Source organism: Candidatus Thiodiazotropha endolucinida (assembly GCF_001715975.1).
GTDB lineage: Bacteria > Pseudomonadota > Gammaproteobacteria > Chromatiales > Chromatiaceae > Thiodiazotropha > Thiodiazotropha endolucinida.
The window spans coordinates 115,344-173,014 of the sequence record NZ_MARB01000008.1 but is presented as its reverse complement, the minus strand read 5'-3'; the positions used below and the strand labels follow the sequence as shown (position 1 = coordinate 173,014).

Below are 57,671 nucleotides of genomic sequence, written 5' to 3'. Positions count from 1 at the left end.
GCCAATCGGCATAGCGTGGCAGGTTCTCGAAGATCTCCTGATCGGCGAGCACATTGACGTAGGCGAATGGCACCCCGCAATCCTGCAGGGCAGCCGCAGCACGGGATGAGAAGCCGCACATAGGGAACTGGGGTGTACCCTTCATGTAGATAACTACCGGATTGTGCTCGACCTGCTCTTTGATTCTGTCCAAGACATCCATCGTGTATACCTCACAATATGGGTTATCGTGTCTATATGGGGTGCTTACTGTAAGATTCAAACACGATCTTATCAGGGAATTCTATCTATTTGTGCCGGGATAAAAAACCCGTAATAATCCAAGCGTACACCTTTTTGACACGACAGGGCTCGAGAAGTTGTCGACACAGATCCAACTGTGCCGGTCCGGCATGTCTGATACGAAACGCAGGCAGCCGACAAGATCCACTTACCGGCGAATCGATGAATGCAGGCTATCCTTGGTACAGGCAAAACCACAATGAACACGACGACAACAAGGGAATTAAACGACTGAAATAAATCCCAAGTGGCGTAAAATCATTGAGCAATCCTAAGCTTAACCGTAATCAGACTGCATTATCGGCAGGGAATTGTGATACAGACAGAAGATATCGACAATTTAAAAAAAAGTGTTTCACTGCTTGAAGATCATATCGGTTTTAAACTGGAACCAATTCTCCACTATGCCCTGCAAGCAAGGGACAACTACACCCTGGAACACTGCAACAGGGTTGTCTCACTATCGGAGCGAATCGGCAAGCATCTCAATCTGCAAAAGCATGAGATGAATGTACTCTCGCTGGCCGCGGGTTTTCATGATATCGGCAAGATCGGCATACCCGATAACATCCTGCTCAAGCCCGGCAAGCTCAGCGGAGATGAGTACGAAGGCATCAAGGCCCATCCCAGTATCGGTGCGAATATGCTACGTACCCTGGCACACCCGCTACTCAACGAGGTTGCAGAGTGTGTTCTGCATCATCACGAACATTGGGATGGTAGTGGTTACCCGGATGGTCTGAAAGGTCACGAGATACCGGTCATCTCGCGTATTATTACCGTAGTGGATGCCTATGATGCCATGACCTCGACTCGCAGTTACCGGCAGGAGATCAGCAAACAAGATGCATTGAAGATGATCGAGTCTGAGAGCGAAAAGCAATTTTGCCCGGATGCGGTAAAAGCATTACTGGCTGTCTCCAAGGCGGATATCCCTCCCTTAAAGAAATAGACATAGCGCAGAGATTTCCCTACTTTTCCATCTGCTCTTCACAGTAGGCCTTAGCTTTCATGTTGGCGGCAACCGGATCACTCCCCTGGTCGATAAACTCCAGCGTCATCTGCTTGCGACAACCCTGGTAGTTGAAGAGTGCGACATCGACCGGATCTGAACACCCACTGACAGATACCGCCATAGCCAGTAACAAAAAACACTTCACCCCATACTCCTTGCCGGATGAAGATTGCGTTGCAGCCAGAACTCGAACAAGGCGATATGCCACAGCTTGTTGCCGCGTATTCGGGTGTGGTGCATCTCCGGCGCGGCCATCAGCATATCGATATATGACTGCCGGAAGACCCCCCGTTGTCTCGCCTCCCGGGTATCGAGTATGCCGCGCATGAACTCGAGAAATTCACCCCGTACATATTTCAAGGCAGGCATCGGGAAGTAGCCCTTGGGACGATCGATTACCGCGTCAGGGAGTATACCCCTGGCCATTGCCTTGAGGGGATATTTACCTCCCTCGCGCAGTTTCAGCTCAGGGGGGCAGCGTGCCGCCAGCTCAACCAGGTGGTGGTCGAGAAAGGGTACTCTCGCCTCCAATCCCCAGGCCATGGTCATATTGTCCACACGCTTCACCGGATCATCGACAATCAGCATGGTCTGATCCAAATGCAATACGGCGTCGATCAATGTCTCCGCATCGGACGCGCTGAGCCGCTCGGCAATCAGCTCCCGCGTATAGTCGGCGCCGCCATACTCCGCACTGACCATGCGCAAGTACTCATCGTGATCGCGGTCGAAGTAGTGTTTGGCGAATCTCTCCACCGCTTTGCCATTGTGCTCCTGCATGATGCGCGAATACCAGAAGTAGCCGCCGAAGACTTCATCGGCCCCCTGCCCGGACTGCACCACCTTGATCTGCCGGGAGACCTGTTCTCCGAGCAGATAGAAGGCCACCGCATCCTGGCCGAACATCGGTTCGGCCATGTTATCCACCGCTTCAGGCAACCGTTTCAACACCTCGCTGTTGGGTACCAGGAACTTATGGTGCCGGGTATCGTATCGCTCGACCACCGGATCGGAGTATTCGAACTCACTCCCCTTCTCTTCCGGCTGATCTTCGAAACCCACTGAAAAGGTCCTCAAATCCCTGGCGCCGGACTCTGCCAGCAATGCCACCAACAGGCTGGAATCGAGACCGCCGGAGAGCAACACGCCGACAGGCACATCGGCAATCTCATTGCGTTTACGCACCGCTTCGCGAAGCGTGTCATGTATCGCCTCCAGCCACTCCCCGTCCGATAACGGTACTTCGGGACGGGTGGCGGGATAGCGCCAATAGGTGCGAATACGCTCCGTACCATTCGCTTCGATCACCATACAGTGACCCGGTGCCAGTTTGCGTACACCCCGAAAGATGGTCAGCGGTGCCGGCACCACACCGTGCAGGGTAAACTGGTGATGCAGGGCAACGGGATCGATAGCGGTATCCACGCCGCCCGCAGCCAACAGCGCCTGGGTGTTGGAAGCGAATCTGAAACGCCTCCCGTTCTGGGTGTAGTAGAGAGGTTTGATCCCGAAACGGTCTCTGGCCAGAAACAGACGCTGCCGTTGACAATCCCATACCGCAAAGGCAAACATACCGTGCAGACGGTCGACACAATCCTCACCCCAGGCATGGTAGGCCTTGAGAATCACTTCGGTATCGCCACTGGAGAAGAAGTGATATCCAAGCCCTTGCAGGGTAGTCCTGAGTTCCTTGTAATTATAGATGGCGCCGTTGTATACCAATGCCAGGCTCAGCTCCTGATCCAGCATTGGCTGATGCGCGTGCTCGGACAGGTCGATGATGGATAGCCGCCGGTGGCCGAATCCCAATGCGCCGTCGCTGTAACTCCCGCCATGGTCGGGACCGCGCTGGCGCAATCTTTCGTTCATTCTCTCGATAGCCGCCAGATCGGCTGGCCCACCATCGAAACGCAGTTCACCGCAGAGTCCACACATAACAAACTGAATCCGGATAACAATCCCACGTCCGAGCCTACACCAAGCCCTTTTATGTGTCATGCCATAACATTGCGGGAGTAGTGACTTTGAAACAAACCTGGTACACAATCGTCTCGTAAACGCAATGCTGACCGCACTTGAACCTAGTCAGTGTAAAAAACGCTGACATACACGCAAAAGGAAAGGATAATGTCACGGATGACTGAGACCCTGCCGTCAAACCCCGGGTTGGAGCATGCACGTGAAGTGCTGCGACATACCTTTGGTTACTCCGACTTCCGTCCGCCACAGGATCGAATCATCAGCCATTTGATCGATGGCGGCGACGCCATTGTGTTGATGCCCACCGGTGGCGGCAAGTCCCTCTGTTACCAGATACCTGCAATCGTGAGAGAGGGCACCGGCATTATCATCTCGCCCCTGATTGCATTGATGCAGGATCAGGTCAACAGCCTGCGTCAATACGGGGTTCGCGCCGCTTTTCTCAACTCGGCATTGACCCCCGAAGAGGCCCATCAGGTAGAACGGCAACTCCTTCGGGAAGAACTCGACCTCCTCTATGTCGCACCGGAACGACTACTGACGCCCCGCATGCTCGATCTGCTCATGCAGTCACGGATCGCCCTGTTCGCCATTGATGAAGCCCATTGCGTCTCCCATTGGGGACACGACTTTCGCCCTGAATACATACAGCTTTCGCAGCTGCATGAACGCTTCCCGGAAACCCCCAGAATCGCCCTCACGGCCACTGCGGATAAACCGACACGCAAAGAGATCGTACAACGCCTGGCCCTGCAGCAGGCCGGTGAGTTCATCGCTGGTTTCGATCGGCCAAATATCCGATATCAGATCAGCGAAAATGACGGCAATGCCAAACAACGCCTGCTACGATTCATCCGCCAGGAACACCCGGACGAATCCGGTATCGTCTACTGTCTTTCTCGCAAACGGGTAAATGAGATCGCCGCCTGGCTGCAAGAAAACGGGATCGATGCCCTCCCATACCATGCAGGCTTGGACAATAGGAGCCGTCAGCATCACCAGACCCGATTCCTGCGCGACGAAGGGGTGGTGATCGTCGCAACCATCGCCTTCGGCATGGGCATAGATAAACCCGATGTCCGTTTTGTCGCCCATCTCAACCTGCCGAAGAGTATCGAGGCCTATTACCAGGAGACGGGACGTGCCGGCCGCGACGGACAGGCCGCGAACGCCTGGATGATATACGGTCTGCAGGACGTCATCACCTTACGTCAGATGCAGGCCTCCTCCGACGCCGACGAATCACACAAACGGGTCGAACGCCACAAGCTCGATGCGATGTTGGCATTCTGCGAAATCACCACCTGCCGCCGCCAGACACTCCTCGCCTATTTCGACGATCATCTCGAACACCCCTGTGGTAACTGTGATACGTGCCTGCAGCCTCCCGAGACCTGGGATGCCACCGTCGCCTCACAGATGGCCCTCTCCTGCGTGCATCGGACCGGCCAGCGCTTCGGCGTCAATCATCTGATCGACGTCCTGCTTGGCAAGGAGAGTGATCGCATATCGCAATTCGGCCACCACCGGGTCAGCACCTTCGGTATCGGTAAAGATCTCACGGCCACCGAATGGCGTACTGTCTATCGTCAATTGATTGCCCGCGGCCTGTTGGCTGTCGACCTGGAGGGTTATGGCGGGCTCCGCCTGACCCAGGCAAGCAGGCCGGTGTTGCGGGGCGAGACCCGGCTGATGTTGCGCAAGGCACGAAAAATGGGTGCTAAACAACAACGCAAACAACCCCGCATTGCTGAAATCAGCGACGGCAATCAAGCCATATGGCAGGCATTGAGAAACCTTCGCCTCGAACTCGCACAGACACAAGGGGTGCCGGCCTATGTGATCTTCCACGATGCAACCCTGATAGAGATGGCGGAAAAGAGACCAAGGGATAAACAGCAGCTGGCACTGATATCGGGTGTTGGCGATCACAAACTCGAGCGCTATGGAGATGCATTTTTATCGCTATTGAAAGACGACCTTGAGGGTGCGCAGAACCACTCTACGGATACGGTCGATTTGCCGACCAATCCAGCCTGATCCCGCCAGAGGTCGTCTATAATGTCTAACCAGTTCTCATTTCCAGAGTCCACCATTGATAAAATCCATAAAATCTTTGTAAGTATTGCCGGTACATAGAAGATAAAGAAGAATCTATACCAACCATCAAACTGAGGTACACGCATGATGGATCCTAAAACGCTCGTCAAAGATCTTGATCATCTGGTCTCCCTGCCCGATATCTGTATTCGCGTGAATCAGCTGATGGGGTCCGGCAATTACTCCTCAACACAGGTTGCCGATATCATAAGCCAGGATGCCGATATCTCCGCCCGGCTGCTACGCGTGGTCAACAGTTCGTTTTACGGTCTGCCGGCGAAGATCGAAACCCTCTCCCGCGCCATCACCATCGTCGGAGCGGATGAGTTAAGGAATCTTGTCATGGCAGCCACCGCCATGCGCACCTTCACCGGTATTCCCAAGCAGCTGGTCGACATGACTGAGTATTGGCAACATTCAGTCACCACCGGGGTGATGGCCCAATCCCTGGCCAAACACTGCAATATTCTGCACAGCGAACGACTTTTCGTTATGGGTCTGCTGCACGATGTGGGGCGGCTGGTGATCTATCTGACGTTGCCTGAAAAAGCCACCGATATCCTCTATATCACAGGTGGCGATAACTGGGTATTGCCACAGACCGAAACCGAGGTTCTAGGTTTCACCCACCTGGATGTGGGTGCCGAACTGATGCACGCGTGGGGCCTGCCCGAGAGTTTCGCAGCGGTGGCCGGATACCATGACGATCCTAAGCAAGCGGGTGATTATCAGCTGGAGACATCCCTTGTGCATATCGCCAAGGCGATCGCCAACGGGGAGATGGTCGGCCTGAACGTAGAAGAGATGCTATGGGCCATCAACCCTTTCGCCTGGGAAATGACGGGTCTGAGCGCGGAAACCGTATCGCCTATGATTGAAGAGATGGTGACAAAAAGCCATGAGGCTTTGAGCTTGATCACACCCCAATACAAACAAGCTCTCGCTTAACTGCAGGCAGGTCGAGCCAGGTCCGTCCACCTCTGGTCAAGTCCCGGGATGAGAAGATGCCGGCCGAACCGGAACGACACCCCAACCACCTCCGCCGGGCGTCTCAATGGAGACGGTATCGCCTGCTTCGACCATCAATGCGATCTTGGCCGGCAGGGGTGTTCCGTTATGGCTGTTGACCCCTGCCTTGCCGGGTTGACCACCGGCGCACCCCCAGGGTGGATGAACACGTCTTTCGGTCAGTAGCGTTACCTGGGTCGGCGCGAGGAATCTGAAACACCTGACCAGACCATCGCCCCCCCTTCTGACACCCTGACCGCCCGAGCCCCGACGTAACCCGTAGCTGACGACCCTGACAGGAAAACGCGCCTCGATCACCTCGATTGGCGTGTTCAGTGTATTGGTCATATGGGTCTGCACACCATGCAGTCCACCGCCCTGCTTTCCCGCCCCCATGCCGCCGCCTATGGTTTCGTAATAGTCCCAGCGAAACTCCCCACTGACACTCCCCATCGCCAGATTATTCATACTGCCGTGACTGGCGGCGGGTATCTCATCAGGCAACACCTGGGCGAGGGCACCCAATACGACATCCACAACCCGGGTACTGGTCTCAACATTACCCGCGGCAACTGCAGCCGGACGTTTTGCGTTCAGCAGACAGCCTGGGGGGACATGCAATTCGATGCCCCTGAAACTGCCTGCACAGGCCGGTGTTTGCGGCGGCATCAGACAACGAAACACATAGTAGACCGCGGCGGCGGCCACCGATAACGGTGAATTGATGTTTCCCGGAACCTGATCGGCGGTACCACTGAAATCCACCAGAATCCGTTCCGGTTTCACGTCAAGTCTGACCTGAATGGGAATATCTCCATTGCCCTGACCGTCATCATCCATCAGATCCTTGAAACGGTACTCGCCTGCCGGTATCCGTTTAAGCGCCTCCCTCGCCAGACGCTCCGCATAGGCATTGAGTGCCTCCAGACCGGACAGGAAGGCACTCCTGCCCCATTCGTCGATCAACTGTGCGAGCCGTTTCAAACCACTCCTGTTGGCGCTGATCTGAGCCGCGAAGTCGCCTTCAGACTCTCCAGGATTGCGATTGGCCCGAGTGATCATGGAGAGAAAACCGTTATCGAGAGACCCTCCCCTGATAAGCTTGCCCGGCGGTATCACACGTCCCTCCTGATCGAGAGAGCGGGAGACCGGCATCGAACCCGGCGAACTGGCGCCGATATCGGCATGGTGCGCACGATTGACCAGAAACGCAGTTAACCGGCCTGCGTGGAAAAGGGGTGCGATAAGGGTGACATCGGGCAGATGGGTGCCGCCCATGAAGGGATCGTTGAGTACGACCATATCGCCCTCGTGCCACTCCACCCTGGCGACAATGTCCGCCATGGCGTAGGCCATGCTGCCGAGATGGACAGGTATGTGCGCCGCCTGGGCGCAAAGTTCGCCCTTGGCGTCGAACACCGCACAGGAGAAATCGAGCCGGTCGCGAATATTGGGTGAGAAGGCGGCATTGCGCAGCACCGCACCCATCTCGTCACAAACCGCCTCCAGACGCGAGGAGAAGATACTCAGTTCGACCGCGTCCATAAATCTCCAACTATTTTATTCATCCAAAACCTGAGGCCAGATTGCCTGTTATCTAATTTGCAAATCCAGAATGATCCAACCATGTAGTAGACATCAAACCAGGATGGGGGATAAATAGTAAAATTTCACAATCTTTGGGTGGTTGCATCTTAAACAACACAGCTTAATGACAGACACAGGTGTAGGCGCCTGACGGCTATATTCTGCAGTAGCGGCAGGGATGCCGCGCAAGCCACGGCAGCACAGGGAGGTGCTGTCGGGGCGTCGGAAGAATATAGCCGTCAGGCGCCGGGGTTCGACAGCTCACAAAGTGATCCTTACAGCATAATGTTACTTTACATGCATGCACACAATAACATTTTATATGCCAGCCGTATTAACAAGCCGATAAAATCGCTGTGCCACACCAAACCCGGCTACTCAAACCCAATAAGAGTGGTATTATTTTCCCCCACAACTCACCCAGTTGCATCCTAGCATTAGCATCGCTAAAATAGCTGACCATTCTACTAGGTTATAGCCTGGATCTCTCATTAACGAGGATCACAACAAGAATTCTTATCTAACGAAGGAGCACCATTCCATGGCACATGAACTACCCGCCCTGCCCTATGCAATCGACGCACTGGAACCCGTCATTTCCAAAGAGACACTGGAGTTTCATCACGGCAAGCACCACAACACCTATGTGACCAATCTCAACAACCTGATACCCGGCACTGAGTTTGAGAACGCCTCCCTGGAAGATACCATCATGAAATCATCCGGCGGCGTATTCAACAATGCGGCACAGATCTGGAATCACACCTTCTACTGGAACTGCCTGCGAAGCCCGAACGATGACAACGCGCCAGGCGGCGCCCTGGCGGGCGCCATCGATGCGGCCTTCGGCTCCTTTGACGAGTTCAAGAAACAGTTCGCCACCTCCGGCGCAACCAACTTCGGTTCCGGCTGGACCTGGCTGGTACAGAACGATGACGGCAGCCTGGAAATCTTCAACACATCGAATGCGGGCACACCCATGACCTCAGGCAAGAAGGCCTTGCTGACCGCCGATGTCTGGGAACACGCCTACTACATCGACTATCGTAATGCTCGCCCCGCCTATCTGGAGGCGTTCTGGAAGGTGGTCAACTGGGACTTTGTCGCAAGCAACATGAGCTAAGCGCCCTATCACCCGCCGGTATGGATGCATACCGGTGGGGTTTGATCAACCACATCCTCGCCCCACTCCATCATCCTGTATCGTCGCAACGTTCTAAACCGAACTCTCATTGAAAAATATATGCGGCTCTGAGTAAGCATGCTTAGCCGAAACCATACCCATCACAGAGTGTATCTTTCATATCGTTCCCACCCTCCAACGTGGGAATACATAGCTAAGCAGGGTATCAAGGTGAGATATGGGTTCCCACGCGGGAGCGTGGGAACTATGGGATGATTTTGTAAAAAAACAATCTGTTTATTGATGCCATATCTATATTACGATATAGAACCAATAAAGTTCCTTTCAAAACCGACTGCGGGGCTTATCAGACACTTGCCCCAATTAATCAGGGAGGCACTCTATGGCTGAGACGATATCAAAAAAAGAGATTGAGCACCTCCAGGTACAACCCTACAGTGAAATGCGAGATGACTTGCAGACAGGCGACCTGGTCTTCTGCTCAGGATCATATTTTTTTTCACAGGCAGTACAGAAATTCACCAAATCCGTCTGGAGTCATGTCGGCATGATCTATAAGGATCCGACCCTGGAGCGGATCTTCGTCTTGGAGAGCGAGACGATGATAGGCGTGCGTCTGGCGCCGTTATCCAAGTATCTGCGCGACTACCACGGCAGAAACCGTCCCTATAAAGGCAACATCGTGATTGCAAGGGTGGATCCGCCGGTTGACAAACAAAAGCTCAACCAGGCTATCAGCTATGGGATGGACGAACTCACCAAGCCCTATGACAATTTCGAGATCATTCGCATTGGAATTCGCATCCTGTTCAAGATCAGCCGCCGCACACGAGACCGGAAATATATCTGTTCAGAGCTTGTTTACGACTGTTTCGACAGTGTAGGGGTACCTTTCAACCTGCGGGACGAATACGTGAGTCCTGACGACATCTGGCAGGATGATCAGGTACAGCCGCAATACAGAATCTATTAGCGCCAGTGCCGAAATAAAAATCATCGGGTAAATCCGCGCTTCCTGGCCTGTTTGCCCTAGTTCCCACGCTCCTACGTGGGAACGATATGAAAATTGCGTGATTTTGCGGTGATTGGCGTCCATTTGCGGCCTGTTTTTATCCGGCTATTCAGGCCCGTCGACAGTCATCACCCGGATCAGATCCGTACCCCCGGTGGTTTGACTGTAGCCACTGGTGGCTATGGCGATATCACCGCTGTTCAGCAGGCCACGCTTTCTGGCCTGTTCGATGCAAAAGGCGATCTTCGCCTCATCCGTGCTCTCCTCCTGAAAAAGAATGGGTACCACACCCCAGTTCATGCACAACCGCCGGGTCACTCTCGGTGATTGGGTGACTGCCAGTATGGGACATTCGGGCCGGTGCTTGGAGATCAACCTCGAGGTGAAACCTGTCTCGGTCAAACTGATGATGGCAGCCGCCTTCAATCGATCAGCCATATTGACGGCCGAATGACTGACCGCTTCGGTCACCACATTGGAATGGTGGGGAATGATATGCTGTAGATAGCCATACTCACGCAGCGATGCCTCGGTACGGATCGCCAACATCTCCATGGTCCTGACCGACTCCACCGGATAGTCGCCCATAGCCGATTCGCCGGACAACATCACTGCGGAGGAACCATCCAGAATGGCATTTGCCACATCACTTGCCTCGGCACGGGTCGGTTTTGGATTGTGCTCCATCGAAGCCAGCATCTGGGTGGCGGTGATCACGGGCTTGCCGTTACTCACCGTGATGCGGATGATCTTCTTCTGCATACTCGGCACATCCGCCATCGGCAGTTCCACCCCCATATCGCCCCGTGCCACCATAACCCCGTCCGACGCCGCCACGATTGCCTCGAGATTGTTTATTCCGGCGCGGTTTTCGATCTTGGCGATGATCGGGATGTCCACCCCTTTCTCGATCAGAATTTTCCGCATCCGGTTGACTTCATCGGCATCCTGGATAAACGAAGCGGCGATATAGTCGACGTCGTTCTCCGCCGCGAAGGATAGCTCCTGAAGAATATCATCACGATGTTCCGGCTCCACAGCCGCCATGGAAAGCTGGGTATTGGGCAGATTGACGCCCTTGTTCTCTTTCAGCACACCGCCCAATACAACCCTGCAGCGAACCTCCCGATCAAGTATCGATTGCACGGTGAGTTCCATCGCCCCATCATCGAGAAGAATCACATCGCCGGGATTCACCTCCTGATGCAAACGCTGATAGGTAACTGAAACCCCTTGCTGATCACCGGCACGGCCGTCGGTGAAGATGGAAAAGGTATCACCCGAAGTCAACTCAACGCTTCCCTGGAGGATCTTTCCGGTACGGATCTCAACGCCCCGGGTATCGATCATGATTGCAACCGGCATCCGCAGATTGTCCGACGCCTGACGGATAAGCCCGATACGCTGGCTATGTTCAGTATAACTGCCGTGGGATAGATTGAGCCGGGCGACACTCATGCCGGCCACAATCATCTCTTCGAGTATTTTCACCGAATCGGAGGCTGGGCCGATAGTGGCGACGATTTTGGTTTTTCGTATTGGTATTGTCTTCATCCGGTCTGCTCTTTACTTGCTAAGCGTATAAAATCATCCCAATGATCCCGATATCGATCAAGATCCTGCATGAAACCGTAATTATGGTCACCGCTCAGCTGAAGAAAACGTCTCGGCTGATGGGCGTGTTCAAACAGCAGACGACCATGATCGAAAGGTATGATCTCATCATGGCGGCTATGGATAATCATCACCGGGCTGTCGATGGCCGCCATTCGCTCTAGCGTATTATAGTGATAGCGCGCCAGCCAGCGTGCAGGCAGCCAAGGATAGAGTTCAGCGGCCATGTCCGGGACGGAAGTGAAGGTCGACTCCAGGACTACGCCCATTGGATCATTACGAGTCGCAAGGTAGGCGGCAACCGCGCCGCCAAGTGAGCGACCAAAGAGCAGGATCTTCTTCTCGGGCAGCGCTCTTATCTCAGTCAGATAACGCCATGCCGCCTCTGCATCCCGATAGAGACCTTTTTCCGACGGCTTCCCTTCACTGTTGCCATAACCACGATAATCGATGATCAATATCGCCAGCCCCAATGCGTTGAAGAGTGTCAGGGATTCCAGGCGATGGGAGATATTGCCGGCATTGCCGTGAAAAAACAGCAGTGTTGCGCGGGGTCTCTCATGGGGAATGAACCAACCGTGCAACCTCACGTTATCCGCAGTCATCAGGTCTACAGACTCAAAACCCAACCCCACGTGATGCGGCGTGGCAGCCACACGCCTCGACGGAAGATCGGGCAGATGAATCAGATTGGTCTGGTTAAGATAGAGGTAGAGTGAGATTGCCAGAAACAGCAGCAGTACCAGGGATGCCAGCAGCAATATTTCCCTCAAGAAGGTCGGCAAAGTCATACCCTGTTTCTCGCCTCGATCAGTGCCTGATACTCATCCGGGGCCAGAATCTGCCTGAGATCGATATAACTGCCGCTTTCAAATTCCTTCAGGCGTGACAAGGTTTCCAGGATCCGTTCAGCACCCTGGAGCGGCGAAAGCACTGCGCCATCTCTTCTAGCCTGCCGAAGTCGCTGCAATGCAGGATACTCCTCGCTGTCCGCCTGGGTACACAGATAATCCATCATATCCGATTCGATCAGGCCCGGCGCAATGGAAGCAATGTGGGTCGCCGGGAATTCGTGCGCGTACAGGCGTCCCAGCATATTCAGTGCGCATTTCGATAACGCATACCCGCCCCATCCCTTATTGCCCAATATGGCTGCACCGGATGATAGCAGCAGGATCTGATCGACTTTGATATGTGATTGCAACAGCCAATCCAGGATGATCTTATTCGGCCAAAGATTGATCTCCATGATCTGTTGCAACTCATCCAATGAAGTCTTGCTGATATGCTTGATCTCACCCAATATACCGGCATTGAGCACCACCAACTCCAGCGTCTCAATCCCTTGCAGCAGTTGCTCAAACTTCTCTGCAATGGCGTCAAAATCGGTAAGGTCACAATGAACATCGACAACCTCACCCGGCAGATCGCAACCCCGTCGGCTGCAGCCGAAAATCCTGTAGCCACGGGCCAACAATACTTTGCTGAGCCCCAATCCAAGACCACTGCTGTTACCTGTAATCAAAGCATTTTTCTTATCCATACCGAATCCGCAATATCCACATCTTCCTTGCACCATTCAGGGCTGGATTGGTACTCAGCATCGATCCGACGGATTTATGCAGAGGGTTCTCAACACTGACTCCAGAATCGTTCTTGCATAGTCATAGGCCGAGGCCTCTCCACTTGCCCGCGGCCCGGCAACATTCAAAATGGCAATTCCTTTGTCAGCGATGAATTGCTGAATCCGTTGCGCCGCGCGCGGCCTGTTCAGCTCCTCGGCATCGATCAACAGATAGGGCTTCCTCTGCGCAATGCAGAAGGCGAGCGTTTGCTCCGTACCGCCTGAGAGATAACCGAAATAGATAATCAGTGTAGCATCGCTATCGATGACATTTTGCAGGGTGCGTTCCGAATATCCAGCATTCGCCAGTTCCGTAACCGGATAGCATTCAGGTATCACACCATCTTCAGCCAGGCGGCCATGGGGGCACCATCCACCAGCCTCGACGCCATACGCCATGGCGGCATCCAATGCCGCTCTATCCACTCCCGTCTGTGCTCCTGATACGATCTTCAACACATTATGTTTGCCGGGTTTTCATGCATTGCGATATTAGTTGATCAAAAGGAGTCTCGCTATTCATCCTCGCCCAGATTGAGGACCTCGGCAGCCTCCCTGGCAAAGATCCGGTGAGTGGCACGGGTTGGATGGATGCCATCCCAAAACAGGTAACGCTTCGGTTTTTTACAGGCGAAAGGGGGTAGATTAGGCATCACGCACGCATCAATTACATTGTTCAAACCAAATGCATCGGGATCGCCCACAATCTCGTGCAGTGTCTGAAAAACATTCAGTTGCGCAATCTCCAATGCAGGAAAAACCAAGCTGAGATCATCGAGTAACGCGGCTAGATTCAGGTTGAATTGCAGCGATGCCACGGCCGCCCCCAGGGCGGTACCCGGGAACAGACTATCAAGGCGTTTTATCGCTGGAGTCAGAGAGAGATCAGGCGAATTGACAACCAACAGCTTTGTCGCGCCAGCCCCATGCAGTGCGATGATCGAATCGGATAGCGCGATCAGTGCATCCTGCAGAATATCATTACTGGCCTGGCCGGTGGGATCGATGGAAAGGGCAGCAACGGCGTCCCTTACATCGTTACCGCCCAGGGCGATAACATAGAGCGCATCCATCGATGCCACTCCCTGGGAATCACTGAGAAAGGCGCTCAATTGTGTATTGAGGTTGATATCGATACCGTTATCCCGAGCGCGGGCACCACCGACGGCATAGTTGGTCATTTTCAGTTTTTTGCCATTCTTGCCCTTGAAAGCAGGTTTCGCACTGCCTCTCACAGCGAGTTTTTTTGCCAGCCGCTCAATCCATGTGGGGCCGTTACTGAAGTGATTGCCGCCTCGTGCATAGGGCGCATCCGGTATCAAAAATTCATCCAGGGTCGAATAGGGTGGTTTGAGGTTGATCCCGGTGAGAAAAAAAGCATTCCCGGGATCGGAAAGACTGTCGCCGAATACGACTACACGCTCATAGGGTTTATCCCCGGCAAGGACCAGGCAGGGGATCAGTAACAGGATGATTAAGATGCCCGATATTCCGTAGCCTTGTTGTTCTCTTTTCATGTTATATCCTCCTTAGGGCCTGTTAACAGAACTTTTATTGTCGAAACAGATTCTAGTCCAGTTCAACCTCCTCCTCTCCTGAAACAAAGGTCAAAGCGCGTCCAAAACTGTGATAATTCGTCAACGGCCGAATCTTCAAATCTAAAAACAACTTTCAGTGATGGCATGGTGAGCGAACCCAGTTTGATCGGCCCCATCTCATGCAATTGTAGAACAGCTCTTAACCCCCGGGAGGAGATCTCCACTTCTCTCCCGGCCTCATCGATCTCGATCTGGTAGTGCTGCTTGAGTGGCGACAGGCTGCGCAGAAACTCTGCGTGGGCAATTGTCATCGTCCGGCTGCTGGTGCGACTGACCATGGATTCTGCACCAGTCAGCGGGACTGGCCGGGATTATCCACCAGCGACTGGCGGCCAGAGAGCGATGACATCTCCATCCTGTAACCGATAGGTCTCACGTTGCGAGGGTGGCACGAACAGGCCGTTACACACAACCAAGTGGGCCTGTTCGCGGGGGACCTGGTAGCGCTCCATCAAATCAAAGATGGTTGCGCCTTCGGATAGCGTGACGTTGACAGCATGATCGGTCGCACCAGACGGCAGGTACGCCATTAAGCTTGCATAGAGTTTGAATTCGACGTTCACCTCGGACATCCAATCAACTTGCACCCTGTACTGAACCGAGATAGGCCTCCATCAAGCGGGTTGGATCTTTCATCAGGCGATCCTTCCATTCCCCCAATGGGACACGACTCCGAATCAATCCCCTGAGCACACCGATGTGCTGGGTATGCCCAAGACTGCTGGCACCGACAAGGTAGTCTCCGTCGAACTGCAGTTGCAGATAACGGAACTCACCCTCATCCAACAGGGTTGCCTGGTCACCGCCTTCGACGCCCATCCATTGACCGAATGAGCTGGAGATCAGGCCCAGGGTATCCAGGACATTCATGTTCAGGCTGCCCTGATGGGTGATCGCCTGGTCCTTGACCATGTTGATTGCCGCGATACGACCGTGTTCAACCGAGGTGGGCTGAATCGCCTGGACGCTATCAGCTCCGGTGGAAAAATCACGCCCCTGGGCAACATCCCCGGCAGCGAAAATATCCTCCCAACTGGTCTGCAGATGATCATTCACCAGGATACCCTGGTCGGTTTCTATACCCGATCCGGCCAGGAAGTCGATATTCGCGCGTACACCCATTGCCGTTATCACCAGGTCTGCAGCCAGGCTCTCGCCACTGTCCAGATCGACACTCAAACCATTGCCTGATTCAGAGAAACCGACAACTCCGCTGCTGGTCAGGATACGCACCCCCTTCTTCTCGCACCAGTTTTTCAACAGATTCCCGGCCACGTTATCCATCATGCGTGGAACCATCCGGTCGCCTTTCTCCACCACCGTAAGCTTCACGTCGCGCTCAACCAGGGCTTCGAGAATAATGCAGCCGATGAAACCCGCGCCTATCAGCACCACAGGCGATCCCGGCTTGGCGCGTGCCACGATGGCGCGGGCGTCCTCCAGGGTCCAGCAGTTATGAATGCCATCCAGATCGATACCGGGGATCGGCGGTTTCAATGGCGTGGCGCCGGTGGCAATCAGCAGGCGATCGTATTCCAGGCTGCTCCCATCGGCCAGGGTGACACGATGCTGTTCGGGATGCACCTGAGTCACCGCCATCCTGATATGTTCAATCCGATTTTGGCTATAGTGGTCCTCGCTCTTCCGCAGGTAGGTACCCCGTTCATCAATCTGCTCCACCAGCAGGTAGGGTATGGCCATGCGTGAATAGGGTGGTTCCGGCTCCCCGCCGATCAAAGTGATTTGACCGGCGGGGTCCTGGCTCCTCAGGGTTTCACAGGCCGTAACACCGGCCGGGCCGGCACCGATTACGATATATTGCATCTGACATCTCCTGTTATGTCAGGTCAGGCCGAGCCGCTGACGGGTGGCATCGGTGGGCACACCGTCCGCCGTCCAGCCACGCAATTCGTAATACTCGGGCAGCATCTTGTCCAGGTCGTTAACACGACCCTCTGCAGGCCCGGTTTTGGCCGCCTCTTTCAACAGGCGCTGAGGCAGAGTGTCATCCGCCGCGGTCAGGCCGGCCCGCAGATTGAAATCCCGTTCCATATTCCACACCCGCTCTCCCAGCTCCAGCATACGCTCCGCGGTCCAGTCACCCTCGCAGGCACCGTTAACCTGGGGCGCGATATCCTCCAACGACCAGGCAAAGGTGGTGAACAGGCAGAGTCCACTGGAGTCAACCGCCGCTGTGGCATCCTGAAAGGCCTTTACCAGTCCGGCCTTGCCATCGGTCTCCAACGGATCGGTCTTCTCCGGAATTCCCAGAATCTCGGAAGCCACCGTGTAGCCCCTGAGATGGCACGCACCACGATTCGAGGTGGCATAGGCGAGCCCCATACCCTGGATACCCCGTGGATCGTAGGCGGGGAATTCCTGACCCTTGACCGTCATGGATAGCTCGGGGTGTCCATACTTCTCGCACAGACGCTTGGAACCCAGCCCCAGGTCCCTGCCGAAACCCTCTCCCTTGACCAACGTCTCGGCAGCCCAAACCAGGTTCTCGGCAGAACCGAAAGCGAGCTCCTGCCCACCTGTGTGCTCGGTGGTGATGGCGCCGATCTTGAAGAGTTCGATAGCCGCCGCGAGGGTGGCACCGAATGAGATCGGATCGAATCCGTCCTCGTTGCAGATGAAGTTAACGTAGGTCAATGCATCCAGATCATCGACGCCGGTATCCGGCCCCATCGCCCAGGCCGCTTCATATTCCAGGCCGCCGGAACTGCCCCAATACTCGGGTTTGTTTTCAATGGAGAAGTGACCCTTGTCGATGGTGGAGATACGCCCGCAGGCAATGGTGCAACCGAAACAGCCGGCATTGGTGGTCAGGTTGGGTTTGCCGTCCGAGGCACGTTTTTCGTGCATCGCCTCACCAGAAACCTTGTTCGCCCCTTCGAACTGCACTTCACGCATATTGCGCGTGGGAAGGGCGCCCATCTCGTTGATCACATTCATCAGTACCTGGGTACCGTAGGTGGGTAATCCCTGTCCGGTAACCGCATTTTCGGCAAGCACCTTTTTCCCATCGTTGACGGCCTGCATGAACTTGGACGGGTCCTTGATGTTAGCAACCCCTTTAGTCCCGCGGATGGCCACCGCCTTGAGATTCTTGGAGGCCATGACGGTGCCGACTCCGGATCTGCCGGCCGCCCGGTGCAGGTCGTTGACGATCGCCGCATAGAGACAACCCGCCTCGGCGGAACGTCCGACCGCGGCGATACGCAGCATCGGGTCCTGGTGCTTGGCGTGCAGCCACTCATCGGTGTGCCAGACACTGGTCCCCCATATCTCTTCCGCAGAGAGCAGTTCCACCTTGTCGTTGACCACATAGAGGTAGACCGGTTTTGGCGACTTACCCTCAAAGATGATCATGTCCCAACCGGCGAAGTGCATCTCGGCACCGATAAATCCCCCGGAATTGGAACAGGCTATACAGTTGGTAAGCGGCCCTTTGGTAACCACCGAATAGCGACCGCTGGTCGCAGCCATGGTCCCGGTTAGGGGTCCGGTGGTCATGATCATCTTGTTTTCGGGACTGAGGGGATCGACTTGCGGGTCGACCTCTTCAACCAGATATTTGGATGCCAGGCCGCGTTGGCCGAGATACTCCTGTGCCCATTGACGATTGAGCGCCTCGGTGGTGCAGGTACCTTGAGTCAGGTTGACGCGAAGAATTTTTCCAGCCCATGACATAGCTATTTACCTCCAGAATTATGCACTTGCAGCACTGCCGGCATCGGTTTTACCCGCCCAGGCACGCATCTTTTCAAATCCTGTCTGATCCGCGTCCACATAGGTGATCGCGGCCGTCGGACAGGCCTTGGCACACGCGGGATCTCCGCCACAGAGATCACACTTAACCACCTTTCCACTGCTACTGCTGTAGTTGACGGTGCCAAAGGGGCAGGCGATGGTGCAGACCTTGCACCCGACACAGACGGCAGCATTGACAACCTTCGCCCCGCTGCCGGCATCCAGCGTGATGGCGTCAACAGGACAGGCCTGCATACACCAGGCTTCAGCACATTGTGTGCATGTATAGGGAACAAAACGCCCTTCATGGTGGAATGTAAAAACCCTGATTCGTGATTTGGCAGGATTGAACTCACCTTCATTTTCAAAGGAACACGCCAATTCACATTGCACGCATCCCGTACACTTTTCCGCATCTATCAAAAGGGACCTGAGCATATTGTTCTCCTTCCCAACTTACATTAAGTTTTAGAAATATTTATTGCTTAACTTGGATCTGACCACTAACCCGGCAACACAGACGCTGTAATTATTCTTGGTACGAATGATCACCTCCTCGGTAAACGGATACCAAGGCTGTTTGGGCGAGTCGAATTGGCGTAGAAGATGTTTGATCACCCACTTAGGGTTCCGCTATTTGAACGAAAAACAGTGGGCGCACAATGCAAGGTTAGTTGGGAAATTTTTATAGATCAAATTATTCTGTTAAAAAAATCGGCAACTAAAAAAACCGGGAAAATATGGAGCAATAATGACAAATAGTCATAGCTAAATGACAGAATGTCACGGTAACCATCAATTAATCCTACACCTGTCTGGTAGTGGTTATCCTCTTCCAGCTGATACCGTTGAGGCATGACAATGCCCCAGGGCATCCAACTGCAGGAACTGAAATGTAAGATTGACACAGCCTTGTTATTTAGTGGTGTAGGGCAGGACTACATCAGTCAACTTAGAGATTGAGGCGTCGCACTATCCGTTCCACGATTTCTTACGCAGCAACTGGATAAACGCTTCAGCCACGGCATTTTTTAAATTCGAACGGGTCCTGGCAATCCACAGAGTACGGTAGATACGAAGTCCCTGTATTTTTATATGGTAGAGGGTGCCGGCATTCAGGGCATCGTCGACCGCAAAACGAGGCAGGAAACTCACATGCCCACCATGCTGCAGCATCTCCACGATGGTATCCGTCGACCCCACTTCCATGGCGATGGGCAACTGATCGATGCCGATATCCCTGAGCGCCTTATCCAGGGTGATTCGCATGGACGACTGGGATTCGCGCAGCACATAGCGTAAATCTCCCAACTCTGTCACCGGCAACAGTCCACTGCCCCAAAGCGGGTGCCCCAGGCCGCAAACCAGTACAAGTTCATCGTCCAGCCATTTCTGCACCAGGACCTCGGGATGGTCCGGGGCCTGCTCAAGTAATGCTAAATCGGAGAGCCCCGTAGCGAGTCGGCGCTGAATATGCCGACTGTAACCCATGCGGCTCTCTATTCTGTACTGAGGAAAATTATCGGAGAAATTCAACAACAGGCTCGGCAGTAGATGTTCGCCGATGGCGAAGGTGACTTCGAGGCGCAGTCTGTTCAGACCCGACCGCAGATACTCCAGATCATCCAAAAGGGAGGCCTGATGATCGAGCACCAGCCGCGCAAAGGCATAGACCCGCTCCCCTGCAGGGGTGAGCTCCAAAGTACGCCCTTGCCGCTGCATCAAACCCGCTGCATAACAACCGTCAAGGGCACGCAGCCGTTTGGTCACCGCAGGCTGGCCGATGTGCAGTAGTCGGGCGGCCTCGGAAACGCCACCCTGCTCGACGACCGCTCTCAATGTCGCCAGATGTTTCAGGTCAGGTAGATTTAAATATTCCATAGAGGAATATTAAGACATAATTATTTATTTGAAAATATCTGAATCATTAGGCAGGATACCCGGATTCTCAGGCCATCTATCGGCCTCAATTGCAAGATATCGCACCATTCTAACCCGAATGCAATTCCATATCGGAATGTGCAGTGCAGCATTTTTTCCATATGCTCCATGGGGATGGTGACTGTTCGGGCACCCACGACCCCTAGTTTTTTTAAAGCAGTAACAGCATGACACCATCGAACAACCGGCAATCGATGCCCAGCCAAGGCAGCCCCCTCTCACTTAAACAGCTCATTGCAAGCGCCATCTTCCTCATCGCAGCACTGTTGCTGGCCGACCTGTCCCCCACTATCGAGATCGCCTGGGTAGGGGCCATCCTGATGCTGACCATCTACCTGTTTGCCTTTGAGGTCGTCGGGGTGGATGTTGCCGCCGCCAGTATTATGGTGCTGTTGGGCCTCTCGTCCCTGCTTGCGCCGCTGATGGGACTCGATCAGGGGCTGGTCGATAACAGGCATCTGTTCGATGGCTTTTCATCCAACGCCGTCATCTCCATCATCGCCGTCATGATCATCGGCGCCGGCCTGGATAAAACCGGCATCATGGGCAGTGTCGCTGCATTCATACTCAAGGCCGGCGGCACCACTGAGGGCAGGATTATCCCGATCATATCCGCCACTGTGGGATTCATCTCTTCTTTCATGCAGAACGTGGGCGCGGCTGCGCTGTTCCTCCCTGTAGTATCGCGCATCTCCGCCCGATCCGGCCTGCCGATGTCCCGCCTGCTGATGCCGATGGGCTTTACCGCTATTCTCGGCGGTACCATGACTATGGTCGGCTCCAGCCCGCTGATTCTGCTCAACGACCTGATTCTCACCTCAAACAAGGCGTTGTCCGCCGATCAACAGATGGAGACCTGGGGACTCTTTTCTGTCACGCCGATCGGGATCGCTCTGATTGTCAGCGGGATCATCTACTTCCTACTGGCCGGGCGTTTCGTGCTGCCGAAAACCAAGAGTGAAAGCAGCACCAGTGGTACCGATCCGATGCAATATTTCCAGGATGTCTACGGCTTGCGCTACAGCCTGTCAGAGGTGGTTGTCACCGATGAGAGCGGCCTGATCGGCAAACAGCTGGATGACATCGAGACCGCTTATCGGGTCAGAGTGATCGCGACAAAACTATCGGGTGAGGCAAACCGAATCGGTCCGGGCGCCCTGGCACGGGATGTCGATCTTGAAGCCGGCATGGTATTGGGTGTGGTTGCCGATCCGGATTCCCTGGCCAGCTTCGCCGAGGTATTCAAGCTTAAAAGACGCTCCTCACTGCGTACCTTCTCGAATGACCTTTCTGCCAACAAGGCCGGTATTGCCGAAGTGGTCATACCACCCGGCTCATCACTCATCGGCAAGAGCGCCCGTGATGTGTGGATGCGGAAGACCTATGGCCTCGCCATGATCGGCTTGCACCGCAACGGTGAAACCCTGCGCGAGGGGGAGGATATCCGTAACATACCCTTCATGGCGGGAGATACCCTGGTGGTTCACACCCCCTGGGACGTTCTCCCCAGGATCGAAAAGGATAAAAACTTCGTCGTAGTCACCACTGAATACCCCCATGAAGATTTGCGCCCACACAAGGTGGGATGGGCGATGCTGTTTTTCAGCATTGCACTCTCAATGGTGCTGTTTACCGACATCCGTCTCTCGGTTGCCCTGCTCACCGGCGCCATTGGGATGGTACTGTCCGGTGTCCTCAATATCGATGAGGCGTATGAAGCGGTCAGCTGGAAGACGGTCTTTTTGCTTGCCTCTTTGATACCGCTTGGTCTCGCAGTGGAGACCACCGGCACGGCAAAATGGATTGCGGATCAGGTACTTTGGGTAGTGGGAGATATGCCGATCTGGATTATCCAGTTGTCGGTTGCGGTACTCGCCACCTTTTTCACCCTGGTCATGTCCAATGTGGGCGCGACGGTTCTGCTGGTTCCGCTGGCAGTGAATATCGCCATTGGCGCCGGCGGCAATCCCGCTGTTTTCGCACTTACCGTTGCCATCGCCACATCCAACTCCTTCCTGATCCCTACCCACCAGGTGAATGCATTGATCATGGGACCTGCAGGGTATCGCGTATCTGATTTTATGCGGGCGGGCGGCATCATGACACTACTGTTTCTGACCGTCATGATGCTGGTGATGAACCTGGTGTTTTAGCGCTCAGTAGTAGTAAACCACTCTTTGAAGATTGTATGCAGAGAGCGTTTTAAGTAGTATGAGGATCGATCCATTGCATAATGGGGAGCTGGCCAGATTGCACCACCTATAAAGGCCAGCCGAAGATTTTATTATTATATATCTTTTTGCTACCCAGCCCTCCTGGCAATGCAAGGCACGGTAACAACACCCTGATCATACAATGAATGATTCACGGATCGTCAAGCGATACAACGCCTACTATAGGGGCTGGTGCCTCGCCTTTGGCGAACACAGTGCCGACTACGATGAAGAGAGGGATATCAGCTGGCTATTCGGAGAAGACCGGGCCGGATTGATCCTCTCCTCCCGCCTGCGCAAACAGGCACACCACGAGCTGTTGGGACATCACGATGAGATCCCTCAACTGGCACTGTCTGATGATAGCTTGGTATTGAACCATTACAAACATCCACTGCAGGACGATGTGGATATGAGGAACATCCTTCGCCTTAAGGAGTTTCTAATGCGTGGAGAGGAGATACACATGTTCTTGTGCAGCCACCTGTTTTATCCATCGCACACCCGCATTCTCACCTTTGCCAGCAGGAAGCCTCTCGTGATCATGTATAAAGAGATGCAGCCTCTCAAGCTGCTTATCAAATAAACCGTCCGTTGACAGCGCTCTCCGGCAGTCCATCACAATCAGCAGCTGTTTTTTCAATTACCGCCCTTACTGTGTAGTTCACGCATGCTGTCGCTCCAATACTTACCCAGCAGCGAAAGCGATCGCAGACCCTCTTGCGTACCAGGTTCCATCGCCAGTTTGACAACCCCCCCGAGACCACCTTTGGCCGGCGGTGAAATTGCGATTTCCCGGCTCATTTGCGAGAGTGCAGTGGAGAGCCCATGCAGCAGATGTTGAGTCTCCGGCTTATCGAGCACCTGCAGTAGGCGCATAAGACCCTCATTGCGGGTAAGACGGTCAAGCAGTGTGATACCTTCACTCAATGCCGAAGCGAGACGGGAAACAATATCGTCCGACAAGGCATCCCGCGCCGACAAGACCAGTGTCGCAAGTTCTGATAGCTGCTCCAGTTCGTGGGCAAGCTCCTCACGATCAATAGTGTTTGCGGGTTGAGGTGATTCAGTCTGGGCAGTCATAACCACGCCTCCTCAAAGTAGACCGCGGACGCTGGTCCAATACATTTTGTTATAGCTCATTTTAAACCAGTGCATCGATTTATTGGGCGCCTTCAGGTCGGGTGGATTCTCATAGTTGAACATGGCGTAGGTCGCCCGATCATGACCTGCCTCGATAAAACAGTAGACCTTACCGTCATAATCACGTACGGGTGTACCGATCTTGATAATCGAAGCGATGTTCTCGGCCACTACCTCGGCTTCGAAATGCGCCGCGGAACCGGTCTTGCTCACCGGCAGGTTGGTGGTATCCCCCAATACATAGACATTGTCATATCCCTCCATGGTGAGTTTGTACCGATCAGTGGGTATCCAGCCGCCATCGCCCATCTTATCCCGTTCGATCACCGGCATTCCCCTGTGTGGCGGAATGGAGATAAGCAGATCATATGCGGTCTCGGTACCCTCTTCGCTCTTTACCACCTGATTCTCCACATCCACTTCCTTGACGTTGAACAGGGTTTCATATTCAACGCCAATGCGATCGAACTCCGGCTTTGCCCATTTGGCAACATTTTCTATGGTGTGGATCCGACCGATTGGATAGTGGTACTTGATGTGCACCTTGTCGCGAATACCGCGCATCTTGAAATAGTCGTGAAGGGAGAAAGTCACCTCCACCGGGGCGATCGGACATTTGTGCGGGACACCGACGACAATCGCAACCTTACCGCCCTCAAACTCACGGAGACGTTTGAACATCTTCACGGCGGCTTCCTCGGAATAGAAGGTTTCAGAACCCTCGACCAGGCCAGGCACTTCTTCAGGCACGATACGTGAACCGGTTGCGATGACCATCACGTCATACTCATGTGTCTTACCGCTTTTTGTTGTAACCTTGTTCTGATCAAGATGGAACGCCTCGACCGGATCCACATAAAACTCAATCGAGGGCTCAAGCAGACTCTCCTGATCACGATACAGTTCGTCAGGCATCATCTGTCCAAACGCCACATACAACAGACCCGGCTGATACATGTGTTTATCCGAGGCCGAAAGCAGTGTGAGTCTGACCTTACGATTGCGGATCTCGCTGGCCAGCCGCCGCGCAAGGTTGTTGGCCAATATGGTACCACCGCAGCCACCACCGACGACTAAGATTCTCATTGCACTCTCCTAATCCACTATTACAGGAGATCTCTGACCCTGGGCCAGATAAATCTCTTTTGTTAAACCAGCTGAGCCATTGATTAACAAGCAATCAATCCACTCCTCTTCACCTACCGCTATTTGAGCTTGCGAACCTTCATGTGCCAGACCTCCCCGACCTTCTCACTACTGATCATTTCGTGTCCAACCTTGTCGATCCACTCGGGAACATCGGATGCCGTTCCGTTATCGGTCGATAACAGCTCGAGGGTATCGCCAACTGCCGCCTGCTTCATATAGGTAATAAGCTCCATTAGCGGCCCGGGGCAAAACGTGTTTCGAGCATCGATGGTTTTAAATTCACTCATTCACAATATCCTCTTGCTGAGATAGTTTGAGCCGCTATCGATTCAAAATGTCAGCAGCTGCCCGCCTTCAGCATCGTTAAGAAAGCGGGTGAGCCCTGTCGGCGGTCCAAACTCGGGATCAAGAGCCTCTTTGGTAATCTTCAACAGATCAAGCGCCATGGAACAGGGCAAAAGTTTTGCATCTCCCAATTCCGCCGCACTTTTAAACAATTGTTTGAACGGCGGCACACCCACTTCGCTTTCAATCATTTCGCCAAACCGGCTCTCCACCGGTGGCTGCTGTACAGAATTCTTGATGAAGAAAGGCAATGCATTCATAGAAAAAAATACAGTAACCCGATCACCCGTGGCGGCTGCCACCGATGCGAACATTGCAGCCATCTGCAATTTTTCGCGTGTTCCAGTCAAGCAAACGATGTGATAATTCTGTGACATGTAGTTATCGCCTCTCTCTATTGCATTGTCACTGCAAAACCAAACAATACACCTACCACATTCATCTCATTTCCTCTGTTGTGGTAAATACTTCCGCCCACGGCGGCCGATAGTGTTCACCACTTCTTCGATACCACGCGCTTTAATGCCTGATTACGTAAAGCGAGATCGGCAACAAGCGCTCGAAGCCGCTTATTCTCCTCCTCGAGTTGCTTCAAACGCCTTGAGTCATTGGCTGACTGGCCTCCGTATTTTGAGCGCCATTTGTAAAATGTGGCATCGGAGATCCCATGCTTGCTGCATATTTCAGTGATCTTCTCATCCGACTCCTCCGCTTCCTTCAATACAGCCAAGATCTTTTCTTCACTGAATCTCGATCTGCTCATCACATTTACCTCGCATCCGCCAGCACACAACATATGCTTGATACCAAGCCTTTCAGGTTGCTGTTATCGCGTCGTAACTACGAGATGTCACTGATCTCCACGATGCCAACTGAAGCGCTTGATTAGCATCACACAGGAGCTATCGAGGATGTAGCCGATAGCACCTATGATAAGCACCCATGCCATAAGATGGTCGTACGAAAGACCCTCACGCGCATCTTGAATCGAGTAGCCAAGACCGGAAGTAACACCAAGGAATTCTGCAGGAACGAGAACGATCCATGCCACACCGAGCGCAAGACGCACACCTGTAAGCACATCGAATGTGATCGCCGGTATGATAATCCGTGTCACGATATGCCAGGGTTTGGCGCCAAGGTTTCGCGCCACCTTAAACCAGGCAGGATCGACCTTGGCCAGACCGGCTGCGGTTGCAAACGCGATAGGCCAAACCGACGCAATGGCTATCAGGAATATGATCGCCTGATTCCATGTCACGAAAACAATAACCGCGATAGGTTCCCAAGAGAGGGGACTGATCATACGCAACAACTGAAAGGGTGAGTTGCTCAATTCACGAAACCGCTTACTGCGTCCCATCAAAATACCGATTGGCACTCCAATGCATATGGCAATTAACAGTCCACTACCCAAACGGTAGCCACTGGATGTAATCGCACTCTGTATCGTGCCCTCTTCCCATAACACTGGGATCGCCTGAATTGCTGGTATTGGCCCAAAGTCACCAAAATGTTCGGTCGAGGTATTTGAAGATATCAGATAGATGCCAAACCACCAGATCACAAACAGGATCGCAAGCCCGCCAAAGAAATTCATCAATCCCCGCCAGGATGATTTCAATAGGCGCTGAGATGCGTTTGCACCCATCATGCTGTTGAGGATGTTCAACCCGGCAGGCGCGGTATCATTACTCATTGCTTAACAACCTTTCCAACAGGTGAACACACTTTTTTCCTCTCCTCGCTCTGATGGCTCACGATTCATCTCCACGGTGCCAGCTGAAATGTTTGATCAGTAACACACAGGTACTGTCGAGGATGTAACCGAGTGCACCGATCACCAGCACGATGGCTGTAAGGTGGTGGTATGACAATGTTTCCCTGGCGTCTTCTATTGAGTAGCCGAGACCGGATGTGACCCCCAGATATTCCGCCGGCACCAACACAATCCACGCCACACCCAACGCCAGCCGGATACCTGTAAATACATCGAAGCTGATGGCCGGCAATATAATTTTGGTCATCATGTGTATGGGCTTAGCGCCCAGATTTCGCGCCACTTTGAACCAGGCCGGATCGATTTTCGCCAGACCCGCGGCCGTGGCAAAGGCCACTGGCCAGACCGATGCAATTGCAATCAGAAAAATGATCGATTGATTCCAAGTTGCGAAAACAATGACCGCAAGCGGCATCCAAGCCAATGGACTGATCATGCGCAATAGCTGAAACGGTGAATTGCTTATTTCGCGGAAGCGCTTGCTTCGACCCATCAGAATACCGATCGGCACACCGATTACTATCGCAATCAGCAGACCCAAACCCAAACGATAGCCACTTGCGGCTATTGCACTCTGAATCGTGCCGGAGGACCATAGCTCGGGAAATGCCTTAAATGTGGGAATCGGCCCGAAAGCCGCGAAGTGTTCAGTGGATGGATTGATGGATATGAAATAACCTCCAATCCACCAAAAGACGAACAGGATCGCCAACCCCCCGAAGAAGTTGTATAAACCGCGTCCTGATGATTTCAGGACACGGTACGGCTTGGATTCGCCCACCTTGAAAGATGCGGCATCTTCACTCACAGTTTAACCACCTCTACTCTGGAATAGGGGTCGCCCGTTTTGGGCACGCTCGGGTCATTCTTCCATTTAGGATTGGCTTCAAGGGCATTCTTCACATATTTGTAGTTGACCAGATCATCAGCCACATGCTCCGGTGAGAGTCCGTCAAGGAAACTGGCGTCGCCGGTGAGTACAGTACTCTTCAGATCCGAAACAACGAGTTCAGTGGCGGAACGGTAGGGCCAACTCTGAAAATTGATTCGGTCCATACCCCACTCCGGGTGTTTGATCGCTACCGGGTTGCTGTAGTAGGCAGGATCGTAGAACAGCATGGCCCGCTCGATGACCTTCTTCGGGAACGGCAGGTATTTCTTGCCATTACGGGAGAGCAGATGCGCCATCTCCTCTCTGTTTTCTCCGAGATGTATCTGTGCGGCGATGATGGCGTTGTGCACACCCTGAGCCCATGCCGCACGATCAGGATCCATCGCATCGGCCTCATGCATGACCACGACACAGCATGGATGCCCTTTCCAGACATCACCTGTGAAACGCAGCACCTTTCCGCCCGCCTTGATCTCGCCCAGGGCATTGAAGGGTTCGGCCACGCAGTAACCGTCAATCGACTTGGCCGCAAGGGCCGGCGGCATCTCAGGCGGATTGAGCACCAGGAAATTACACTCATCAGGGGCCAGTTTCGCGGTTTGCGGCCGTATCACTGGTTTGATACCGGCCTCCTTCATGATCTTTTGCGAAACGATATTATGAATCGAGTACCAATAGGGCACGGCAAACTGCTTGCCACCGAAATCCTTTGGCGTATTGATACCGCTATCCTTGTGCACGATGATAGCGGAGCCGTTGGTATGATCCCAGGCAGTGATCTTCAACGGATACTTGTTGTTATAACGCATCCAGATCGGTATCGGAATCAACATATGGGTGAGATTGAATCGGTGCGAGGCAAACGCCTCCACCAGGGGTGACCAACCGCGGATCAGGGTTGGGCGAACGGATTCGATACCCTCTTTCTTGAAAAAACCCAACTCATGGGCCACCAGCAGCGCCGCAGCATCGGTGATCGGGATATATCCTATACGGACCACAGGATCCCATTTCTTCTCCTGGGCAAAGGTCGCTGCCGAAGGAATCAGGCTGCTCATCGCCGCAAGACTGCCCATTTTCAGAAAATCACGCCTATCAACACCACTACCTAACACGTTCTTGAATAGGGGGTCGTATTCCAGGACGAGATCGGGATCATTGATTCCGTCACCGTACTTATCTATAAGCTGCTTCTGCTCATTCATCTTCGATATCCTCCGTTAGGTAATCGGATATTCCGACTTATGCAGGGTCAGGCATGCTGCGTGACGCTGTGTGGACTTGATTCGTCACCAGCATCCTTGCCGGAAGCGCTTGGGTACTCATTAGCGGCTTGTTTGAAGGCCTCCATCAGGCGTGTGCGCATTGCCTGCACATTCGGGTCGTGCCGCTCACGTGGATCGGGTAGATTGACTTCGAGCTCGTCGTAGATCTTGCCGGGAGAGCCCGCCATGATCAGTGCCCGATCCGCCATCAGGACCGCCTCGTCGATATCGTGGGTCACGATCACAACATTGAAGCCGAGGCGTTTTGCAATCGATCGAACATCGTGTTGCAGAGATGCGCGGGTAAAGGCATCGAGTGCTGAGAATGGTTCATCCAGAAGCAGCAACTCCGGTTCCATAACTAGTGAGCGCGCCAGCGCCACACGTTGCTGCTGACCACCCGACAGGTCCTGCACGTTGTTATCGGCGTAGTCCTGAAGATCGACAAGGCTAAGTGCATCGTCAACCCTTTCACGCATCCTGGACTCATCCCAACCTGCAAAGTGCAGCCCGATACCGACATTTTGCGACACCTTCATCCAGGGAAAAAGATGGGGCGCCTGGAACATCATGACCCATTGCGGCGATGGCGATGTCACCAAGGTATCGTCAAGACGAACAGAGCCATCCGTCGGTTTCAACAACCCTGCAAGAATATGCAACAAGGTCGATTTGCCGCAACCGGAACGCCCGATAATGACAATGATCTCACCATGCTTCGCTTCCAGATTGACCTTATCGAATGTGATTGGACTTTTTGAAGTATAGCGATGGCTAAGGTCTTCAATCTTAATGCGGACTCCGCGTATAGACATTCAATCTATCCTCTGTGTCAAGTGTCGAAAGTTGCTGCATTGGCAGCGGGGCCAGGCACTCTCCAAACAGCAAGCGGATCTGCATCGATCTCTCCTCACCACCCCGATGGTCTAAATGACTGTTGCGTTTGGATGCAATCTCCAGTCAACCCGTTTTTTACCTGTGCGCCAAACGACTGGAAGTACAATCGAGCGAAACACTCGCTCGATTGCATACTGACATCTCCACGATCAAGCGCTGTTCAAACGCCGATCGATCTCTTCCATGCGACGCGCCAACTCCTCCTCATCAAACAGACCGCGCCGGATTAGCGTATGCGCCAGCGCCAACAACTGCCTTTCCGGGAAAGGAACTTCGTCGTAATATTTGTTGACGAGCTGATCCTCTTCCCAACGTCTTTCCACGGCATCGAGATGCTTCTGCTCCTCTTCAGAATCACGCTCCTCCTTGGGTTTGCAGACATTAAAGGTTTCCCAATAACCGCCTGCGAGCATATCGCAGGTCGCTTCCAGGGTGATCCGCCATGGAGGATCGGGATTATCCACACCATACTGCTCACACAGATCGTCCCAGACCCGTCCCTTGCCTTTTACATCTTCCAGTAGTGAAACCGGCGTCGACTCATCCAGATCGCGGTCGCGCATCTCTTTGTCGAGTTCAAAATATTTAGGATTGATCTCTGCCATGGGACTTCCTAGTGGTGGTATGGGTTGACGGCGGGACGCACAGGTCGCGGATCGTTGGCTGTCTTGCCGGGTTTCGGCACGGCTACGCCGATCAGGCAGTCTCTTGTCACGATCTCTGCCAACTGGTCCTCGCTCCACCCTTCGGTCCCCTCGGGACGAACAGGCAATACGATGAATCGTGATTTCTGATTCGAGTCCTCTACCCGAACCTCTACGTCTTCGGGCACTTGAAGTCCGAACTCCGCAAGCACCTGTCGCGGCCAGCGCACCAGGCGTCGACGATAGTTCGGTGTCCGGTACCACTCCGGCGATTGCCCGAGGATGGGACGTGGATAGCATGAACAGAGCGTACAGACGACCACATGTTTTAACTTTGGCGTGTCTTCGAGTACACGCAGATTGCAGTAGTCACTGGGTGTGCCGAAATGGGTCGGCATGCTGTTGACCCAGTCAATTCCGACTTCAAGGCTGGCCTTGACTCCATCCTCTACGGCCAGCTTCTTGAATTCCGGATCCAACCAGGCCTTGGCAACCAGGCGCGCCGCAGGAAGCGGCCCGAGTGTATGCATATATTCAGTCCAACGCTGATGATCCTCAGCGGTGAAAAGGCCTTTTTCGATAGCGAGTTCGCGAACGGCGATTTCGAGCACCTCAAATTCACTGACCTCATCAACCATTGGTGCAGGTTTATGTTTCTCCGCCATTTGTCTATCCTCTCTGATTCTTTATCCAAACAAACGTCTTGTGTTCAATCGGCAGGCACGGCTACAGCGGTTCAAGCCAGCGTTCAGGCAGTTCGGTCTCTACAGTGTCATTTGCAAATGCATCCGGATAGTCCGGCCACAGATCCTTTTGCTTGAACACCAGACTGTAAAACCAGACCACCTTGTCTGTGTTGTCCCACGCTTCATCCTCCGGGGCGGGACTTTCATACACCAGTTGGGCGACAGTTGCAGGCACGCCGCGGGTATAGACCTGGGTGCGGGTATAAAAAATATCGGGCAGGTCCCGAATCCTCACCTTGTCGCCAACCTTGAACTTTGGCGCGCCGGCTTCGCCTTTAAAACATTGGGGATCACCGATACCCGTGGCCTTCTTGACGTGATGCTCTCGATCGTAGTGTGGTTTACTCATAGCGTTTTTTGACCTCATCAATCTTGTCGGACAATTCGGTGAGCGTAATGTACTGCTTGTCGACCAATATTCTTGCTGCGGTCAACAACCACCGGCCGTAATAAGGCAAACCCAGATACATTGTCTGTCCCACATCCACATTCTGCCTGCGGCGTCTCTCCTCGGCATTCCAAATACCACGCCAAGCCAACACCTCACATGTAACGAAGGTGTTGTGTTCCCATACCTCTTCCTCTTTCTCTTCCCATGTGATTGGTACGTCCGGTTCACCACCGACATCATGCGACATACGCGTATAGGCCCGATAGTGTTCGTTATCGACCTGATCAGGAGAGGGCGCATGAGTCTCCTGGTGTAGAGACGGCTGGAGTTGTTTGACGATCTCCAGATGTTTCATCACTTTTTGTCTGATGGCTGATGACATGGTCGCGTGACCTCCTTATGATTAGGTTTTTAAAAAGCTTGTATTTATTACCTAATGTTTAATTACATATTTCGCATATACTGTTTTGATACTTAAGCAATCGATGAATGATCTGTTTCACAGCTGAAATTCACCTTACTTAAGCCGTTCTTAATAATTCACGAAGTGCGCGATTCTCTAATCGTGTTAAGTCAAACTATTTACCAGGTCACAATAATTGTCCAAGACCTAATTCTGATTAGCTCTATAGGCGATGGCTATGGTCATCACGAATTGCCCTATTGATTTACATGGAAAAAGTAATTTAATTTCGCAAGGTAAAGATATATTCGTGGATCCTCACTACAAATCTAAAATTGGTCTACACTAGGACTCATCATGGAGTGATTAGCGAAATCCGCTTTTTCTATAACTTCCATAGGGGTTGGCTATGGATAGAAATATCATGTGTCCTCGTTCTCTACGCTATCTTTTAGCGGTTGCCGAACATCACAGTTTTACCCGTGCGGCAGAAACACTGTTTGTTTCTCAACCCACGCTGTCACAACAAATCAAGCAGCTGGAGGAGTCTCTCGAAACACAGCTGTTGGATCGTACAGGTCGTACCGTTCACCTTACCGATGCGGGTGAGGTCTATATCAGTTATGCACGTCGAGCGCTAGGTGAACTGGATGCCGGGAAGCGGGCCATCCAGGAACTGCAGGACCTGAGCCGTGGATCCCTGAGTCTTGGTATGACACCGATCACGGATTATCTGGCTGCGCCACTGATAGATCGATTCAACAAACGTTATCCAGGTATATCCGTAGGCACCTATGAGATGCCGCAAGATGATATTGAGAGCGGCGTTCTGGCCGGTAATATCGATATTGGCATAGCATTCACGAATACACTTACCATAGCCGCCAATTATGAATACATAGAGACTCAACACCTGTTCATAGAACCACTCAATCTGGCGGTTGGATCGACCCACCAATACGCCGGCCAGGAAACTCCTCTGGATCAACACACCCTTGAACGGGAACCGCTGGCACTACTCAACAGCGATTTTGCACTACGCAGGCACATCGACCTCTATTGCCTGGAACACGATATCAAACCTTCGATTGCAATTGAGACCAACTCGCTAAGTACGATAATCGAGGTTCTACGATTGGGGCGGCTCTCGACCATACTCCCCAACACGATCGCGTGCCAACAAAATGAGATTTTTCCGGTTATGCTGATTCCAGAACTTCCACACCACACAATCACGCTTATCAGCCGTAAGGATTCGTACAAGAGTCCTGCCTCTCTGGCGTTCAAGGGACTGGCTACGGAATGGGGTGTGGAAGGATGCCACGATACGCCAGTAAAACGAACCGGCCCTTGCCCGATGTCAGAAGTATGCACCCCTAACAGCCATAACTAACGAGCATCGCATAGCTACGCACTATACGAACTTATCGCCAATCCCCGAGGCTCGAAACAAATTCCTGATTGATAAACCAGAGTAGCTACTTAACCTGCTTTGCTACAGACTTCACTCAAAGATCGGGGCATTGGTCCTCCCGTCACCCAGTCGAGCAGTTCCACCGTATGCACAACAGGAGTTTCTGTGCTTGATGCCAGGTGCATCATACAGCCGATATTTCCAGCTGCAATCGCTGCAGGGGATCCTGCTTCCAACTCCTTTAGCTTGCTCTCTTTCAACTGCCTGGAGATCTCAGGTTGCAACAAATTGTAGGTACCGGCCGCACCGCAGCAGGTATGTGAGTCCCTTGGCTCAAGTACAGTGAAACCCGCCGATTTCAATAGCTTTCTTGGTGTAAATCTAATTCTTTGACCAAATTGCAGAGAGCACGTCGCATGATAGGAAATACGCAGACCAGGTTTTATTAGGTAGTTTAATTTCATCCCTGAAAGTACTTCAGTCACATCCTTTGCCAAACCGGCGATAGTTGCCGCCTGTTGCCCCAAAGAGTCGTTTCGAAACATAAAACCGTAATCCTTGATAACTGTTCCGCAACCACTTGTGTTAATGACTATTGCATCCAGCCCGTCGCCTTCCAGCTCTTTCATCCATGCCTGTATATTTTTTGCCGCTGCCGCAAGACTCTCATTCGTCTTTCCCATATGGTGCGTCAAAGCCCCGCAGCACCCGGAACCATGCGGTATCACAACTTCGCAACCGTGTCTGCGAAGTATGCGTATAGTCGCCTCATTGATGTCCGTATTCAAAGCCTGCTGTGCGCAACCGGTTAATAGTGCCACACGACTGTTACGCTGGCCGTGAGCCGGAAACACTTGCGGCAGATCATTCGGGCTCGGAGGCGGAAGACGGTCTGGGGTGTAATCAACCATGCCACGAATCGGGCCGGGCAGTACCGAGGCTACCGGCTTGATCGTTCTTGCCGCCCGCATCGCCAGACGAAAGCGTTGAGGATAGGGTAGTATCTTCGCCAATAACCAGCGTGAAAGCCGGTCCACTGGCTTACGGTGATGTTTCCGTTCGATCACCTCCCTTGCATGATCCATAAGATGCTGATAATGGACGCTTGATGGGCATGTGGACATGCAGGCAAGACAGGATAGGCAACGATCAATATAATCGACGGTCTTCTGGTCAGGCTTATCTTCATTCTCCAACAACCCCTTTATCAGGTAGACACGTCCACGTGAACTGTCGTATTCATCACCCAGCAATTTGAATGTCGGACAATTTGGTGTGCAGTAGTCGCACTGCAGGCAGGCCCGCAATTCCACATCCGAGTTGGCTATGGCAGGCACTGATAACTGCTGGTCTGTAAATTTAGTTTGCATAGGACAGTTCAATGCATAAAACGGAAAAGATAGAGTTGACCTTCATATGATTGATTTTCCAGACTCCTCTGAATTGTTCTGTATGTTTCATGCTGCCTTGTGCGTCTTTCCGGTTACAAACACAAAACATGCTTATTTACTTATAAGAGCTGGACCCCGACAATCTTTGATTGTCAGGTTTACGGATAGCCTGTATCTATAATTCTTGTCTGTTACTTCTATTTGTCAAAGAGCTAATTTATATAGAATCTATAGTTTTTTTCTATAGTGGATTTTCAGTATCGACATATACTTTTTTTACAGGCAGGAAGCCATTTTATGCCTAACGCAAGACAGCTTGACATCTCAACCGTTTTGTATATCCCTTTCACAGCTGACCACCAGACTATAAAGATTATGACACCGCCTATTAACTGTCAGGCAGCGAAACATCATTGATTTATGATGATTGACGGCTGAATGCGGGTGATTCTGGCAACTTATACGCGGCGTAAAAGATATGTGTAATAGTTACATGATGCAAAGAATGTCCCTGACTTCATGGCTTCACGCTGTGTAGACAACCAACTATCGACATCGTTTTCCGCCATCAACCCTGAAATAGTTACATAGGGCGCATAGGTTTCAGCAAAAGATTTGAAATAACTTCCCTCTCCAATCTCAACAACTGCATCGCCCCAAGCACTAACAAGTTGAAGACCATAGGTATCCAGCATTCTCGGCAAATCACGCATGACCCTGGGGTTGTTGAACGAAGCAGTTGCCAGTGCACTATCCATTTGCCGGCCGAAATCATGGTCAGGAAATGCATAGGTCAGCGATGCATAGTCGCCATCAAAAACAGCGATTGTTCCTCCAGGCCATACCACTCTCGCCATCTCTTCCAGTACACGCGCAGGATCGGAAACATGGCTTATCAGTGTATTGGCAATAACGGTGTCGAAGCTTGCGGATGGAAAATCAAGATTATGCGCATCGCCAATCTGAAATTGCAGCCTATTTTCAAGATGCTCATGGCGGGCAAATGATTTCGCAGCATTAATGAAGCTACCGCTTTGGTCAACGCCGAAAGCATGACCATTGAAGTTTTTACTGCGCACGAAAGACCGAATCATTGCCCCCGTACCACAGCCAACCTCCAACACCTTTGCAGGGTCAGTAAGTAACAACAGCGATGAGTATTTATCAATGAGACTTGTAAAAACACTATCCTTTGCCCGACTTTCCAAACGACTTATAAGGCGTTCGACCGCCTCGTCACCTAGATCATTGACAAACCTGTGGGGATCCCGGGCAGCCATCATGTTTCTCATCCCGATACAGCTGACTTGACATTACAACTCAAGGTTGATTCCCAACATGTAAATAAGAAGAGGCCTCCAATCAGGAGGCCTCTTAATGCTACTGATTATACAGCTGCACGATAGAGACGTGAGTGAAATAGCTTGCTGTCCTTGAGTTGATGCAATGACTTTGCAGTTGCAAGAATCGCAAGGTCCAGCAGCGGTTCTATTATAATGACTGTCAAATATGCAACACTGAATGACCCTACCTGGATCAGGTTCTCGGCACCGAAACCGTTACCGTAGAATGCCCAGAATGCCACCCAAGCGATAACACCACCCTGATAAGCGGTTGAGAGGGCCAATGCCTGTCCATACTTGACATCTTTATAGGCAGTCTTTGCCGGGATCAGACGACGCGCCAGCGCATCAACCAGCAACAGCGGTACAAGTAGAGAGGTTACATTCATACCGTATTGAGGCAAGTCAGCCGGCGCCAGTAAAAGCCCTTGGATGAGCAGTCCCGTTGCCAACCCTATCGCTGCAGGTCCTGCACCAAAGATCAAAAACAGTGTTGCGCCAAGGATGAAGTGAACTTCAGACACCCCAACCGGATAATGCGGCAATACCTCAAAAAAGCAAAAGACGAGCAGAGTCGTGATAACACTGCGAATAGCAATTGTAGTGATACCATCCTGCTTAACGGTGCTTAACGCAAGTTTGGCCGCATATCCGATCGCACCTGCGGCCGTTACAACGCTAAGTGCTATTTTTGCGCCTTCGACAACGCCTGGTTCAATATGCATCTGTACCCCCTCTCCTCATGCTTAGTGGATCAACTGGTCAAACAATCATTAGCAACATCCATACCCGTTGCCATACGCATTTTAAAATTCAGGTTATCGCCGCTCAATCATTCCTTCAGTTCACATGCGGCCAATATGGTTTGATACTATCTTTCATAATATCCAGACAGCTACCATTAAAAGAAACTATTTACCACGCATCACTATTTGTCCAAGACCTAAATCTGATTAACGCTATAGGAGTTGGCTATAGAAAGCCTCATGACTACGCAAGTCATTGTCATTATTGGCGTCATAGGGACAAGCACCCTCATGAAGATCCGCAAAAATAACGGCAACGGCGCTTAGCCGGTAAAATAGATAAATCTAGGCAATAGCCGAGTATCGATCAGGCATTTCTGACAGTAATCGAGATTTCATACTGTCAACGGCGGATTAATCAGGGCGTGGTCAGCTTCACTGACAATTAGGCCTGTCCCACAATATTCAGACACCGAATCATTGGCTTGGTACTCGTTAGATGTATGAGAATGTCACATAGATCCTACCCTACCACCTCCATTCAGGACCGGTAAAAAATACCGAAATCGCTTCATTTGCGAACTTATTTAATTTGCGTCAATTTGCGGTTTGCTTTTACAACACCCACCGTGAGGGAGACGTCGGGTGATAGCGGATAGCTGAGAATGGCGGTTAACCAGAAAATTATTTGCATATAATATGCCAAATGCCGGGTGATTGCTGAAGGTGGCATTATAACCTTCGATATTAAAACCATCGTCAGAAATGGTTGCGTCACCAACTGCGTTCGGCAGTTGATCTGACAAAGCAGGCTAGACTTAACCGAATCTATAGCTAATGCTTATGGGGAGGATGGAAACAGTCACAAACTTCAATAGACTTCACTAACTCCGGCCTGGCTTGCTCGTTAAGCGAGTCGATTGATAGACAGCACCAGAGGCCAGAACAATAAGTATCCAGAACAGTTGGCCGCCGCCGCCAGGGCTATCAAACTTTTCCGCCCCGTCAGCAGCGTTGAAGATCGTACCATGTTCCAGATCTTCTCCGTCCAACGGCTGACAGTCATTACCAAGGGCCGCCTCTGCACTTGCAATGCTAAACGTGGCATCGGAAAGTGCGAAGAATATGTTATCCGAGCAACTGAGCATGACACGGGCATACTCAACAGAGACATTCGGCAGTACGATGTTGGCGGAACCGCTATTGGAGAACTCGCCCAGGTACAACCGGTCTAATCCGCTGTCGTGCATATTGCAGAATGTTGCAGGTGGATTGCCAGAACTCAAACTAAGGAGTGAAACATGTACGGTTGGGCAGCTTGCTTCGGTGCCCGCGGTTGACCATTCAAGGGTATGCGAGCCACCACCCATATAGGTAGACGAACGGTTCAAATCCCCACCGGTTATCCTGAAGGGCCCTTGATCGCCATCCACCTGAATAGTGATATCATCGTTGGCGACACCACTTTCACCATCCCTCACAGTCAGTCTGAAATTGAGTGTTCGACCGGATTGAGGCAGGGTCTCGCCGATATCCTCCTGTCGTGTCAATAATTGACTCAATCGTGGGAAATAGCGCACCGCAGTTTGTTTAGGCAGAAATGATCTAAACAACGGATTGCTGCCGTCGGGCAGATCGGTGCCAATGGTTGATGCATCCGTTGCACCGGCAACACCCCCCGCATCCATCCCGTCCCATTGATAGGAGAGGTTGTCCCCGTCCACGTCACTTGCCGTGCCATTCAGCATGAAAGGCGTGGCGGCAGGTATGCTGAGACTGCCGCCATCCCCTTCCTGACCCGCATCGACACTGGGGGCGTTGTTTCCCGTGACGGTCAACTGACCGCACTGATTGCCTTCGCCACGGGTGATAAACTCGTTCATCTGCTGAATGCTGACGGCATGAAAGGTGGCGTCAGAATTGGCCTGCAGGTTCTCCTCGGCACAAATGCCGGCATAACTCATGATGGTTGAACCGCTACCCGGTTCCACGGCGGCACTCGCCACTCTGTTGACACCACCGCAACTCGCCGTTGTGCCATTGAATGAGTGCGTTGCATTCAATTGATGGCCCAGTTCATGAGCGACAAAATCGATATAGAAGGCGTCGCTATCCGGCATAGGCGTACCGGTATAGGCCTGGGCTTTGTAGGTTGTGCATAGGGAACCCACGCTGGCCAATCCGCCACCGACCGTGCCGAACAGAATGCCGATGTCATAGCTGTCCGCGCCCAGCATGAAATCGAGTTGCTGCTGATTCTCGACCAGCATCAATCCGATACCGGCAGCGGTCTGGGTATAGGGATCCGAATCTGGATCGGTAAAGATGATGCGATCGTTATTTCCCACCAGTTGAAACTGCACAGCCAGGTCGCGGCCATAGATCTGGTTCACCCGATTGATTGTGGTGACGATTTGCGCCAGTGCGGCGCTGACAGTGCCGCCAAAAAAAGCGCTGTATTCACCTGTTGCCGCCACGGCGAGGCGATAGACCCGGCGATGTGCGCCACTGACAGTTCTGCTTGCCCGGGTTTGCGAAAACACTGTGGCAAAATGATCACTCTCCGTTTGACCATCGCGATGCATACAGACCAAGGGAGATAATCGATCACCTTGTACAGCCGCATAATCCCGCTTGTAATAACTCCGATAGCCACCTTCTTCGTCCGGATCGATATACACAGTCCCTGCCGGCGTTGTAAGCATGGCATGAAAGCCTTGCGGTGTCAGATCCAGGCGCCCACTACTGGCGGGATCGTCCACTCCCCTCACCCTGTAAGTGCGGATTTCTGGATAGCGGTGAGCCAACGATTCGGCCATCACCGGCGACTCCTCAACGGCATAGCGCTGCATCGATCCATAGGGCAGCGGTAGCTCAAGTTCAATGCCGGAAGCGCTTGTATCCTGCAACGGTGCCTGCAGCAGACGCTGCCTCAAGGCGGAGCTGTCCGCCCCCAGTCGGCGATAGTAAACGGATGACAGGTCGAGACCTTTTGCCGCCGGTTCAGATGTATCCAAGTCCTGCCAGATTGCAGCGGTTGTGATTGCGGGAGAAAGCAAAATGAGTGATGCCAGAATCCATCTCATACGTCTTGCCATAGATTCCTGCATCACGGATACCTTTTCACCTTAAATCATCACAGTGTTTCATCGATGACAGGCAGCCCCATCGCCGATCAATCTTTTAATTTAGCCATCAGGATCTTATTGACCTGCCCCGGATTGGCCTTGCCCTGGGTCTGCTTCATCACCTGCCCGACGAAGAAACCGAGCAGCTTATCCTTACCCGCCTTGAACTGTTCCACCTGCTTGGGATTGGCGGCGATCACCTCATCGATTATCTTCTCAATCTGACCGCTATCCGTAATCTGTTTCAGACCCTTTGCCTCGATCACGGCATCTGCATCCCCTTCGCCGTTCCAGATGGCCTCGAACACCTGTTTCGCGATCTTCCCCGAAATGGTGTTATCCGCAATACGTTGCAGCAAGCCACCCAGCTGTTTTGGGCTGACCGGCGATTGCGTCAGATCAAGTCCGGCCTTGTTCAATGCTCCCGCCAGTTCAACGGTAACCCAATTGGCTGCTGTCTTGGCATCTCCACCGCTTGCAACCACCTCTTCATAGTAATCGGCCATTGCCCGACTCAGGGTCAGCGTCAGTGCATCCGCTGCACTCAGCCTGTATTCGGATTCAAAGCGCTGCCGCTTCTGATCCGGCAATTCAGGCATACCCCGCCTGGCCCGTTGCAGTCGCTCCTCGCCGATCTCGACAGGCAGCAAATCGGGATCGGGGAAATAACGGTAGTCGTTGGCCTCCTCCTTGCTGCGCATGGAGCGGGTTTCATCCCGGTCGGCATCGTAGAGCCGGGTCTCCTGGACAACCTCGTCACCACCCTCGATCAGATCGATCTGGCGCTCCAGTTCGTAATTCAAGGCGCGCTCCATGAAGCGAAACGAATTGATGTTCTTCAACTCAGTGCGTGTGCCGAAGGCCTCCTGGCCGAAGGGACGAATCGAGATATTGGCATCGACCCTGAATGAGCCCTCCTGCATGTTGCCGTCACAGATCCCAAGATAGACCACCAGTTGATGGATCTTGCGGGCGTAGGCCACGGCCTCCCTGATGGAGCGCATATCCGGCTCGGATACGATCTCCAACAACGGGGTCCCGGTGCGATTGAGATCGATCCCGCTCATGCCATGGAAATCCTCGTGCAATGACTTTCCCGCATCCTCTTCAAGGTGTGCACGGGTTATCCCGATCACTTTATGCGTGCCATCCTCCAGGTCGATGCCGATGGAGCCCTTGCCGACAATCGGCAGTTCAAACTGGCTGATCTGGTAACCCTTGGGAAGATCGGGATAGAAGTAGTTCTTGCGTGCGAATATGGATCGAGGCGCAATCTCGGCATTCACCGCAATACCGAACTTGAGCGCCATATCCACCGCCGACTCATTCAGCACCGGCAGTACGCCGGGAAACCCCAGATCGATGATACAGGCCTGGGTATTAGGATCCGCACCATAAGCGGTCGAGGCGCCGGAGAAGATCTTTGACCTGGTCGCCAGTTGAGTATGAATCTCAAGCCCGATAACGGTTTCCCACTGCATATCTTTTCTCTAAAACTGTTTGTATAGATGCCTTTGACCAGTCAGGAGCCGACAACACTCACCCGATCGGCCCAAACTCATGCAAAGCCTTCAGCCGTCTGAAGGTGCCAATCCGTCTCCGCCTGAAGCCGGTGAGCCACATTCAGTAATTTTCCTTCGGTGAAATAGTTACCGATTATCTGCAATCCGACAGGCAACCCGTTGACCGGCTGCACCGGAATGGATATTCCCGGCAATCCGGCCAGATTGGCGGCGATGGTGTAGATATCGTTCAGGTACATGGTCACCGGGTCATCCGTCTTTTCGCCCAGGGCAAAGGCGGTCGTCGGCGTAGTCGGACCCATGATTACGTCGACCGTTTCAAAGGCCCGCTTGAAATCATCTGATATGAGATGTCTTGTTTTCTGCGCTTTCAGATAGTAGGCATCGTAATAACCGGCGGAAAGGGCGTAGGTACCGATCAGGATACGGCGCTTGACCTCTGCACCGAAACCCTCTCCCCGGGATCGCTTATAGAGATCTTCCAGATCCTTTGGGTCTTCACAGCGATAACCGAATCGAACGCCATCGAAACGGGATAGATTGGATGAGCACTCTGCCGGTGCGACCACGTAGTAGGTCGGCACCGCCAAGGCCGTATTTGGCAGGCTGATGTCGACCACTTCGGCACCCAGCTGTTTGTAAAGACCGATCGCACCATCGATGGATGCCGCAACGGCGCTGTCCAGTCCTGCGTCGAAATACTCCCGGGGAAGACCGATTTTCAGTCCCCGCAAGGAGTCGTTCAGCGTAGCCGAATAGTCAGGCACGGGTTGATCGGCACAGGTTGAATCCCTGGAATCGAATCCCGCCATCGCCTGCAACAGCATAGCGGCATCCTCGGCGCTGCGTGTCATCGGGCCCGCCTGATCGAGGCTTGAGGCAAAGGCGATCATGCCAAAGCGGGAAACCCGTCCATAGGTCGGTTTGAGACCTGTAATACCGCACAGTGCCGCCGGCTGGCGAATAGAACCACCGGTATCGGTACCGGTACCGGCAACCGCAATTCTCGCGGCTACTGCTGCAGCAGACCCCCCTGACGAGCCCCCCGGCACCCTGTTCTGGTCCCATGGATTGCGTACAGGCCCATAGTAACTGGTCTCGTTGGAAGACCCCATGGCGAACTCATCCATATTGGCCTTGCCCAGTGAGACCGTGCCGGCCTGTTTCAGCCTCTCCACCACCGTCGCATCATAGGGTGAGATGAAACTATCCAGCATCCTGGAACCACAGCTGGTCTTGACACCTTGAGTACAGAAGATGTCCTTCTGCACCAGGGGAATCCCGGTCAAGGGACCGGCCTGCCCGGATCTGATCACCCTGTCAGCGGCTTCGGCCTCTGCCAGCGCCTGATCCGGGGTAGGGGTGATCAGGGCATTGAGATCTCCGTTCAACCGCTCGATGCGCTCGATAAAATGGCGTGTCAGTTCAACGCTGGAGAACTCTCCGGCTTGCATTGCGGCGCCCAGTTCAGCAATGGTTTTACTGTGCATAGTATGATTTGTGTCCAATGAATATCCAAGAGATTACGGTCAGACCGGTCATATTCTCGGGACCCGTTATTCGATGACCTTTGGTACCAGATAGAGACCGTTTTCAGTCTTGGGCGCTACAGCCTGGTTGACCTCGCGGCAATCGCCTTCAGTCACCTCATCCGACCGCATGCGTTGGGCCATGTGGAGAGGATGGGACATCGGCTCGATGGTATCGGTATTCGCCGCTTCCAACTGCTCCACCAGATCGAGGATATTACTGAGATCCTCGACATAGGCATCGATATGCGACTCATCCAGGGCCATCCGCGCCAGATGGGCAATTTTTTCGACATCGGACTTATCTAGAGACATCCGTCTGCTACCTGCTCTGAAAAATGGGCAAATCTACCATATTCTCATCGGCGATACATGATACTTGAACAGTAAATAAACCATAAAGGATGCTGTCGTGTCTCCGGATCGAGCAAATACACGTTGAGAGTTAAAAATCGTTCCCTGGCGGTCACCTGAGACCCACAGGGGCCAACAAGGGCATTAATCTAGGTAGAATTCATAATAAATGTTAAAAAAACAGGAAGTTAATGCCTCATAATAAAGTGTGATCCAAATTCAACTTCTGAAAAGTGACAACTAGGTCTACAATTCAATTCAGGAAGGCATTGGGATATAATTCCCAACATCAGGCACTGACAGCCCTGCTGGCGATAATGCAGCATGGCGTTCAGCTGAACGGTTCAGATGGAAACTGCTGTAACAAAAAAACCAGCCTGACAGGCGATAAATATCAACGACATCCAGACATAGCTGGGATATAGAGTAGTCAGATACATTGATAAACAGAATCACCCGGTAACTAATGCCCATGGACGAGATTCGCAAGACACTTACTGCATCCATTCTCAAGCTGCTCAGACCGCTGGTCCGGCTGATGCTGCGAAACGGCTTTACTTATGGAGATTTTGCCGATCTGAGCAAATGGACCTTTATGGACGTGGCATCCAAGGAGTTTGGCATCCCCGGCCGAAAACAGACGGTTTCTAGGGTATCTGTCATTACTGGGCTAACCCGTAAAGAGGTAAGCCGATTACAAAAAATCGACACTCCCGACGATAGCGCCATCGCGCATCAATATAATCGCGCCGCCAGGGTTATTTCCGGTTGGCTGCGCGATCCCCGCTTCCAATCCAAAAAAGGCACCCCGGCACCGCTCTACTTCGATAAAGGGAAGGCGAGCTTCAGTAAACTGGTCAAGGAACATAGTGGCGATGTACCGCCCCGTGCGATCTACGACGAACTGATCAGGGTGGGTACTATCGCCAAGGATGAGAGCGGCAAAATCACGCTCCTCAGCGATGGCTATGTTCCACGTACCGGTGAGACAGGAAAACTGCATATTCTGGGAACGGATGTGCAATTATTGATTGACACCATCGATCATAATCTACAGCAAGGCTCGCAAACTCCCTACTTTCAGCGCAAGGTCGCTTACGACAACCTCCCCATAGAGGCGCTTATCGAATTTCGCAGTATGAGTGCTGAAATGTCACAGGCACTGTTGGTGGAGTGCGACAAGTATCTGTCTCAACACGATCGAGATCTCAACCCGGATGCCGATGGCACCGGCCGTAAACAGGCCGGAATCGGCATCTACTATTTTGAACAGGATGTAATAAAGGATGAATAGTCTTATTCATAAGATCCTGATTTCGGCGGCAATGGGCGCTACGGTAGCAGGACTCACCAGTTGCGGTGGCGGTGGTGGTCCACAAGTCGCCGATGGCGGCATCGGCGGCACCGGTATCACCCAGGGCAGAGTCACCAATTTCGGCTCCATTTTTGTCAACGGTATCGAATTCAATACCAACGACGCCAGCTTTACCGTCAACAATATGGCTGCGACCCAGGACGACCTGGCGATCGGCATGGTGGTCAGCATCAGCGGCAGCAGTGATGCTTCAAACGCATCCGGTATCGCGGACTCGGTATCCTACGACAGCCTGATAGAGGGTGTAGTCAGCAGCAACGATATCACCAATAACAACACCCTTGAGGTCATGGATCAAACCATTACCGTGGACGGGGATACGGTTTATGACAATCATATCGATGCCACAACGCTGGAGAACCTGCCGGTCAATAGCGAAGTGGAGGTTAGCGGTTTCACCGATGGTACCGGTACCGTGTTGGCGACCCGCATAGAGGTCAAGTCGCTTGCCTGGGCGGGTGGCGAACTGGAGGTCTCGGGAGTAATCAGTGCGGTTTCCGGGAATCAATTCCAGATCGGCAGTCTGGTCATCGATGCCTCGAGCATCCCGTCGATTCCGCCCGCAGGCACATTTGTCGAGGTTGAAGGTGACAGCTTTAGCGGTGACTTGTTCGTTGCCGATTCCATCGAAATCGAAGGTGACGGCAGTCGTGTGGTGGCGGAAGACGGTGAAGAGGTTGAGATTGAAGGCCAGATAACACAGGCGCTCGATGCAAATAACCTCTTTTCCCTCAACGGACAGGTCGTGGACGCATCCGCCACCTCTCTGAGTGGGGCCACCAGCCAACTTACGGCAGGGCGAGTCGCAGAGGTTGATGGCGTTATGAACGGCGATATTCTACTCGCCGAAGAGATTGAGCTGAAGGCCACATCATCAGAGCGTGGAGAAATCGGTGGTGTCCTCGGGATCGGCAACGTCGATACCGCCGCCGGCACAGTGACCCTGCTGGGCCAAACTATCAAAGTCGATAGCTCCACCATCATGGAGAGCGACGTCGGTGAGAGCTCCTCCTTCACTTTGGAACAACTGATCTCCTCCGACTATCTGGAGGCAAAGGTATATATCGACAACGGTATGCTTGTAGCGAGTAAACTGGAATTGGAACACGCACCGTCTAACCACAACGCCGAGGTCAAAGGCATACCCAATTCCGTGAGTCCATCGACAATCGAGATCTTCGGTATCCTCATTGATATCTCCGGCGTGGATGACAACAGCTTCGCCAGTCAACAAATTGAGGTGAAAGGGAACTTTAGCAATGGTGTGCTGATCGCTACCAGCATTAAAGAGGAGGATTGACCGTCACCCGCGGCAGGGTGAGGCTATTCAGGTCTCACCCCTGCTGCGATTCAGCCCGCAAGGGAACGCGAGCCTGATCGGGGTAGAGACCGTATTTGCAGTCAACATTTATTTGGCCAATTGTGCTCAATTGACCATCCCCATTCTTGCCCAACTCCTGTACCATTGATAGATTAACCGACTGTCGGTTTGGCCAGAGCAGGGGTTTTCAGCTAACTTCCACATCGCTAACTGCCCACGTTTCGGCCAAACCTTTACCAATAGAGAAAAAGACAAGAGATCCATGCTGTTCCGACGCATACGTGGCATATTTTCCAATGACCTATCCATTGACCTGGGTACCGCCAATACCCTGATCTATGCCCGTGGCCAGGGCATCGTGCTTAATGAACCCTCAGTGGTCGCGATCCGCCAGGACCGTGGTCCCGGTGGTGCAAAATCGGTTGTTGCCGTGGGTGAGGACGCTAAAAAGATGCTGGGGCGAACACCCACCAACATCACCGCCATCCGACCGATGAAAGAGGGAGTTATCGCCGATTTCACCGTCACCGAGAAGATGCTGCAGTACTTTATCCATAAGGTGCATGAGAGCCGCATCATCCGCCCCAGTCCCCGCGTGTTGGTATGCGTACCCTGCGGCTCCACCCAGGTGGAGAGGCGCGCTATCAAGGAATCGGCGGCCGGCGCAGGGGCGAGAGAGGTCTACCTGATTGAAGAGCCGATGTCAGCAGCAATAGGCGCTGGCCTGCCGGTGGACGAAGCCCGGGGCTCCATGGTGCTGGATATCGGCGGCGGCACATCCGAAGTGGCGATCATCTCCCTGAACGGTATCGTCTATGCCAATTCCGTGCGCGTGGGTGGCGACCGATTCGATGAAGCGATCGTCAACTATGTGCGACGTAACTACGGCACACTGATCGGCGAAGCCACCGCAGAGAGAGTGAAGCATGAAATAGGCTCTGCCTATCCCGGCAATGAGGTCAAGGAGATCGATGTAAAGGGCCGAAATCTGGCCGAAGGCATTCCGCGCAGTTTCACCCTCAACAGTAATGAAATCCTTGAGGCGCTGCAGGAACCGCTCTCAGGTATCGTGGGCGCGGTAAAGACCGCCCTCGAGCAGACTCCCCCCGAACTTGGCGCCGACGTGGCGGAGCGCGGCATTGTCCTGACTGGCGGTGGCGCACTGCTCAAGGATATCGACCGGCTGCTTCAGGAAGAGACCGGTCTGCCCGTCATCGTTGCAGAGGATCCACTCACTTGCGTGGCGCGTGGTGGTGGCCGGGCATTGGAGCTCATCGATGAGCGGGGTGGTGAGTTCTTTATGGTTGACTAGGGCCTGTTAACAGGCCCTAGGCCTGCCCCCCCTGCAACTGGATGGAGACAAACCCTATAACGACACCATTAGCTCGATGCAGGGAACCAGTGAATTGAAAGTGGAGTTATTCAGCCATTAAACTCATTTTTACACAGGGTCCCTCGATCACCACCAGGCTGGTGGCTGCCGCGCTGCTATCCATAGCAATCATGGTCCTGGATCATCGCTACAACCATCTGGAGTCGCTACGCTCCGGACTCTCGGTACTGCTCTTCCCGGTGCAATATCTCGCCTCGTTGCCCCTACTTTTAAGCGAGTCCGCCAGCGACGCCATCAATAGTCGCAGCGAACTCGAGGCGGAGCGCGACAGACTGCATGCGGAAAACCTGCGGCTGCGTGCGAGACAGCAGAAATTCGAAGCCCTGGAAGCGGAAAACATGCGTCTGAGAGGCCTTTTGGACTCTTCGTTCAAGGTTGGAGACCGGGTGTTGATCGCAGAGCTGGTTGCCGTGGAACAGGACCCATTCCGCCAACAAGTATTGATAAACAAAGGGAAAACCTCAGGACTGTTCGTAGGACAGCCGGTGGTTGATGCGAATGCCGTAGTCGGTCAGGTAACCCATATCAACCCATTCAGTGCCAGTGTGCTGTTGATCACCGATGCCGCCCATGCCCTCCCGGTTCAGGTCCACCGCAACGGCCTGCGAACCATCGCCCTGGGTACCGGCCTGATCAACCGTCTCGAACTGCCCCATCTTCCTAACAATGCCGATATCAAGGTAGGCGACCTGTTGACCACCTCAGGCATGGGGGGCAGCTTTCCACCCGGCTATCCCGTGGCCGAAGTGATTGATGTGAGGCGCGAGCCTGGACAGCCCTTTGCCTCCGTTATCGCACAAACGACCGCCCATCTGGATCGCATACGCGAAGTATTACTGGTATGGACCCTGGATCCCGACATCGTTGCGGATTCCATGCCAATGGAGGAGGATGAAGCGCTACCGGCGTCAACTGCACCGAGCGGGGAGGCGGGCGAATGATCGATCAAGCGCAATCCCGCAATTATATCATCACCTTAACCCTGCTGATTGGGTTTATCCTGACCATCATTCCGTTGCCGGAGTGGGCCACCGCCTATCGTCCGCAATGGGTCGCCCTGATCCTGATCTACTGGTGCATGGCAGTGCCTGAACGCATTGGCGTCGGCATCAGCTGGACAACAGGCCTGTTGCTGGATGTACTCACCGGTACACTGTTAGGCCAGCATGCCCTGGGATTCTCGGTAATCGCCTATATTATGTTGAAATTGTATCTACGAGTCCGTGTCATGCCGTTGCGTCAGCAAGTCTTCACGATTTTTATCCTGCTACTCGTGGAACGTCTGCTGGCTTTGTGGTCAACGGGAGCGGCAGGCTACCCGACTCCCTCGCTCTGGTACTGGATAACACCTTTGATCAGCACCCTGCTATGGCCCTGGGTTTTTATTATTCTTCGGGATATGCGACGCCGTTTTCACATTAGCTAGGTTTTATAAAGCCGATTGGATCAACACTAACTAACCCTGGGAGGTTCGATTGCCCCAATCCTCGATCAAGGACTATCTGCATGAGAGCCAGTTGTTTCTGGGGCGCGCCATCGCCTCAGGCACACTTGTCCTTCTGGTTCTGCTGATCCTGGTTGGGCGTCTCTTCTACCTGCAGGTGGAAAACCACGATCACTACACCACCCTGTCCCAGGATAACCGGGTAAAACTTGAACCACTCCCTCCGACACGCGGCCTTATCTATGATCGAAATGGCGCTATTCTGGCGCAAAACCTCCCCGCCTACAGTCTGGAGATCACCCCGGAGAGAACTGAAAACCTTGATCACACGATTCAAGAGCTGAGTGAAATCATTGACATAACTGAAGATGATATCAACAGGTTCCATGAGTTGCGCAAACAGCGCAGGCGGTTCGACAGTATTCCGATTCGGGTACGTCTTAAAGATGAGGAGGTTGCCCGTATCGCTGTCAATCGTCACCGCTTTCCAGGTGTCGATGTCAAAGCAAGCCTGTTGCGCGACTACCCGCAAGGCATGAAGACCGCCCATCTACTGGGATATGTCGGTCGCATCAACGAGCAAGAACTCCAGATCATCGACACTTCCAACTACAGGGGCACCAATTTCATCGGCAAGAATGGTGTCGAAAAAAGTTATGAAAGCATGTTGCATGGCAATGTCGGTCTGCAACAGGTAGAGGTCAACGCCAAGGGCAGGGTATTGCGGGTACTGGAGAATCAACCTCCGCGACCCGGGGATAATCTGCGGCTCTTCCTGGATATGGATATGCAGGCGACAGCCCTGGAGGCGCTGGGCGACTACAACGGTGCCGTCGCCGCCATCGATATCAAAACCGGCGGTGTACTGACCCTGGTCAGCAAACCGGGATTCGATCCCAACCTGTTTGTCGAGGGTATCAGTGCAAAGGCCTACCGGGAGCTGGAGCAATCCCTCGACAATCCCCTTTTCAACCGCGCCATCCGTGGCCAATACCCACCAGGCTCCACCGTTAAACCCTTCATTGGTCTCGCCGGCCTGGAGTACGACGTGGTGGGTTATCATCAGGAGAACTACTGCCCCGGGTACTATCAGCTCCCGGGAAAAGACCACAAGTATCGTGACTGGAAAAAATGGGGGCATGGCAAGGTCGATCTCGAGCGGGCGATCGTGGAGTCCTGCGATGTCTATTATTACGAGCTGGCGCGCACGCTCGGCATCGACAGACTCTATGAATTCCTGACCGGTTTTGGCTTCGGCCAACCCACCAATATCGACCTGGACGGCGAATTATCAGGCCTGATGCCGAGCCGTGAATGGAAACAGCAGAAACAACGTGAACCCTGGTATCCTGGCGAGACCCTGATCGTCGGTATCGGTCAAGGCTATTTTCTGACGACCCCGCTGCAACTCGCCTCCGCCACTGCAACCCTGGCGAATCGTGGTCATCACATCCGTCCCAGAGTCGTTGATAGCATTGAAAAACCCGATGGCACACAGATAGAGAGCCCAAAGATTGTGGATGAACTTCATCAGCTCGACCCCATACACTGGAATCAGGTCATTCATGCCATGTCGCAGGTCGTCGAAGGCGTCCGGGGTACCGCCCGCTCAATCCACACCGACCATTATCGAATTGCCGGCAAAACCGGTACGGCTCAGGTATTCAGCATAAAACAGGATGAGGAGTATGACGAAGAGACGATTGCAAAACGCAAACGCGATCATGCCCTGTTCATCGCCTTCGCACCCGCTGAAGACCCCAGTATCGCCATCGCCGTGGTTGTCGAGAATGGCGGACATGGCGGCTCAGTTGCCGCACCCATAGCACGCAAAGTGATGGATCGTTATCTCATCGGAGCACCTGATGCGGGGTAGGAACTACACCACCTTCTACGAATCACAGCCGGCGCAGGCCAGCGGACTGCTGGCTTGGTTGCATATCGATCTTCCGCTATTGACCGGCTTACTGATCCTGTCAGGTGTTGGTTTGAGCATCCTCTACAGCGCCGGCGACAAAGAGATGATACTGCTGCAAAAGCAGCTGATACGACTGGGATTCGGTTTTACCGCCATGATCGTACTCGCCCAGATCCATCCCGCCAATTTACGTCGCTGGTCTCCCTTTTTATATGCTGCCGGGGTCCTCATGTTGATTATGGTGATCCTGTTCGGTGAGCTGGGAAAGGGTGCCCAACGATGGCTGGATCTCGGGGTTCTCCGCTTTCAACCTTCGGAAATGTTCAAGCTCACCCTGCCGATGCTGATCGCCTGGTATCTGGCCGAACATCGCCTGCCGCCCAATCCTTCCCGATTGATCATTGCGGGCCTGTTCACCCTGATTCCTGTTTTACTGATCGCAAAACAACCCGACCTGGGCACCGCGCTCCTGGTGGCGACCGCTGGCACGTTCGCCCTTTTTCTGGCCGGCATCAGCTGGCGCGTGATTAGCGCCATAGGCCTGCTGATGGCTGCGCTCGGACCAGTCGCCTGGTACTTCATGCACGATTACCAGCGCCAACGAGTATTGACCTTCCTCAACCCGGAGAGCGATCCGTTGGGTACCGGATACCATATCATCCAGTCGAAAATCGCCATCGGCTCCGGCGGCATCAGCGGCAAGGGCTGGCTGAACGGCACCCAGTCGCACCTGGAGTTTCTACCTGAACGGCATACCGATTTCATCTTCGCGGTCATCTCCGAGGAGTTTGGACTGGTGGGCGTGCTGGCGCTACTCTCTCTCTACCTCTTTATCATTATGCGCGGGCTCTATATCGCCACTCAGGCTCAGGACACCTTCGGCAGAATCCTTGCCGGATCGCTGTCACTGGTTTTTTTCGTCTATCTTTTCGTCAATGCCGGAATGGTCACAGGATTACTGCCTGTAGTAGGTGTACCCTTACCTCTGATCAGTTACGGAGGCACATCCCTGGTGACCATTCTTGCCAGCTTCGGTATGCTGATGTCTATTCATACCCATAAAAAACTACTACCGACTTAAACGATCATGCAACTCATTACCCGACTCCTTATTCTGCCCCTGTTCACGCTCATCCTGACCACACAGGCATGCGCCCACACCCAGAGGCAAACGACAGAATTCAAAAAATTCGCTCTCGAGATGGCGAGCAAGCATAACTTCAATGCAGAAAGGGTTGAGCGATTGCTGAACAGCACAACCTTTCGGGATGACATCATCTCCGCAATCACCCGGCCCGCTGAATCCAAGGCATGGCATGAATACCGCCCCATCTTTCTCAAGCCGGACCGGATTGCAGGCGGGGTCAGATTCTGGCAGGAGAATGAGGCCCTGCTGACCTCCGTCAGCGAACGCTATGGCGTACCGGCCGAGATTATCGTCGCCATCATCGGCGTGGAGACCCGTTACGGCAAACACACTGGCCGTTACCGGGTCATCGACGCTCTCACCACACTCGCCTTCGGCTATCCGAAACGGGCGAAATTCTTTCGCCGCGAACTGGAAGAGTTCCTGCTGCTGACCAGGGAAGAGCGAGTCGACCTCGAAAGCGCCATGGGATCCTATGCCGGCGCCATGGGCAAGCCCCAATTCATCTCCAGCAGCTATCGCGAATACGCGGTAGACTACGACGCCGACGGCCGTCGTGACCTGTGGAACAGCAATGCCGATATCATCGCCAGCGTTGCCAGTTATTTCAAAACCCATGGCTGGAAACCCAATCAACCCATTACCCTGCTCACCAATGGCGGAGAGGATCTGCAATCCTTTGTCGAAGCCGGGATGAAGCCCAGCATCCAGGTAGGCAAACTGCTGGCCAAAGGCGTCCGCCCGGTGAACGGCAAATCACCCTCACCCGGGACACTGACCAGCCTGATAAAGCTGGATGCCGGCGAGAAACCTGAGTTTTGGCTGGGGCTGCACAACTTCTATGTCATAACACGCTACAATCACAGCAACCTCTATGCGATGGCCGTCTATCAACTGAGCCAGGAGATCCATGCCGCCAAACAGGCGGCCGATGCAGCCAAGTAGATAATGACAAGCATGAGCACACAATTGCCTGCCAGGGTTTTGACGAAGACCATTGTGGTCGCATTCTGCGGGACGATCTTGATCAGCGCATGCAGCACCAGCAAGGTTGGACGCAGCCCAGCCCGGGATGGCATCAGTCACCGCCACCCCCCTCCCGCCGATATGGCAACCATTCCCGATGCGGTACCCAAGAACGAACCCAAAAGCCGCTATGGCAATCCCGAGAGCTATGAGGTATTCGGCAAGCGCTACTACACAATGGCCCACAGCCGAGGATACAATGCCCGCGGAATCGCTTCCTGGTACGGCAGTAAATTCCACGGCCAGCGCACCAGCAGCGGCGAAACCTACGATATGTATGCCATGACGGCAGCCCACAAGACCTTGCCTCTGCCAAGCTATGTCCGCGTCACCAATTTGAAAAACAACCGCAGCGTGGTGGTCAAGGTCAACGACCGCGGCCCATTTCATGACAATCGCCTGATTGACCTCTCCTATACCGCAGCCTGGAAGCTGGGCATTACCGGTGAGGGAACAGGCCTGGTCGAGGTAGTCAGTCTCGATCCCGGCAGCAAAATAGCGCCGGTCAGGGCTAAACCGGTGAAACTGAGAAAAGGCAACATGCTGCCTGAGCTCTTCCTGCAGGTTGGCGCCTTCGGCAGTTCCGAGAACGCACAACGCCTGAAAAAGAGGCTGGAGGAACATTTACAGGCGAGTGTGCTCATAGAAGACAGCGCGCACCCGGAACGCCCGGTCTATCGGGTGCAGGTGGGGCCGATTGCCAGTGTGGAGCTTGCTGACCATCTGAGTCAAAAACTCGGCAAACTCGGAATTGCCAACCCACATGTTGTCATTCGCTGACCGATAAATAGAATAGCGCATCACTATGCCGATGATATTACCCCTACCCATGCACCAACTGTCACCGACCAGATTCTTAAAAACCGCTCTGTTGTGGCTCTCCTGCCTGATAACGTTTACAACCTATGCCGCCGTCCCAACACCGGCCCCCCCGGATGTCGCCGCCTCAGGTTATCTATTGGTCGATTTTCACAGTGGCAAGGTGCTTGCCGAAAAAGGTGCCGGCAATCGGCTTGAGCCTGCGAGCCTGACCAAGATCATGACGGCCTATGCGGTCTTTCGCGAATTGAAAGAGGGCAATATCAACCTGGAAGACAGTGTACTGATCAGCGAGAAGGCCTGGCGTACACCGGGTTCGCGGATGTTCATCGAGGTCGGCAAAAAGGTCAAAGTCATCGATCTGGTCAAGGGAATGATCATTCAATCGGGTAACGATGCCTGCGTTGCACTGGCCGAGCATATCGCCGGCAGCGAAGCCACCTTTACGGAATTGATGAACAACATCGCCCGGGAACTCGGCATGACGGACACCCATTTCACCAACAGTACCGGGCTGCCCGACGATGACCACTACACCACGCCTGCGGATATCGCCAAGGTGGCGTCGGCCACCATCCGCGATTTCCCTGAATACTACCCCTGGTATAGTGACAAATCTTTTGTATTCAATGATATAACCCAACACAACCGCAACAAGCTACTGTGGCGGGACAATAGTGTCGACGGTATCAAGACAGGCCACACCGAGGCGGCGGGTTACTGCCTGGTGGCATCCGCCCAGCGGGAAAGCATGCGCCTCATCTCGGTGGTGATGGGCACCAAGGGCGAAGAGGCCAGAGCCCAGGCGAGCCAAAGCCTGCTCAATTACGGATTTCGTTTCTATGAAACCCACCAGCTCTACACAGCAGGAGAGGTGCTCAACCGGGCGCGCATCTGGAAGGGGGATAAAGAGAAACTGCCTCTCGGCCTCAGTCAGGACCTGAACGTGACCATTCCGCGTCACCAGTATCAAAATCTTGATGCCCGCATGGAGATCGAACCGAAAATCATGGCCCCTGTCAAACAGGGAGAGGTACTCGGTCATGTCAGTATCAGCCTGAATGGGGAGCCGGTCACTGAAGCCCCCCTGGTAGCGCTCAAAAGTATTGCTGACGGTAATATCTGGCAGCTGATCAAAGACAGCGCACTGTTGTGGCTGGAGTGAAAGCCAAATCATCATGAGCCAGGATGAAGAGACACTGCTGGAATTTCCCTGCGACTTTCCGATCAAGGTGATGGGCAAGGCGGAGCCAGGATTCGAGGCAATGATTGTGGAACTGGTGAGCCGTCATACGGAAGCGCTCCTGGAAACCTCGGTCAACAGCCGGCTCAGTAAAGGGGGGAAATGGGTCTCTGTCACCATCACCCTGCGTGCGGAGAGCAAGGCCCAGCTCGATGCCATCTACCTCGATCTCAGTGCCCACGAAAAAGTGGTCATGGCGTTGTAGTGCCCACCGCACCAATCAATAATCCGTCAACACACTCGGAAGCGGTTGAAGTGTCCTCTCGTCTCCTGGTCCGGCAGCTCGGACTGCAGTCCTACCAAACTACCTGGCAGGCCATGCAGGACTACACCAATGCGCGCGATGCCTCGAGTCCGGATCAACTCTGGTTAGTCGAACATCCACCTGTGTTCACCCTGGGACAGGCCGGCAAGACAGAACATCTCCTCGATCCCGGCGATATCCCTGTGATCAAGACAGACCGGGGCGGCCAGGTTACCTATCACGGTCCCGGACAGCTTATCGCCTATCTTTTACTGGATCTGCGACGCGCCCGCATAGGCGTTCGCACCCTGGTCGACCACCTGGAAGGGGCGGTGATATCACTCCTGGCCGAGTATGGCATCGCGGCAGCTGCACGCCGCGACGCCCCCGGTGTCTATATCGCTGAGAGCAAGGTCGCCTCGCTGGGCCTGCGGGTAAGGCGGGGTTGCAGCTTTCACGGACTCAGCTTGAATGTGGATATGGATCTCGCTCCATTCACCCGCATCGATCCCTGCGGTTACCCCGGACTCAAGGTAACCCAGCTGGCCGATCAACGGATAGATGCCGACCTGGCTACACTCGGCCGGAAATTGCCCCACCACCTGGCGCAAACTTTAGGCTACACTCTGACCTTCATCGATACCGAAGTAGATCCATGAGCCTCGACAAAGACATCCTGCCGCCATCCCGCACCACACCGGAAAGCCACCAACGGGGCAAGTCCAAGCTGGCGCGCATCCCGGTCAAGGTTGAACCGCAGGAAACCCTCCCGCGCAAACCCAAGTGGATCCGTGCCAAGGCACCGCTCGGCAAGGAGGTCGGCCGCATTCGCCGCATCCTGCGTGAAAGAGGATTGAGTTCAGTCTGTGAAGAGGCCGCCTGCCCGAACCTCGGCGAATGCTTCCACCACGGCACGGCAACGTTCATGATCATGGGGGACATCTGTACCCGCCGCTGCCCCTTCTGCGACGTCGCCCACGGTAAGCCCAAACCCCTCGATCCACATGAACCGGTACAACTCGCAGAGGCGATTGCCGCGATGAAACTCAACTATGTGGTCATTACCTCGGTCGACCGTGACGACCTGCGTGATGGCGGCGGAAATCATTTTGCGCAATGCATATCGGCAGTGCGCCTACGACGACCCAAGACCAGGATCGAGATCCTGGTACCTGACTTTCGTGGTCGCATCGAACCGGCGCTCGAGGCATTGTCAGCTCATCCGCCCGACGTCTTCAACCACAATCTCGAGACGGTACCACGACTCTACAGACAGGCCCGCCCCGGGGCGGACTATCAGGGTTCACTCAATCTGCTACAGCGTTTCAGGCAGGGTCAGCCGGATCTACCCACCAAGTCAGGGCTAATGTTGGGTTTGGGGGAAGCGCGGGATGAGGTACTCGAAGTCATGCAGGCACTGCGCCAACACGGTTGTGAGATGCTCACCCTGGGTCAATACCTGCAACCAAGCAAAGACCATCTGCCTGTCGACCGGTTTGTCACCCCGAAAGAATTCGAGGAATTGGGTGGGATTGCGCAGGAGATGGGCTTTACCAGTGTTGCCAGCGGCCCCATGGTGCGCTCCTCCTATCATGCGGATCTGCAGGCGAATCCCCTACTCCAGGGGTAGCTGTCAGGTTCGATAATCAACCAGAGCCTGACGCATTGGGAACCGGTTGCGCCAGGTGGGAATCATAACGCTCCATCAGATAGCAGAGACAATCCTGTCGAATGACGCTGAGGTCCTTGGTCAACATGGAGGGCATCACTGAGCGGTGCAGACA

Annotated in this window: 57 protein-coding genes (2 of these 57 cut by a window edge); 21 read left to right on the top strand and 36 right to left on the bottom strand. The window is 53.4% G+C overall.

Features of this window, described 5'->3' with window-relative positions:
• Nucleotides 1-202: the 5' portion of a Grx4 family monothiol glutaredoxin gene (grxD, locus tag CODIS_RS08900; protein WP_069124093.1), read on the bottom strand. Its footprint begins 143 nt before the window's first position; only the first 202 of its 345 coding nucleotides appear in the window; it begins with the start codon at nucleotides 200-202; its stop codon lies beyond the left edge, outside the window.
• A gap of 393 nt (nucleotides 203-595) precedes the next feature.
• On the opposite strand from grxD, the gene CODIS_RS08895 reads away from it, so the two are divergent.
• Nucleotides 596-1,234 carry an HD-GYP domain-containing protein gene (locus tag CODIS_RS08895; protein WP_162420179.1) on the top strand — a complete coding sequence of 213 codons (639 nt, stop codon included), beginning with the start codon at nucleotides 596-598 and terminating at the stop codon, nucleotides 1,232-1,234.
• 19 nt (nucleotides 1,235-1,253) lie between these two features.
• Here CODIS_RS08895 and CODIS_RS20940 read toward each other — a convergent pair whose 3' ends face one another.
• Both CODIS_RS20940 and CODIS_RS08890 read right to left on the bottom strand, forming a co-directional pair.
• Nucleotides 1,254-1,442 carry a hypothetical protein gene (locus CODIS_RS20940; protein ID WP_154723063.1) on the bottom strand — a complete coding sequence of 63 codons (189 nt, stop codon included), beginning with the start codon at nucleotides 1,440-1,442 and terminating at the stop codon, nucleotides 1,254-1,256.
• A complete protein-coding gene (locus CODIS_RS08890; RefSeq protein WP_069124091.1) occupies nucleotides 1,439-3,232 on the bottom strand; it encodes an N-acetylglutaminylglutamine amidotransferase in 1,794 nt (597 codons plus the stop codon). Before CODIS_RS08890 ends, CODIS_RS20940 begins: the two co-directional genes overlap by 4 nt.
• 201 nt (nucleotides 3,233-3,433) lie before the next feature.
• On the opposite strand from CODIS_RS08890, the gene recQ reads away from it, so the two are divergent.
• Nucleotides 3,434-5,317, top strand: coding sequence for a DNA helicase RecQ (recQ, locus tag CODIS_RS08885; protein WP_069124198.1), 1,884 nt, complete (start codon nucleotides 3,434-3,436; stop codon nucleotides 5,315-5,317).
• 144 nt (nucleotides 5,318-5,461) lie between these two features.
• Nucleotides 5,462-6,325, top strand: a complete 864-nt coding sequence (locus CODIS_RS08880; RefSeq protein ID WP_069124088.1) for an HDOD domain-containing protein — start codon at nucleotides 5,462-5,464, stop codon at nucleotides 6,323-6,325.
• Between the two features lie 36 nt (nucleotides 6,326-6,361).
• Here CODIS_RS08880 and CODIS_RS08875 read toward each other — a convergent pair whose 3' ends face one another.
• The gene (locus tag CODIS_RS08875) at nucleotides 6,362-7,930 is read right to left on the bottom strand and encodes a hydantoinase B/oxoprolinase family protein (RefSeq protein ID WP_069124086.1); all 1,569 of its coding nucleotides are present in this window, start codon (nucleotides 7,928-7,930) and stop codon (nucleotides 6,362-6,364) included.
• A 583-nt stretch (nucleotides 7,931-8,513) separates the two neighbouring features.
• Between CODIS_RS08875 and CODIS_RS08870 the strand changes: the two genes are divergently transcribed.
• Together CODIS_RS08870 and CODIS_RS08865 are read left to right on the top strand one after the other, a co-directional pair.
• Nucleotides 8,514-9,095 (top strand): superoxide dismutase, encoded by a 582-nt coding sequence (locus CODIS_RS08870; RefSeq protein ID WP_069124083.1) that lies wholly within the window; start codon nucleotides 8,514-8,516, stop codon nucleotides 9,093-9,095.
• A 403-nt stretch (nucleotides 9,096-9,498) separates the two neighbouring features.
• The gene (locus CODIS_RS08865; protein ID WP_069124080.1) at nucleotides 9,499-10,089 is read left to right on the top strand and encodes a YiiX/YebB-like N1pC/P60 family cysteine hydrolase; all 591 of its coding nucleotides are present in this window, start codon (nucleotides 9,499-9,501) and stop codon (nucleotides 10,087-10,089) included.
• Between the two features lie 144 nt (nucleotides 10,090-10,233).
• Here CODIS_RS08865 and pyk read toward each other — a convergent pair whose 3' ends face one another.
• The 11 genes from pyk to CODIS_RS08810 form a co-directional block, all read right to left on the bottom strand.
• Nucleotides 10,234-11,682 (bottom strand): pyruvate kinase, encoded by a 1,449-nt coding sequence (gene pyk, locus CODIS_RS08860; RefSeq protein WP_235615167.1) that lies wholly within the window; start codon nucleotides 11,680-11,682, stop codon nucleotides 10,234-10,236.
• On the bottom strand, nucleotides 11,679-12,533 hold the full coding sequence (locus tag CODIS_RS08855; protein WP_069124078.1) for an alpha/beta hydrolase: 855 nt from the start codon (nucleotides 12,531-12,533) through the stop codon (nucleotides 11,679-11,681). The genes pyk and CODIS_RS08855 overlap by 4 nt, the downstream gene beginning before the upstream one ends.
• Complete coding sequence (locus CODIS_RS08850; RefSeq protein ID WP_069124075.1) at nucleotides 12,530-13,285, bottom strand: SDR family NAD(P)-dependent oxidoreductase; 756 nt, start codon at nucleotides 13,283-13,285, stop codon at nucleotides 12,530-12,532. Before CODIS_RS08850 ends, CODIS_RS08855 begins: the two co-directional genes overlap by 4 nt.
• Before the next feature lie 54 nt (nucleotides 13,286-13,339).
• Nucleotides 13,340-13,825 carry a putative molybdenum carrier protein gene (locus CODIS_RS08845; RefSeq protein ID WP_069124073.1) on the bottom strand — a complete coding sequence of 162 codons (486 nt, stop codon included), beginning with the start codon at nucleotides 13,823-13,825 and terminating at the stop codon, nucleotides 13,340-13,342.
• 56 nt (nucleotides 13,826-13,881) lie between these two features.
• Nucleotides 13,882-14,883, bottom strand: coding sequence for an SGNH/GDSL hydrolase family protein (locus CODIS_RS08840; RefSeq protein WP_069124070.1), 1,002 nt, complete (start codon nucleotides 14,881-14,883; stop codon nucleotides 13,882-13,884).
• A 62-nt stretch (nucleotides 14,884-14,945) separates the two neighbouring features.
• A complete protein-coding gene (locus tag CODIS_RS08835) occupies nucleotides 14,946-15,215 on the bottom strand; it encodes a hypothetical protein (RefSeq protein ID WP_154723062.1) in 270 nt (89 codons plus the stop codon).
• 60 nt (nucleotides 15,216-15,275) lie between these two features.
• Nucleotides 15,276-15,527, bottom strand: a complete 252-nt coding sequence (gene thiS, locus CODIS_RS08830; protein ID WP_083220653.1) for a sulfur carrier protein ThiS — start codon at nucleotides 15,525-15,527, stop codon at nucleotides 15,276-15,278.
• A 13-nt stretch (nucleotides 15,528-15,540) separates the two neighbouring features.
• Nucleotides 15,541-16,788 (bottom strand): NAD(P)/FAD-dependent oxidoreductase, encoded by a 1,248-nt coding sequence (locus CODIS_RS08825; protein ID WP_069124059.1) that lies wholly within the window; start codon nucleotides 16,786-16,788, stop codon nucleotides 15,541-15,543.
• 18 nt (nucleotides 16,789-16,806) lie between these two features.
• The gene (locus CODIS_RS08820) at nucleotides 16,807-18,660 is read right to left on the bottom strand and encodes an aldehyde ferredoxin oxidoreductase family protein (RefSeq protein WP_069124056.1); all 1,854 of its coding nucleotides are present in this window, start codon (nucleotides 18,658-18,660) and stop codon (nucleotides 16,807-16,809) included.
• Nucleotides 18,661-18,678: 18 nt separating this feature from the next.
• A complete protein-coding gene (locus CODIS_RS08815; protein ID WP_069124053.1) occupies nucleotides 18,679-19,158 on the bottom strand; it encodes a 4Fe-4S dicluster domain-containing protein in 480 nt (159 codons plus the stop codon).
• A 534-nt stretch (nucleotides 19,159-19,692) separates the two neighbouring features.
• Nucleotides 19,693-20,601, bottom strand: coding sequence for a LysR family transcriptional regulator (locus CODIS_RS08810; RefSeq protein ID WP_069124050.1), 909 nt, complete (start codon nucleotides 20,599-20,601; stop codon nucleotides 19,693-19,695).
• A gap of 227 nt (nucleotides 20,602-20,828) precedes the next feature.
• Between CODIS_RS08810 and CODIS_RS08805 the strand changes: the two genes are divergently transcribed.
• Nucleotides 20,829-22,814, top strand: coding sequence for an SLC13 family permease (locus CODIS_RS08805; protein WP_069124048.1), 1,986 nt, complete (start codon nucleotides 20,829-20,831; stop codon nucleotides 22,812-22,814).
• A 202-nt stretch (nucleotides 22,815-23,016) separates the two neighbouring features.
• The gene (locus CODIS_RS08800; protein ID WP_069124045.1) at nucleotides 23,017-23,460 is read left to right on the top strand and encodes a hypothetical protein; all 444 of its coding nucleotides are present in this window, start codon (nucleotides 23,017-23,019) and stop codon (nucleotides 23,458-23,460) included.
• Between the two features lie 53 nt (nucleotides 23,461-23,513).
• Here the strand turns inward: CODIS_RS08800 and CODIS_RS08795 are convergent, their stop codons facing one another.
• From CODIS_RS08795 to CODIS_RS21590, 13 genes are all read right to left on the bottom strand, one after another.
• Nucleotides 23,514-23,957, bottom strand: coding sequence for a hypothetical protein (locus tag CODIS_RS08795; protein WP_235615166.1), 444 nt, complete (start codon nucleotides 23,955-23,957; stop codon nucleotides 23,514-23,516).
• 12 nt (nucleotides 23,958-23,969) lie between these two features.
• Nucleotides 23,970-25,103, bottom strand: a complete 1,134-nt coding sequence (locus tag CODIS_RS08790) for an NAD(P)/FAD-dependent oxidoreductase (protein WP_069124042.1) — start codon at nucleotides 25,101-25,103, stop codon at nucleotides 23,970-23,972.
• Between the two features lie 119 nt (nucleotides 25,104-25,222).
• Complete coding sequence (locus CODIS_RS08785; protein ID WP_069124039.1) at nucleotides 25,223-25,453, bottom strand: sulfurtransferase TusA family protein; 231 nt, start codon at nucleotides 25,451-25,453, stop codon at nucleotides 25,223-25,225.
• 42 nt (nucleotides 25,454-25,495) lie between these two features.
• Nucleotides 25,496-25,888: a DsrE/DsrF/DrsH-like family protein gene (locus CODIS_RS08780; protein WP_069124036.1), complete on the bottom strand. Its 393-nt coding sequence runs from the start codon at nucleotides 25,886-25,888 to the stop codon at nucleotides 25,496-25,498.
• A gap of 116 nt (nucleotides 25,889-26,004) precedes the next feature.
• Nucleotides 26,005-26,274 carry a transposase gene (locus CODIS_RS08775; protein ID WP_069124033.1) on the bottom strand — a complete coding sequence of 90 codons (270 nt, stop codon included), beginning with the start codon at nucleotides 26,272-26,274 and terminating at the stop codon, nucleotides 26,005-26,007.
• Between the two features lie 87 nt (nucleotides 26,275-26,361).
• Nucleotides 26,362-27,210: an ABC transporter permease gene (locus tag CODIS_RS08770; protein ID WP_083220643.1), complete on the bottom strand. Its 849-nt coding sequence runs from the start codon at nucleotides 27,208-27,210 to the stop codon at nucleotides 26,362-26,364.
• Nucleotides 27,211-27,268: 58 nt separating this feature from the next.
• Complete coding sequence (locus tag CODIS_RS08765; protein ID WP_235615170.1) at nucleotides 27,269-28,045, bottom strand: ABC transporter permease; 777 nt, start codon at nucleotides 28,043-28,045, stop codon at nucleotides 27,269-27,271.
• Nucleotides 28,046-28,095: 50 nt separating this feature from the next.
• Nucleotides 28,096-29,388, bottom strand: a complete 1,293-nt coding sequence (locus CODIS_RS08760) for an ABC transporter substrate-binding protein (protein WP_083220642.1) — start codon at nucleotides 29,386-29,388, stop codon at nucleotides 28,096-28,098.
• A 47-nt stretch (nucleotides 29,389-29,435) separates the two neighbouring features.
• Nucleotides 29,436-30,263: an ABC transporter ATP-binding protein gene (locus CODIS_RS08755; protein WP_069124027.1), complete on the bottom strand. Its 828-nt coding sequence runs from the start codon at nucleotides 30,261-30,263 to the stop codon at nucleotides 29,436-29,438.
• 231 nt (nucleotides 30,264-30,494) lie between these two features.
• The gene (locus tag CODIS_RS08750) at nucleotides 30,495-30,950 is read right to left on the bottom strand and encodes a hypothetical protein (RefSeq protein WP_083220641.1); all 456 of its coding nucleotides are present in this window, start codon (nucleotides 30,948-30,950) and stop codon (nucleotides 30,495-30,497) included.
• Between the two features lie 8 nt (nucleotides 30,951-30,958).
• Nucleotides 30,959-31,654, bottom strand: coding sequence for a thiocyanate hydrolase subunit gamma (scnC, locus tag CODIS_RS08745; protein WP_069124026.1), 696 nt, complete (start codon nucleotides 31,652-31,654; stop codon nucleotides 30,959-30,961).
• A 61-nt stretch (nucleotides 31,655-31,715) separates the two neighbouring features.
• A complete protein-coding gene (locus tag CODIS_RS21595) occupies nucleotides 31,716-32,084 on the bottom strand; it encodes an SH3-like domain-containing protein (RefSeq protein ID WP_305782097.1) in 369 nt (122 codons plus the stop codon).
• Nucleotides 32,077-32,508, bottom strand: coding sequence for an SH3-like domain-containing protein (locus CODIS_RS21590; protein ID WP_305782096.1), 432 nt, complete (start codon nucleotides 32,506-32,508; stop codon nucleotides 32,077-32,079). The genes CODIS_RS21595 and CODIS_RS21590 overlap by 8 nt, the downstream gene beginning before the upstream one ends.
• Before the next feature lie 430 nt (nucleotides 32,509-32,938).
• On the opposite strand from CODIS_RS21590, the gene cynR reads away from it, so the two are divergent.
• A complete protein-coding gene (cynR, locus tag CODIS_RS08735; protein WP_069124025.1) occupies nucleotides 32,939-33,922 on the top strand; it encodes a transcriptional regulator CynR in 984 nt (327 codons plus the stop codon).
• A gap of 89 nt (nucleotides 33,923-34,011) precedes the next feature.
• On the opposite strand, the gene glcF is transcribed toward cynR, so the two are convergent.
• The 7 genes from glcF to gatC form a co-directional block, all read right to left on the bottom strand.
• Nucleotides 34,012-35,313, bottom strand: coding sequence for a glycolate oxidase subunit GlcF (gene glcF / locus CODIS_RS08730; RefSeq protein WP_069124023.1), 1,302 nt, complete (start codon nucleotides 35,311-35,313; stop codon nucleotides 34,012-34,014).
• Nucleotides 35,314-35,792: 479 nt separating this feature from the next.
• A complete protein-coding gene (locus CODIS_RS08725; protein WP_162420177.1) occupies nucleotides 35,793-36,617 on the bottom strand; it encodes a methyltransferase domain-containing protein in 825 nt (274 codons plus the stop codon).
• Nucleotides 36,618-36,721: 104 nt separating this feature from the next.
• On the bottom strand, nucleotides 36,722-37,402 hold the full coding sequence (locus CODIS_RS08720) for an energy-coupling factor ABC transporter permease (protein WP_069124017.1): 681 nt from the start codon (nucleotides 37,400-37,402) through the stop codon (nucleotides 36,722-36,724).
• Nucleotides 37,403-38,307: 905 nt separating this feature from the next.
• The gene (locus CODIS_RS08715; protein ID WP_083220639.1) at nucleotides 38,308-40,521 is read right to left on the bottom strand and encodes a reprolysin-like metallopeptidase; all 2,214 of its coding nucleotides are present in this window, start codon (nucleotides 40,519-40,521) and stop codon (nucleotides 38,308-38,310) included.
• A gap of 77 nt (nucleotides 40,522-40,598) precedes the next feature.
• Complete coding sequence (gatB, locus tag CODIS_RS08710; protein WP_069124014.1) at nucleotides 40,599-42,032, bottom strand: Asp-tRNA(Asn)/Glu-tRNA(Gln) amidotransferase subunit GatB; 1,434 nt, start codon at nucleotides 42,030-42,032, stop codon at nucleotides 40,599-40,601.
• 77 nt (nucleotides 42,033-42,109) lie between these two features.
• On the bottom strand, nucleotides 42,110-43,564 hold the full coding sequence (gene gatA, locus CODIS_RS08705) for an Asp-tRNA(Asn)/Glu-tRNA(Gln) amidotransferase subunit GatA (RefSeq protein ID WP_069124012.1): 1,455 nt from the start codon (nucleotides 43,562-43,564) through the stop codon (nucleotides 42,110-42,112).
• 66 nt (nucleotides 43,565-43,630) lie between these two features.
• On the bottom strand, nucleotides 43,631-43,918 hold the full coding sequence (gene gatC, locus CODIS_RS08700) for an Asp-tRNA(Asn)/Glu-tRNA(Gln) amidotransferase subunit GatC (protein ID WP_069124010.1): 288 nt from the start codon (nucleotides 43,916-43,918) through the stop codon (nucleotides 43,631-43,633).
• A gap of 511 nt (nucleotides 43,919-44,429) precedes the next feature.
• Here gatC and CODIS_RS08695 point away from each other — a divergent pair.
• From CODIS_RS08695 to lipA, 13 genes are all read left to right on the top strand, one after another.
• Nucleotides 44,430-45,251 carry a DUF6502 family protein gene (locus CODIS_RS08695; RefSeq protein WP_069124178.1) on the top strand — a complete coding sequence of 274 codons (822 nt, stop codon included), beginning with the start codon at nucleotides 44,430-44,432 and terminating at the stop codon, nucleotides 45,249-45,251.
• A complete protein-coding gene (locus CODIS_RS08690) occupies nucleotides 45,244-46,632 on the top strand; it encodes a DUF5666 domain-containing protein (protein WP_069124009.1) in 1,389 nt (462 codons plus the stop codon). The genes CODIS_RS08695 and CODIS_RS08690 overlap by 8 nt, the downstream gene beginning before the upstream one ends.
• Nucleotides 46,633-46,915: 283 nt before the next feature.
• Entirely contained in the window at nucleotides 46,916-47,965 is a 1,050-nt protein-coding gene (locus CODIS_RS08685) for a rod shape-determining protein (protein WP_083220638.1), read from the top strand.
• 116 nt (nucleotides 47,966-48,081) lie between these two features.
• A complete protein-coding gene (mreC, locus tag CODIS_RS08680; RefSeq protein WP_069124008.1) occupies nucleotides 48,082-48,987 on the top strand; it encodes a rod shape-determining protein MreC in 906 nt (301 codons plus the stop codon).
• Nucleotides 48,984-49,472 (top strand): rod shape-determining protein MreD, encoded by a 489-nt coding sequence (gene mreD, locus CODIS_RS08675; RefSeq protein ID WP_069124006.1) that lies wholly within the window; start codon nucleotides 48,984-48,986, stop codon nucleotides 49,470-49,472. Before mreC ends, mreD begins: the two co-directional genes overlap by 4 nt.
• A gap of 49 nt (nucleotides 49,473-49,521) precedes the next feature.
• Complete coding sequence (gene mrdA, locus CODIS_RS08670) at nucleotides 49,522-51,366, top strand: penicillin-binding protein 2 (RefSeq protein ID WP_069124003.1); 1,845 nt, start codon at nucleotides 49,522-49,524, stop codon at nucleotides 51,364-51,366.
• Nucleotides 51,356-52,489 carry a rod shape-determining protein RodA gene (gene rodA / locus CODIS_RS08665; protein ID WP_069124000.1) on the top strand — a complete coding sequence of 378 codons (1,134 nt, stop codon included), beginning with the start codon at nucleotides 51,356-51,358 and terminating at the stop codon, nucleotides 52,487-52,489. Before mrdA ends, rodA begins: the two co-directional genes overlap by 11 nt.
• Before the next feature lie 6 nt (nucleotides 52,490-52,495).
• Nucleotides 52,496-53,500, top strand: a complete 1,005-nt coding sequence (gene mltB, locus CODIS_RS08660) for a lytic murein transglycosylase B (RefSeq protein ID WP_069123994.1) — start codon at nucleotides 52,496-52,498, stop codon at nucleotides 53,498-53,500.
• 12 nt (nucleotides 53,501-53,512) lie between these two features.
• Nucleotides 53,513-54,361, top strand: a complete 849-nt coding sequence (locus tag CODIS_RS08655) for a septal ring lytic transglycosylase RlpA family protein (protein WP_154723061.1) — start codon at nucleotides 53,513-53,515, stop codon at nucleotides 54,359-54,361.
• Between the two features lie 49 nt (nucleotides 54,362-54,410).
• A complete protein-coding gene (locus CODIS_RS08650; protein WP_069123991.1) occupies nucleotides 54,411-55,565 on the top strand; it encodes a D-alanyl-D-alanine carboxypeptidase family protein in 1,155 nt (384 codons plus the stop codon).
• A 13-nt stretch (nucleotides 55,566-55,578) separates the two neighbouring features.
• Nucleotides 55,579-55,848: a YbeD family protein gene (locus CODIS_RS08645; protein ID WP_069123989.1), complete on the top strand. Its 270-nt coding sequence runs from the start codon at nucleotides 55,579-55,581 to the stop codon at nucleotides 55,846-55,848.
• Nucleotides 55,849-55,961: 113 nt separating this feature from the next.
• A complete protein-coding gene (lipB, locus tag CODIS_RS08640) occupies nucleotides 55,962-56,546 on the top strand; it encodes a lipoyl(octanoyl) transferase LipB (RefSeq protein ID WP_069124172.1) in 585 nt (194 codons plus the stop codon).
• Nucleotides 56,543-57,517, top strand: coding sequence for a lipoyl synthase (gene lipA, locus CODIS_RS08635; RefSeq protein ID WP_069123986.1), 975 nt, complete (start codon nucleotides 56,543-56,545; stop codon nucleotides 57,515-57,517). The genes lipB and lipA overlap by 4 nt, the downstream gene beginning before the upstream one ends.
• A 16-nt stretch (nucleotides 57,518-57,533) precedes the next feature.
• Here the strand turns inward: lipA and CODIS_RS08630 are convergent, their stop codons facing one another.
• Nucleotides 57,534-57,671, bottom strand: the 3' portion of a protein-coding gene (locus CODIS_RS08630; protein ID WP_069124168.1) for a M14 family metallopeptidase. 909 nt of this gene lie beyond the right edge of the window; the window shows 138 of its 1,047 coding nt (coding positions 910-1,047); its start codon lies off the right edge, out of view — the gene reads right to left on this strand; it ends in the stop codon at nucleotides 57,534-57,536.

Excerpts from the sequence above, each read along its gene's own strand:
- gatA (WP_069124012.1), bottom strand. The coding sequence starts at position 43,564 with ATGCACAGTAAAACCATTGCTGAACTGGGCGCCGCAATGCAAGCCGGA.
- CODIS_RS21595 (WP_305782097.1), bottom strand. The coding sequence starts at position 32,084 with ATGAGTAAACCACACTACGATCGAGAGCATCACGTCAAGAAGGCCACG.
- CODIS_RS08720 (WP_069124017.1), bottom strand. The coding sequence starts at position 37,402 with ATGCATATTGAACCAGGCGTTGTCGAAGGCGCAAAAATAGCACTTAGC.
- CODIS_RS08815 (WP_069124053.1), bottom strand. The coding sequence starts at position 19,158 with ATGCTCAGGTCCCTTTTGATAGATGCGGAAAAGTGTACGGGATGCGTG.
- glcF (WP_069124023.1), bottom strand. The coding sequence starts at position 35,313 with ATGCAAACTAAATTTACAGACCAGCAGTTATCAGTGCCTGCCATAGCC.
- rodA (WP_069124000.1), top strand. The coding sequence starts at position 51,356 with ATGCGGGGTAGGAACTACACCACCTTCTACGAATCACAGCCGGCGCAG.
- CODIS_RS08865 (WP_069124080.1), top strand. The coding sequence starts at position 9,499 with ATGGCTGAGACGATATCAAAAAAAGAGATTGAGCACCTCCAGGTACAA.
- gatC (WP_069124010.1), bottom strand. The coding sequence starts at position 43,918 with ATGTCTCTAGATAAGTCCGATGTCGAAAAAATTGCCCATCTGGCGCGG.
- CODIS_RS08775 (WP_069124033.1), bottom strand. The coding sequence starts at position 26,274 with ATGAGCAGATCGAGATTCAGTGAAGAAAAGATCTTGGCTGTATTGAAG.
- CODIS_RS08810 (WP_069124050.1), bottom strand. The coding sequence starts at position 20,601 with ATGGAATATTTAAATCTACCTGACCTGAAACATCTGGCGACATTGAGA.
- CODIS_RS08890 (WP_069124091.1), bottom strand. The coding sequence starts at position 3,232 with ATGTGTGGACTCTGCGGTGAACTGCGTTTCGATGGTGGGCCAGCCGAT.
- CODIS_RS08840 (WP_069124070.1), bottom strand. The coding sequence starts at position 14,883 with ATGAAAAGAGAACAACAAGGCTACGGAATATCGGGCATCTTAATCATC.
- gatB (WP_069124014.1), bottom strand. The coding sequence starts at position 42,032 with ATGCAGTGGGAAACCGTTATCGGGCTTGAGATTCATACTCAACTGGCG.
- CODIS_RS08875 (WP_069124086.1), bottom strand. The coding sequence starts at position 7,930 with ATGGACGCGGTCGAACTGAGTATCTTCTCCTCGCGTCTGGAGGCGGTT.
- CODIS_RS08790 (WP_069124042.1), bottom strand. The coding sequence starts at position 25,103 with ATGAGAATCTTAGTCGTCGGTGGTGGCTGCGGTGGTACCATATTGGCC.
- CODIS_RS08655 (WP_154723061.1), top strand. The coding sequence starts at position 53,513 with ATGAGCACACAATTGCCTGCCAGGGTTTTGACGAAGACCATTGTGGTC.
- CODIS_RS08870 (WP_069124083.1), top strand. The coding sequence starts at position 8,514 with ATGGCACATGAACTACCCGCCCTGCCCTATGCAATCGACGCACTGGAA.
- CODIS_RS08825 (WP_069124059.1), bottom strand. The coding sequence starts at position 16,788 with ATGCAATATATCGTAATCGGTGCCGGCCCGGCCGGTGTTACGGCCTGT.
- CODIS_RS08645 (WP_069123989.1), top strand. The coding sequence starts at position 55,579 with ATGAGCCAGGATGAAGAGACACTGCTGGAATTTCCCTGCGACTTTCCG.
- mreD (WP_069124006.1), top strand. The coding sequence starts at position 48,984 with ATGATCGATCAAGCGCAATCCCGCAATTATATCATCACCTTAACCCTG.
- CODIS_RS08835 (WP_154723062.1), bottom strand. The coding sequence starts at position 15,215 with ATGACAATTGCCCACGCAGAGTTTCTGCGCAGCCTGTCGCCACTCAAG.
- CODIS_RS08690 (WP_069124009.1), top strand. The coding sequence starts at position 45,244 with ATGAATAGTCTTATTCATAAGATCCTGATTTCGGCGGCAATGGGCGCT.
- pyk (WP_235615167.1), bottom strand. The coding sequence starts at position 11,682 with ATGAAGACAATACCAATACGAAAAACCAAAATCGTCGCCACTATCGGC.
- recQ (WP_069124198.1), top strand. The coding sequence starts at position 3,434 with ATGACTGAGACCCTGCCGTCAAACCCCGGGTTGGAGCATGCACGTGAA.
- CODIS_RS08755 (WP_069124027.1), bottom strand. The coding sequence starts at position 30,263 with ATGTCTATACGCGGAGTCCGCATTAAGATTGAAGACCTTAGCCATCGC.
- CODIS_RS08800 (WP_069124045.1), top strand. The coding sequence starts at position 23,017 with ATGAATGATTCACGGATCGTCAAGCGATACAACGCCTACTATAGGGGC.
- CODIS_RS21590 (WP_305782096.1), bottom strand. The coding sequence starts at position 32,508 with ATGTCATCAGCCATCAGACAAAAAGTGATGAAACATCTGGAGATCGTC.
- CODIS_RS08820 (WP_069124056.1), bottom strand. The coding sequence starts at position 18,660 with ATGTCATGGGCTGGAAAAATTCTTCGCGTCAACCTGACTCAAGGTACC.
- CODIS_RS08780 (WP_069124036.1), bottom strand. The coding sequence starts at position 25,888 with ATGTCACAGAATTATCACATCGTTTGCTTGACTGGAACACGCGAAAAA.
- scnC (WP_069124026.1), bottom strand. The coding sequence starts at position 31,654 with ATGGCGGAGAAACATAAACCTGCACCAATGGTTGATGAGGTCAGTGAA.
- CODIS_RS08695 (WP_069124178.1), top strand. The coding sequence starts at position 44,430 with ATGGACGAGATTCGCAAGACACTTACTGCATCCATTCTCAAGCTGCTC.
- CODIS_RS08880 (WP_069124088.1), top strand. The coding sequence starts at position 5,462 with ATGATGGATCCTAAAACGCTCGTCAAAGATCTTGATCATCTGGTCTCC.
- CODIS_RS08760 (WP_083220642.1), bottom strand. The coding sequence starts at position 29,388 with ATGAATGAGCAGAAGCAGCTTATAGATAAGTACGGTGACGGAATCAAT.
- CODIS_RS08795 (WP_235615166.1), bottom strand. The coding sequence starts at position 23,957 with ATGACTGCCCAGACTGAATCACCTCAACCCGCAAACACTATTGATCGT.
- CODIS_RS08725 (WP_162420177.1), bottom strand. The coding sequence starts at position 36,617 with ATGATGGCTGCCCGGGATCCCCACAGGTTTGTCAATGATCTAGGTGAC.
- CODIS_RS08805 (WP_069124048.1), top strand. The coding sequence starts at position 20,829 with ATGACACCATCGAACAACCGGCAATCGATGCCCAGCCAAGGCAGCCCC.
- CODIS_RS08770 (WP_083220643.1), bottom strand. The coding sequence starts at position 27,210 with ATGAGTAATGATACCGCGCCTGCCGGGTTGAACATCCTCAACAGCATG.
- cynR (WP_069124025.1), top strand. The coding sequence starts at position 32,939 with ATGGATAGAAATATCATGTGTCCTCGTTCTCTACGCTATCTTTTAGCG.
- CODIS_RS08685 (WP_083220638.1), top strand. The coding sequence starts at position 46,916 with ATGCTGTTCCGACGCATACGTGGCATATTTTCCAATGACCTATCCATT.
- CODIS_RS08850 (WP_069124075.1), bottom strand. The coding sequence starts at position 13,285 with ATGGATAAGAAAAATGCTTTGATTACAGGTAACAGCAGTGGTCTTGGA.
- CODIS_RS08715 (WP_083220639.1), bottom strand. The coding sequence starts at position 40,521 with ATGGCAAGACGTATGAGATGGATTCTGGCATCACTCATTTTGCTTTCT.
- CODIS_RS08785 (WP_069124039.1), bottom strand. The coding sequence starts at position 25,453 with ATGAGTGAATTTAAAACCATCGATGCTCGAAACACGTTTTGCCCCGGG.
- CODIS_RS08650 (WP_069123991.1), top strand. The coding sequence starts at position 54,411 with ATGCACCAACTGTCACCGACCAGATTCTTAAAAACCGCTCTGTTGTGG.
- mltB (WP_069123994.1), top strand. The coding sequence starts at position 52,496 with ATGCAACTCATTACCCGACTCCTTATTCTGCCCCTGTTCACGCTCATC.
- CODIS_RS08750 (WP_083220641.1), bottom strand. The coding sequence starts at position 30,950 with ATGGCAGAGATCAATCCTAAATATTTTGAACTCGACAAAGAGATGCGC.
- CODIS_RS08855 (WP_069124078.1), bottom strand. The coding sequence starts at position 12,533 with ATGACTTTGCCGACCTTCTTGAGGGAAATATTGCTGCTGGCATCCCTG.
- lipB (WP_069124172.1), top strand. The coding sequence starts at position 55,962 with ATGCAGGACTACACCAATGCGCGCGATGCCTCGAGTCCGGATCAACTC.
- lipA (WP_069123986.1), top strand. The coding sequence starts at position 56,543 with ATGAGCCTCGACAAAGACATCCTGCCGCCATCCCGCACCACACCGGAA.